The 56,523-nt window shown below is 66.7% G+C and carries 51 protein-coding genes and 1 pseudogene (1 of these 52 only partly in view); 27 read left to right on the top strand and 25 right to left on the bottom strand.

Annotated features, from left to right (window positions below; translation table 11 throughout):
- The 6 genes from FFS09_RS17635 to FFS09_RS31425 form a co-directional block, all read left to right on the top strand.
- A protein-coding gene (locus FFS09_RS17635) for an aldehyde dehydrogenase (protein ID WP_137920231.1) crosses the window boundary here: on the top strand, positions 1-252 show its 3' end. Its footprint begins 1,200 nt before the window's first position; only the last 252 of its 1,452 coding nucleotides appear in the window; the start codon falls outside the window, past its left edge; its stop codon occupies positions 250-252.
- A gap of 36 nt (positions 253-288) precedes the next feature.
- The gene (locus tag FFS09_RS17630) at positions 289-1,269 is read left to right on the top strand and encodes a Bug family tripartite tricarboxylate transporter substrate binding protein (protein WP_137920205.1); all 981 of its coding nucleotides are present in this window, start codon (positions 289-291) and stop codon (positions 1,267-1,269) included.
- Between the two features lie 35 nt (positions 1,270-1,304).
- Positions 1,305-1,727 carry a GlcG/HbpS family heme-binding protein gene (locus FFS09_RS17625; protein WP_137920204.1) on the top strand — a complete coding sequence of 141 codons (423 nt, stop codon included), beginning with the start codon at positions 1,305-1,307 and terminating at the stop codon, positions 1,725-1,727.
- An 88-nt stretch (positions 1,728-1,815) separates the two neighbouring features.
- Positions 1,816-2,589: a hypothetical protein gene (locus FFS09_RS17620; RefSeq protein ID WP_137920203.1), complete on the top strand. Its 774-nt coding sequence runs from the start codon at positions 1,816-1,818 to the stop codon at positions 2,587-2,589.
- 89 nt (positions 2,590-2,678) lie between these two features.
- On the top strand, positions 2,679-3,086 hold the full coding sequence (locus FFS09_RS17615; protein WP_137920202.1) for a hypothetical protein: 408 nt from the start codon (positions 2,679-2,681) through the stop codon (positions 3,084-3,086).
- A 136-nt stretch (positions 3,087-3,222) separates the two neighbouring features.
- Positions 3,223-3,345 (top strand): hypothetical protein, encoded by a 123-nt coding sequence (locus FFS09_RS31425; protein ID WP_289509310.1) that lies wholly within the window; start codon positions 3,223-3,225, stop codon positions 3,343-3,345.
- 7 nt (positions 3,346-3,352) lie between these two features.
- Here the strand turns inward: FFS09_RS31425 and FFS09_RS17605 are convergent, their stop codons facing one another.
- Positions 3,353-4,279, bottom strand: a complete 927-nt coding sequence (locus tag FFS09_RS17605) for a LysR family transcriptional regulator (protein WP_137920201.1) — start codon at positions 4,277-4,279, stop codon at positions 3,353-3,355.
- Between the two features lie 125 nt (positions 4,280-4,404).
- Here FFS09_RS17605 and FFS09_RS17600 point away from each other — a divergent pair, with 125 nt between their 5' ends.
- From FFS09_RS17600 to FFS09_RS17580, 5 genes are read left to right on the top strand one after another with little or no spacing between them, the layout of a single operon-like run.
- Positions 4,405-5,376, top strand: coding sequence for a Bug family tripartite tricarboxylate transporter substrate binding protein (locus FFS09_RS17600; RefSeq protein ID WP_171020083.1), 972 nt, complete (start codon positions 4,405-4,407; stop codon positions 5,374-5,376).
- 4 nt (positions 5,377-5,380) lie between these two features.
- A complete protein-coding gene (locus tag FFS09_RS17595) occupies positions 5,381-6,418 on the top strand; it encodes an amidohydrolase family protein (RefSeq protein WP_137920199.1) in 1,038 nt (345 codons plus the stop codon).
- The gene (locus FFS09_RS17590; protein ID WP_137920198.1) at positions 6,415-7,320 is read left to right on the top strand and encodes a VOC family protein; all 906 of its coding nucleotides are present in this window, start codon (positions 6,415-6,417) and stop codon (positions 7,318-7,320) included. Before FFS09_RS17595 ends, FFS09_RS17590 begins: the two co-directional genes overlap by 4 nt.
- A 20-nt stretch (positions 7,321-7,340) precedes the next feature.
- On the top strand, positions 7,341-8,207 hold the full coding sequence (locus tag FFS09_RS17585) for a fumarylacetoacetate hydrolase family protein (protein ID WP_137920197.1): 867 nt from the start codon (positions 7,341-7,343) through the stop codon (positions 8,205-8,207).
- Positions 8,207-9,751 carry a bifunctional 3-(3-hydroxy-phenyl)propionate/3-hydroxycinnamic acid hydroxylase gene (locus tag FFS09_RS17580; protein ID WP_137920196.1) on the top strand — a complete coding sequence of 515 codons (1,545 nt, stop codon included), beginning with the start codon at positions 8,207-8,209 and terminating at the stop codon, positions 9,749-9,751. The genes FFS09_RS17585 and FFS09_RS17580 overlap by 1 nt, the downstream gene beginning before the upstream one ends.
- A gap of 24 nt (positions 9,752-9,775) precedes the next feature.
- On the opposite strand, the gene FFS09_RS17575 is transcribed toward FFS09_RS17580, so the two are convergent.
- On the bottom strand, positions 9,776-10,588 hold the full coding sequence (locus FFS09_RS17575; RefSeq protein WP_137920230.1) for an AadA family aminoglycoside 3''-O-nucleotidyltransferase: 813 nt from the start codon (positions 10,586-10,588) through the stop codon (positions 9,776-9,778).
- A 5-nt stretch (positions 10,589-10,593) separates the two neighbouring features.
- Positions 10,594-11,358, bottom strand: a complete 765-nt coding sequence (locus FFS09_RS17570; RefSeq protein WP_137920195.1) for an enoyl-CoA hydratase — start codon at positions 11,356-11,358, stop codon at positions 10,594-10,596.
- A gap of 192 nt (positions 11,359-11,550) precedes the next feature.
- On the opposite strand from FFS09_RS17570, the gene FFS09_RS17565 reads away from it, so the two are divergent.
- Entirely contained in the window at positions 11,551-13,845 is a 2,295-nt protein-coding gene (locus tag FFS09_RS17565) for a patatin-like phospholipase family protein (RefSeq protein ID WP_137920194.1), read from the top strand.
- 8 nt (positions 13,846-13,853) lie between these two features.
- On the opposite strand, the gene FFS09_RS17560 is transcribed toward FFS09_RS17565, so the two are convergent.
- From FFS09_RS17560 to FFS09_RS17505, 12 genes are all read right to left on the bottom strand, one after another.
- Positions 13,854-14,675: an acyl-CoA thioesterase gene (locus tag FFS09_RS17560; RefSeq protein WP_137920193.1), complete on the bottom strand. Its 822-nt coding sequence runs from the start codon at positions 14,673-14,675 to the stop codon at positions 13,854-13,856.
- A gap of 423 nt (positions 14,676-15,098) precedes the next feature.
- Complete coding sequence (locus FFS09_RS17555; protein WP_137920192.1) at positions 15,099-16,307, bottom strand: acetyl-CoA C-acyltransferase; 1,209 nt, start codon at positions 16,305-16,307, stop codon at positions 15,099-15,101.
- Between the two features lie 8 nt (positions 16,308-16,315).
- Positions 16,316-16,720: an endonuclease domain-containing protein gene (locus tag FFS09_RS17550; protein ID WP_137920191.1), complete on the bottom strand. Its 405-nt coding sequence runs from the start codon at positions 16,718-16,720 to the stop codon at positions 16,316-16,318.
- 142 nt (positions 16,721-16,862) lie between these two features.
- On the bottom strand, positions 16,863-19,262 hold the full coding sequence (locus tag FFS09_RS17545; protein ID WP_137920190.1) for a 3-hydroxyacyl-CoA dehydrogenase/enoyl-CoA hydratase family protein: 2,400 nt from the start codon (positions 19,260-19,262) through the stop codon (positions 16,863-16,865).
- A gap of 30 nt (positions 19,263-19,292) precedes the next feature.
- Positions 19,293-19,730, bottom strand: a complete 438-nt coding sequence (locus FFS09_RS17540; RefSeq protein WP_137920189.1) for a DUF2147 domain-containing protein — start codon at positions 19,728-19,730, stop codon at positions 19,293-19,295.
- 34 nt (positions 19,731-19,764) lie between these two features.
- Positions 19,765-21,561 carry an acyl-CoA dehydrogenase C-terminal domain-containing protein gene (locus FFS09_RS17535; RefSeq protein ID WP_137920188.1) on the bottom strand — a complete coding sequence of 599 codons (1,797 nt, stop codon included), beginning with the start codon at positions 21,559-21,561 and terminating at the stop codon, positions 19,765-19,767.
- A 44-nt stretch (positions 21,562-21,605) separates the two neighbouring features.
- Positions 21,606-22,319: a TetR/AcrR family transcriptional regulator gene (locus FFS09_RS17530; RefSeq protein ID WP_137920187.1), complete on the bottom strand. Its 714-nt coding sequence runs from the start codon at positions 22,317-22,319 to the stop codon at positions 21,606-21,608.
- Between the two features lie 147 nt (positions 22,320-22,466).
- Complete coding sequence (gene slmA, locus FFS09_RS17525) at positions 22,467-23,159, bottom strand: nucleoid occlusion factor SlmA (protein ID WP_137920186.1); 693 nt, start codon at positions 23,157-23,159, stop codon at positions 22,467-22,469.
- Positions 23,160-23,260: 101 nt separating this feature from the next.
- Entirely contained in the window at positions 23,261-24,751 is a 1,491-nt protein-coding gene (locus FFS09_RS17520; protein WP_252374412.1) for an ATP-binding protein, read from the bottom strand.
- A complete protein-coding gene (locus tag FFS09_RS17515) occupies positions 24,735-25,427 on the bottom strand; it encodes a response regulator (RefSeq protein WP_137920185.1) in 693 nt (230 codons plus the stop codon). Before FFS09_RS17515 ends, FFS09_RS17520 begins: the two co-directional genes overlap by 17 nt.
- A 125-nt stretch (positions 25,428-25,552) precedes the next feature.
- Positions 25,553-26,449, bottom strand: a complete 897-nt coding sequence (gene argB, locus FFS09_RS17510) for an acetylglutamate kinase (protein WP_137920184.1) — start codon at positions 26,447-26,449, stop codon at positions 25,553-25,555.
- A gap of 64 nt (positions 26,450-26,513) precedes the next feature.
- Positions 26,514-28,499, bottom strand: a complete 1,986-nt coding sequence (locus FFS09_RS17505; protein WP_137920183.1) for an SDR family oxidoreductase — start codon at positions 28,497-28,499, stop codon at positions 26,514-26,516.
- A gap of 233 nt (positions 28,500-28,732) precedes the next feature.
- Between FFS09_RS17505 and FFS09_RS17500 the strand changes: the two genes are divergently transcribed.
- The 4 genes from FFS09_RS17500 to FFS09_RS17485 all read left to right on the top strand — a co-directional run bounded on the left by FFS09_RS17500 (position 28,733) and on the right by FFS09_RS17485 (position 32,053).
- Positions 28,733-29,230 carry a phasin family protein gene (locus FFS09_RS17500; protein WP_137920182.1) on the top strand — a complete coding sequence of 166 codons (498 nt, stop codon included), beginning with the start codon at positions 28,733-28,735 and terminating at the stop codon, positions 29,228-29,230.
- A 115-nt stretch (positions 29,231-29,345) separates the two neighbouring features.
- Complete coding sequence (locus tag FFS09_RS17495; RefSeq protein ID WP_137920181.1) at positions 29,346-30,587, top strand: patatin-like phospholipase family protein; 1,242 nt, start codon at positions 29,346-29,348, stop codon at positions 30,585-30,587.
- A gap of 5 nt (positions 30,588-30,592) precedes the next feature.
- Positions 30,593-31,252: a TetR/AcrR family transcriptional regulator gene (locus FFS09_RS17490; protein ID WP_137920180.1), complete on the top strand. Its 660-nt coding sequence runs from the start codon at positions 30,593-30,595 to the stop codon at positions 31,250-31,252.
- A 24-nt stretch (positions 31,253-31,276) separates the two neighbouring features.
- Positions 31,277-32,053 (top strand): hypothetical protein, encoded by a 777-nt coding sequence (locus tag FFS09_RS17485; protein ID WP_137920179.1) that lies wholly within the window; start codon positions 31,277-31,279, stop codon positions 32,051-32,053.
- Positions 32,054-32,073: 20 nt separating this feature from the next.
- Here FFS09_RS17485 and FFS09_RS17480 read toward each other — a convergent pair whose 3' ends face one another.
- Both FFS09_RS17480 and FFS09_RS17475 read right to left on the bottom strand, forming a co-directional pair.
- Positions 32,074-33,177: a M14 family metallopeptidase gene (locus FFS09_RS17480; protein ID WP_137920178.1), complete on the bottom strand. Its 1,104-nt coding sequence runs from the start codon at positions 33,175-33,177 to the stop codon at positions 32,074-32,076.
- Positions 33,174-34,376: a M20 aminoacylase family protein gene (locus FFS09_RS17475; protein ID WP_137920177.1), complete on the bottom strand. Its 1,203-nt coding sequence runs from the start codon at positions 34,374-34,376 to the stop codon at positions 33,174-33,176. The genes FFS09_RS17480 and FFS09_RS17475 overlap by 4 nt, the downstream gene beginning before the upstream one ends.
- 191 nt (positions 34,377-34,567) lie before the next feature.
- On the opposite strand from FFS09_RS17475, the gene FFS09_RS17470 reads away from it, so the two are divergent.
- Genes FFS09_RS17470 through FFS09_RS17460 form a run of 3 tightly spaced genes read left to right on the top strand, consistent with a single transcriptional unit; the run spans position 34,568 to position 38,082 of the window.
- Complete coding sequence (locus tag FFS09_RS17470) at positions 34,568-36,619, top strand: molybdopterin-containing oxidoreductase family protein (protein WP_137920176.1); 2,052 nt, start codon at positions 34,568-34,570, stop codon at positions 36,617-36,619.
- Positions 36,616-37,713 carry an aminopeptidase gene (locus FFS09_RS17465; RefSeq protein WP_137920175.1) on the top strand — a complete coding sequence of 366 codons (1,098 nt, stop codon included), beginning with the start codon at positions 36,616-36,618 and terminating at the stop codon, positions 37,711-37,713. The genes FFS09_RS17470 and FFS09_RS17465 overlap by 4 nt, the downstream gene beginning before the upstream one ends.
- Positions 37,714-37,740: 27 nt before the next feature.
- Positions 37,741-38,082 (top strand): polyhydroxyalkanoic acid system family protein, encoded by a 342-nt coding sequence (locus FFS09_RS17460; RefSeq protein WP_137920174.1) that lies wholly within the window; start codon positions 37,741-37,743, stop codon positions 38,080-38,082.
- Positions 38,083-38,118: 36 nt separating this feature from the next.
- Here FFS09_RS17460 and FFS09_RS17455 read toward each other — a convergent pair whose 3' ends face one another.
- A complete protein-coding gene (locus FFS09_RS17455; RefSeq protein WP_137920173.1) occupies positions 38,119-38,373 on the bottom strand; it encodes an acyl-CoA-binding protein in 255 nt (84 codons plus the stop codon).
- A gap of 254 nt (positions 38,374-38,627) precedes the next feature.
- On the opposite strand from FFS09_RS17455, the gene FFS09_RS17450 reads away from it, so the two are divergent.
- Positions 38,628-40,046, top strand: a complete 1,419-nt coding sequence (locus FFS09_RS17450) for a wax ester/triacylglycerol synthase family O-acyltransferase (RefSeq protein ID WP_137920228.1) — start codon at positions 38,628-38,630, stop codon at positions 40,044-40,046.
- Between the two features lie 63 nt (positions 40,047-40,109).
- On the opposite strand, the gene FFS09_RS17445 is transcribed toward FFS09_RS17450, so the two are convergent.
- Both FFS09_RS17445 and FFS09_RS17440 read right to left on the bottom strand, forming a co-directional pair.
- A complete protein-coding gene (locus FFS09_RS17445) occupies positions 40,110-40,880 on the bottom strand; it encodes a type III pantothenate kinase (RefSeq protein ID WP_137920172.1) in 771 nt (256 codons plus the stop codon).
- Between the two features lie 34 nt (positions 40,881-40,914).
- Entirely contained in the window at positions 40,915-41,583 is a 669-nt protein-coding gene (locus tag FFS09_RS17440) for a helix-turn-helix transcriptional regulator (protein WP_137920171.1), read from the bottom strand.
- Positions 41,584-41,853: 270 nt separating this feature from the next.
- Between FFS09_RS17440 and FFS09_RS17435 the strand changes: the two genes are divergently transcribed.
- A complete protein-coding gene (locus FFS09_RS17435; protein WP_252374411.1) occupies positions 41,854-43,014 on the top strand; it encodes a sensor histidine kinase in 1,161 nt (386 codons plus the stop codon).
- Positions 43,015-43,021: 7 nt separating this feature from the next.
- A complete protein-coding gene (locus tag FFS09_RS17430; protein WP_137920169.1) occupies positions 43,022-44,008 on the top strand; it encodes a response regulator in 987 nt (328 codons plus the stop codon).
- Here the strand turns inward: FFS09_RS17430 and cqsA are convergent.
- The 3 genes and pseudogenes from cqsA to FFS09_RS31170 form a co-directional block, all read right to left on the bottom strand.
- Positions 43,996-45,261, bottom strand: coding sequence for an alpha-hydroxyketone-type quorum-sensing autoinducer synthase (gene cqsA / locus FFS09_RS17425; RefSeq protein WP_137920168.1), 1,266 nt, complete (start codon positions 45,259-45,261; stop codon positions 43,996-43,998). The two genes, FFS09_RS17430 and cqsA, sit on opposite strands and share 13 nt — an antisense overlap.
- 160 nt (positions 45,262-45,421) lie before the next feature.
- Positions 45,422-45,832: a rhodanese-like domain-containing protein gene (locus FFS09_RS31175; protein ID WP_252374413.1), complete on the bottom strand. Its 411-nt coding sequence runs from the start codon at positions 45,830-45,832 to the stop codon at positions 45,422-45,424.
- Between the two features lie 213 nt (positions 45,833-46,045).
- Positions 46,046-46,546: pseudogene (locus FFS09_RS31170) on the bottom strand (MBL fold metallo-hydrolase); the annotation flags it as partial.
- Between the two features lie 181 nt (positions 46,547-46,727).
- Here FFS09_RS31170 and FFS09_RS17415 point away from each other — a divergent pair.
- From FFS09_RS17415 to icmF, 5 genes are all read left to right on the top strand, one after another.
- Positions 46,728-47,837 (top strand): TRAP transporter substrate-binding protein, encoded by a 1,110-nt coding sequence (locus FFS09_RS17415; RefSeq protein WP_137920166.1) that lies wholly within the window; start codon positions 46,728-46,730, stop codon positions 47,835-47,837.
- An 88-nt stretch (positions 47,838-47,925) separates the two neighbouring features.
- Positions 47,926-48,546, top strand: a complete 621-nt coding sequence (locus FFS09_RS17410) for a TRAP transporter small permease subunit (protein ID WP_137920165.1) — start codon at positions 47,926-47,928, stop codon at positions 48,544-48,546.
- Entirely contained in the window at positions 48,543-50,519 is a 1,977-nt protein-coding gene (locus tag FFS09_RS17405; RefSeq protein ID WP_137920164.1) for a TRAP transporter large permease subunit, read from the top strand. Before FFS09_RS17410 ends, FFS09_RS17405 begins: the two co-directional genes overlap by 4 nt.
- 137 nt (positions 50,520-50,656) lie before the next feature.
- Positions 50,657-51,547: a PPK2 family polyphosphate kinase gene (locus FFS09_RS17400; RefSeq protein ID WP_137920163.1), complete on the top strand. Its 891-nt coding sequence runs from the start codon at positions 50,657-50,659 to the stop codon at positions 51,545-51,547.
- 37 nt (positions 51,548-51,584) lie between these two features.
- Positions 51,585-54,878, top strand: coding sequence for a fused isobutyryl-CoA mutase/GTPase IcmF (gene icmF, locus FFS09_RS17395; RefSeq protein ID WP_137920162.1), 3,294 nt, complete (start codon positions 51,585-51,587; stop codon positions 54,876-54,878).
- Between the two features lie 30 nt (positions 54,879-54,908).
- Here the strand turns inward: icmF and FFS09_RS17390 are convergent, their stop codons facing one another.
- Both FFS09_RS17390 and FFS09_RS17385 read right to left on the bottom strand, forming a co-directional pair.
- On the bottom strand, positions 54,909-56,132 hold the full coding sequence (locus FFS09_RS17390) for a right-handed parallel beta-helix repeat-containing protein (RefSeq protein WP_137920161.1): 1,224 nt from the start codon (positions 56,130-56,132) through the stop codon (positions 54,909-54,911).
- A gap of 288 nt (positions 56,133-56,420) precedes the next feature.
- The coding region (locus tag FFS09_RS17385) for a transposase (RefSeq protein ID WP_137920160.1) at positions 56,421-56,523 on the bottom strand (103 nt) is incomplete at its 5' end.

Genomic DNA, 56,523 nt, shown 5'->3' with positions numbered 1-56,523 from the left:
AACGACAACCCGTATGGCCTGTCGGCCGCGGTGTTCGGCCGCGATGCCGGGCGCGCGCTGCAGGTGGCGCAACGCATCGAGTCCGGCATCTGCCATGTCAACGGCCCGACCGTGCACGACGAAGCGCAGATGCCGTTTGGCGGCGTGAAGGCCTCGGGCTACGGGCGCTTCGGCGGCAAGGCCGGCATCGAGGCGTTCACCGAGTTGCGCTGGATCACCTTGCAGACCACGCCGCGCCACTACCCCTTCTGATCCACTTCAGTTCCACAACGAGTTAGGAGACAAGACATGCAACGCAGAACCCTTCTTCGCGGCGCGGCCCTCGGCGGCCTGGCCACCACGGGCTTGCCGGTGTGGGCGCAGGCGCCCGCCAACGCGACCCTGTGGTCGGGCTTCCCGGTCGGTGGCGGCCTGGGCGACCAGGTCGCGCGGCCGCTGATCGACCAACTGCGCGGCAAGTACCCGCAGCCCATCATTTACGACAGCAAGCCCGGCGCGGGTGGCCGCATCGCGGCCGAGTTCGTCAAGCGTTCCGCGCCCGACGGCAACACCCTGTTCGGCTGCCCGAGTTCGGTGATGACGCTGCACCCGCACGTCTTCAAGAAGCTGCCCTACGACACGCTGGCGGACTTCACGTGCATCGCCGGTCTGTGCACCTATACGGCGGTGTTCACCGCCGGCCCGGGCCTGCCGGCCGAGATCCGCACCGTGGCCGACTACCTGAAGTGGGCCAAGGCCAACCCGGGCCAGGCCAACTACGGCGTGCCGGCCACGGGCTCCTCGCTGCACCTGGCCGGCGCGATGCTGGGCAAACAATCCGGCGTGGACATGCAGGCCGTGCCGTACAAGGGCGGCGCGCCGCTGCTCACCGACCTGCGCGGTGGCCAGATCCCGGTCAGCTTCAACGTGGTGAGCGAGGTGCTGCCACACATCCGCTCGGGCAGCTTGCGCGCGCTCGCGGTCTCGGCGCCGACGCGCTGGAAGGCCCTGCCCGACACGCCCACGCTGACCGAACTCGGCTACAAGGACGTCGCCTTCGTCGACTGGCTCGGGTGGTACGGCCCGGCCGGCATGGACAAGGCCAAGGTGGCCGCGCTCAACGCGGCCGTGAACGACGCGCTGGCTGCGCCGGCGATGAAGGACGTGATCGACAAGAACGGCCTGGAGGTCATGCGGGTGTCGCCCGAAGGCCTGACCAAAGCCATCCGTGAGAATCACGCTTTCTGGGGCAACGTGGTGAAGGTCACCGGTTTCAAGCCGGAAGATTGACGCGACCCGCAACAACCCATCAACCCCCTCTCAACATGAACCTCACCCTCGACCAAGCCCAACACATCATCACCGCCGCTCTCGCGAAATCCCGCGAGATGGGTTACCAGCCCATGGGCATCGCCGTGCTCGACGCGTCGGGCAACCTGAAGGCCTTCGCCAGCGAAGACGGCGCGAGCATGTTCCGCTTTGACATTGCGCGGGCGAAGGCCTGGGGTGCGGTCGGCATGGGCGTGTCCAGCCGCACGCTGGGCGAACGCGCCAAGGGCAACCCGAACTTCTTCGTCTCGCTCGCCGCCACATCCGACGGCAAGTTCCTGCCGCAGACCGGTGCGGTGGTGATCAAGAACGCGCAAGGCCAACTGCTCGGCGCGGTGGGCGCCAGCGGCGGCACCGGCGATGAGGACGAGTTGATCTGCATGACCGGCGTGGCGGCGGCGGGTCTCGTCAGCGGCTGATCCCGTCGGCTGCGGCGTGGAACTGCAGGGGCCTGCGCGCCACTCAACTGTCAAAACGGCGCGTTGCCGTTCAACACGCGAGGTGGACATGCGCACCAACCCCAGTCCCGACTCCCCCGAAGGACCCAAGCGCCCCAATCCCTACATCGAGCAGAACGCGGCGAAGCGGCCGCGACAAGATCAGGTCGAGACGCTGAAGCAGTGGCTGGTGGCCGCGCGGGACCTGCACTTGCAGGACCACGCGGCAGTGGAAGACTTTCTCGGATTTGTCGCCACCGGCAAGCAATTCCCCCACGACCTCGCCACGGCGACGTTCGTGTTCAACGAACTGATCCGCTGTGAGGCGTATGCGGTGTTCGTGGATGTCTTCTCGGCGTACAACCAGATTCAGGAGTCGGCCGCGGAGGCCGACGGAACGCCCTTCAAGAGTTCATGGGTCCTCGAGTTGCCGGCCGATTGGAAGCCCACCTCCCCGCTCGAGATGATCGAGGCCCGACGAACAGGACCTGGCGAGTTACGCGACGCTGGCGGACGGCCTGGTGGCTTGCAAAACGCTCACGCACATCGGCATTTCAAGTGGACGGAAGGCCTGCCATCCAGGACAGCGGGCGAAGCCATGAGCGACTTCGTTCGCCTGGCCGGTGGCGATCTCGACATGGTCATGCCGTCGAGATCCCTGGCGACAGCGCTGGCGAGCCCGAACTTTCGCCTGGAGTCGCTGACGTTCCATGGACTCCCCTTCGCGCCCGGCATCCTGAACGCCCTCTTCGCGGCGCTCAAAGACAACAAGACGCTGAAGCACCTGGTCTTTCCAGGTGCTACATCGACCTGGCGTCGACCGTCATCCTGCTGGACGCCCTGAAGACGAACTCCACGCTGGAAACCATCCTGCTGCCCGACCAGTTCGACGACGACTACCTGCGCACCAGCGACGGCCGCGTCCACGGCTTCATGCACAACGACCCGGGCTCCGAAGACACCGAGGACCCACCGGAGGGTTTCGAGCTGTATTTTGGCAACGACGTCGATCAGGACGCCCGCACCCTGGCGTTCGAGACGTTCAACGCACTGAAGGACCACGCCAACGGGCTTTTTGAAGCGCTCGCCGCGCGCAATCGCCGCGCCCAAAACGTTGCCGCGACCGCATCGATGGCGTCTTCGCTGCAGGTCGCCAGCGATGTCAACGAGCGAGTTCTGAACGCGAAGAATGCCTACGGCGCGAACGCGCTGCTGTGGCAGGCGAACGAAAACGACGACGTCGACGCGATAAAGCGCTTGCTGGCCGAGGACGCCATCGACCACGGTGGTCTCGTGGAAGCGGCCGCACGGACGGCCGGCCGGCGCGTCCAAAGCTTTTGAGGCGGCAAGGAACGCGCGTTCCGGGGCGACCACCACGACCACGTCCACCGCGATAACCACAACAACCTCCACCACCAGTACCACGGCAACCACCAGCACGACCGGCACAACGGCCACCGACGTCGGACCCATGTTCATGGGTGGGATCGATCTGAGCCCCTTCGTGCCCGAGCCCGAGAACAGGAGCACGGGCACCCCTGGCAACGCGCCACTCTTCACGCCGGAAACCCCCAGCGAGCAGAAGCCGCCGCAGGGCTAGCAAGTGTCTAGCGCGGCATCACCGCGTTCGCCTCGCGCCGGTTGACCTCGTGGAACAGGCCCCGCAGCCAGCGGTGTCCCGGGTCGTTCTGCATGCGCCGGTGCCAGAACTGCTGCACCTCGATCACCGGAGGCTTGAACGGCAACGCAATGCGCTGGATCGGGATGTGCCGCTCCATCACGGTGGCAATGTCTTCCGGCACCGTGGCCACGAGATCGGTGCCCGGCAACAGCGCGAGCAGGCTCATGAAGTGCGAGAGTTCCAGCGTCACGTGGCGGCGCCAGCCCTTGGTGTCGAGGTAGCGGTCCAGCAGGTGTTCGCGGCCATCGGGCAGCACCACCACGTGGCGCGCGGCCAGGTATTGCTTCTGCGTCATGCGCGCCACACCCGGCCCCACGCGCGCGCAGGCGATGCAGGCGTAGGAGGTCTTGAACAGACCCTGCTGGAAGAACCCGGCTTTCTTCAGATCCGGGAAAAAGCCCACCGCCAGATCTGCGTCGCCCGAGGCCAGCGCTTCGGCGGCGGCCTCGCGCGGCTTGGCGATCGCGTGCAGCCGCACCGAGGGCGCTTCGTGCCGCAAGCGCCGCAACACGCCCGGCAGAAAAGCCACCTCACCAATGTCGGGCGTGAGCAGGGTGAAGCTGCGCTCGGCGCGCGCCGGATCAAAGCTGGCCTGCTGCAGGATCTCGTGGTTGATCGTCTCCACCACCCGGTGCACCACCGGGCCGAGTTCGAGCGCGCGCGGCGTCGGCTTCATCTGCGTGCCGGCGCGCACGAACAGCGCGTCGTCAAAGACCACGCGCAGCCGCGCCAGGGCCGCGCTGGTGGCCGGCTGGCTCAGGCCCAGGGCCTCCCCGGCACGGCCCACGCTGCGGTGGCGCGACAGCGCATCCAGCACCACGAGCAGGTTCAAGTCCACATTTCGGATATCCATGGCATGGATTCTATGAATTCACGTCATCGTCTGTACAGATGGGAGTAGCCTGCCTAGCATCCGGACTCGCATTCACCACCGACGGGGCCGCATGCACGGCGCCGCCACCTTCTGGAGACAAGTCCATGCAACGCCGTGATTTCGCCCGCGCAGCCGTGCTGCTTCCTTTCGCCAGTGCGCTGCACGCACAAACCCCGGCGTGGCCGCAGCGCCCGGTGAAGTTCATCCTCTCGCAACCCGCGGGCGCCGGCCCCGACATCCTGGCGCGTTACCTTGCCGACCAACTGGGCCGACTGTGGAACCAGTCGCTCGTGGTGGAGAACAAGCCCGGCGGACAGAACGTGATCGGCGCGCAAGCCGCCGCGCGCTCGCCGGCCGACGGCTACACCTTCTACTACGCGACCACCGCCGCGATGGTCACCAACGCCTTCACCTTCAAGGCCCTGCCCTACGACCCGGTGAAAGACTTCGTGCCGGTGCGCCTGGTGGGCCGCAGCCCGTTCGTGATCGCGGCCGCTGCGGGCTTCCCCGCCAAGGACCTGGCCGAAGCCCTCGCGCTGGCCAAGGCCAAGCCGGGCACGGTGTCGATCGCCACCGAAGGCCCCAAGACCTTCTCCGGCATGCTGGCCGACAGCGTCGCGGCCAAGGCCGGCGTGCAGCTCAACCATGTGCCATATACCAAGGCTCCCGAAGCGATCCAGGACGTGATCGGTGGTCGCGTGCCACTGGTCTGCCTGCCCGATGCCGCGCTCACCCCGTTCATCAAGAGCGGTCAGTTGAAGGCCCTGGCCATCAGCACGGCGCAGCGCCAGGCCGACATGCCCAACGTGCCCGCGCTCAGCGAAACCTTCCCCGGCTTCGAGTACACCGGCTGGAACGGCGTGTTCGCACCCGCCGGCACGCCGGCCGACGTGGTGGCGCGTTTGAACCGCGACATGGAAACGGTGCTGAGCCAGCCCGAGGTGGTGGCGCGCATGCAGCAGCTGGGTTCGTTGGCGGAGAAGAAGATGTCGGTCGCCGAGTTCGATGTCTTCATGCGCGGCGAGCACGCGCGCTGGCGCGAGGTCATCAAGACCCTGGGCATCACGGCGGAGTGAAGGCATGCCGTCCGTGATGCGCTGTGCCTGTGGCGGTGTCGACGTGCACTCGCACGTCGTGCCCGAGAACTTCCCGGCTTACATCGGCCGCACCGTGCCAGCCGACTGGCCGTCGATGGCGCCGGCGCAGGCCTGCCACCGCAGCGTGATGATCGCGGGCAAGAACTACCGCACCGTCGTCGACAAGTGCTGGGACGTGGCCAAGCGCCTGCAGGACCTGCCCGCCATGGGTCTGGACCTGCAGGTGGTCTCGCCCATGCCCGAGCTGCTCTCATACTGGATGGACGCGGCCGACGCGCAACAGCTGCTGCGCTACCTGAACGACCAGATCGCGGCGATGGTGGCCGAGAGCGGCGGCCATCTCGCGGGCCTGGGCGCCGTGCCGCTGCAGGACGTGGACCTTGCCATCCGCGAACTCGAGTACGTGGTGAAGACGCTGGGCTTTCCCGGCGTGGAAATCGGCAGCAACATCAACGGCGTGCCCGTGGGCGCCCCGCAGTTCGACCCGTTCTTCGAAGCCTGCGAGGCCCTGGACGCGGCGGTGTTCGTGCACGCGATCCGACCGGCTGGCATGGAGCGGCTGGTCGGTCCCGCGCCACTGCAACAGGTGCTGGGTTACCCGAGCGACGTGGGCCTGGCCGCCGCGTCCGTCATCACCAGCAACCTGCTGGTGCGCCGGCCCCAACTGCGCATCGCGTTCAGCCACGGCGGCGGCACGCTCGCCTCGTTGTTGCCGCGCCTGCAACAGGGCTGGGGCGTGTTCCCCGCACTGAAAGACACCGTGCTGGCATCCCCCACCGAGCAGGCACGCCGCCTGTTCTACGACACCCTGGTGTTCGACGCGCCCACGCTGCGCCACCTCGTGGCCAGTTTTGGCGAGACGCAGCTGATGGTCGGCACCGACTACCCGTTCAATTTCCACGACGCCACACCGGTGCAACGCATCGAATCCGCTGGCTTCGATGACGCCATCACCGCGCAGCTGGTGCAACACAACGCCGAGCGCTTCCTGAATCGGCACATGAAAGTGACCACCCCATGAGCTCCCCCTGGATCGAAGCCGTGCGCAGCGTCGCACTCAACGTCCCCGACCTGGCGCAGGCCGAAACCTTCTACACGCAGGTGTGGCGCCTGGACGTGGCGCACCGCAGCGACAACGCCATCTACCTGCGCGGCAGCGGCAGCGACCACCACCTGCTCGCGCTGTATGCGGGCGGCGAGGTGCCGCAGATCCGCCAGGTGACCTTGCGGGCGCGCAGCATCGAAGCACTGCACGCCGTGGCCGAGGCCGTGCCGCGCGCGGGGGGCACGGTCCTGTCGCCCATCGGCCCGCTCACGAAGAACCCCGCCGGTGGTACCGGCCTCACGCTGCTCGACCCGCACGGCCGCGTGTTCCAGGTGGTGCATGGCGACACGCGCGGCGAAGACCTCGGTCCGCAACGCGACAAGCCGGTTCGCCTGACGCACGTGGTGCTCAACAGCCACGCGGTGGACGACACGCAAGCCTTTCTCACACAGGCGTTCGGCTTCACCCTGGCCGACCGAACCATGGCCATCGCCTTCATGAATTGCAACCGCGACCACCACACGCTCGCGGTGGGCGTGGCCGACAACGACGCGCTCAACCACATCGCCTTCCTGATGCCCGATAGCGAGTCGGTGATGCGCGGCGGTGGCCGCATGAAGGACGCGGGCCATCCCATTCAATGGGGCCCCGGCCGCCACGGCCCGGGCGACAACCTCTTCAACTACTTCATCGACCCGTTCGGCATCGTCATCGAATACACCGCCGAGGTGGAGCAGGTCGACGAGACCTACCAGCCCCGCGGACCGGCCGACTGGAAGTGGCCACCCGGCCGCGTCGACCAGTGGGGCATCTCGGCCCCGCCCACCGCCACCTTGAAGGAAGCGCAACGCCGCGTGTTCTTCGTTCCCTCTCCTTGACTCCCGAAAGCAGAAGCACCATGCAATTCACCACCTACCTGCGCGATGGCGCACCCCGCCTGGCTGTCGTTGACGGCACCGACCTGATCGACCTGAACGACGCGCAAGCCCACGTGCCGTCCGATCTGTGCGCCGCCTTGAAAGCCGGCATCGACCTGGACGCGGCCGCGCGCGCCACCGTGGCGAGCGCCACCGCGCGCCAACCCCTGGCCGCCGCAAAGCTCGCCCCCCTGGTGCCCGAACCCGGCAAGATCGTGTGCCTGGGCCTGAACTACTTCGACCACGCCAAGGAAGGTGGACGCGACAAGCCCGACTACCCGTGGTTCTTCTTCCGCGGCGCCTCGTCGCTCATCGCGCACGGCGAGGCCGGCGTGGTGCCCAAGGTCTCGTCGAAGTTCGACTACGAGGCCGAACTCGCGGTGGTGATCGGCCGCCGCGTGCCGCGCCACACGAAGGAAGCCGACGCGCTTCAGTACGTGTTCGGCTACACCCCCTTCAACGACATGAGCGTGCGCGATTACCAGAAGCGCACGCCGCAATGGACCATCGGCAAGAACTTCGATAGCACGGGCGGCTTTGGCCCGGTGCTGGTCAGCGCCGACGAACTGCCACCGGGCGCGGTGGGCCTGAAGATCCAGGGCCGCCTCAACGGCCAGGTGATGCAGGACGCGAACACCAGCGACATGATCTTCAACGTGGCCGAAACCATCGCGCTGCTGGCCGAGGTGCTCACGCTGGAGCCGGGCGACGTGATCGTGATGGGCACGCCCGCGGGCGTGGGCCAGGCGCGCACGCCGCCGGTGTGGATGAAGGCCGGCGACACCTACGAGGTGGAGATCGAGCGCATCGGCACCTTGGTCAATCCCATCGTCAACGAACAGGCCTGATGACCATGCAGCAGCAGGTGTTCGATGTGGCGATCGTGGGCTGCGGCCCGTCGGGCGTGGTTGCCGCGGGCCTGCTCGGCCAGGCGGGACTGAGCGTCTACGTGTGCGATCGGCTCAAGGAGGTGTACGAGATCCCGCGCGCCATTGCGCTGGACCACGAGATCATGCGCGTGTTCCAGCAGCTCGGCGTGGCCGATGCGGTCGCGCCGTTCTGCGAGCCGTTCACGCCTTCCGAGTACTTCGGTGTGGATGGGCAGTTGATCCGCCGCATGACGATGGTCGCGCCGCCCTACCCGCAGGGCTACACGCCCTCGATGGTGTTCACCCAGCCCGCCGTGGAAAAGGTGCTGCGCGAGCGCGTGGCGCAGATGCCCAACGTGGTGATGGATCTCGGTGTGGAGATGACGGCCGTGTCGCAAGATGCCGAAGGCGTGAGCCTGTCGATCCGCGCCGGTGAAGACAAGAGCGTGCGCGCCCGCTACGCTATCGCTTGCGACGGTGGCTCCAGCACGGTGCGCACGCGACTCGACATGCCACTCGAAGACCTCGACTTCGACGAGCCCTGGCTGGTGGTGGACGTGCTGGTGAACGAGCGCGGGCTGGCCAAACTGCCCCCGGTGAGCGTGCAGTACTGCGAGCCCGAGCGGCCGTGCACGCTGGTGATCGGTCCGAAGAACCACCGCCGTTGGGAGATCTCGCTCAAGCCCGGCGAGGACCCGCGCGAGGTGGCGACCGATGACGCCACCTGGCGCTTGCTCTCGCGCTGGCTCACACCCGACGACGGCCAACTGTGGCGCCAGGCGAGCTACCGCTTCCACGCCCTGGTGGCGCAGGACTGGCGCAAGGGCCGCGTGTTCCTCGCGGGCGATGCCGCGCACATGCAGCCGCCGTTCCTCGGGCAGGGCATGTGCCAGGGCATTCGCGATGCGGCCAACCTGTCGTGGAAACTCGCCGCCGTGCTGCGCGGCGAGGTCGTGGGCGCGAGCGCCGAGCAACTGCTGGACAGCTACGGCATCGAACGCAAGGCCCACGTGCGCGAGCTCACCAGCCGCATCAAGCACGTGGGTGCGGTGATCTGCGAACGCGATCCGGCGAAGGCGCGCGAACGCGATGCATCGATGTTGGCGCAGTGCCATGGCGTGGTGAAGGACACGCCGCGCCAGGACATCCTGCCGCGCCTGGAAACGGGCTTGCTGGCACCACAAGACCATGCCGCGCGCGGCAGCCTGTTCCCGCAGCCCTGGCTGCTGAGCGCGCAAGGGCGCCAGCGCATGGACGCCATCGCGGGCAACGGCTGGCGGCTGGTGCTTGCGCCGGGCCAGGCTGTGCCCGCTTCCGGATTGCGCGTGGTGGCGCTGGGCACGCAGGATGCGCTGGAGACCGATGGCGTGGCGGAGAGCTGGTTTCAACGCCACCAATGCGTGGCGGCCATCGTGCGTCCGGACAACTACGTCTACGGGGTGGCGCGAGCGGCGGACGGGGTGCAGTCCCTGGTGAGGGAATGGATGGCAGAGCTGGGCGCGGTGGAGGTGTGTGCTGCGTGACGGCGCTGTGCGGGGAGAAGTCCTTCACCCCCTCTGAAACAGCGTTGGCACGCGCGAAATCTCGGCTTTGACATACCCCACCCAGGCGGCTACCTCCGCCGCACGATCCGCAAGGTCATCGGGTGCGAGCCCCAGATAAGCATCGCGCGCGCCGACCAACACGGGCTGCAAGTCGCTCGGTAAACGCCACAACGCCCACGCCGCCGCCACGTCCTTCGGCGCGATGCCACCCGTCACCACAGTGAACCAGATGCGCGCCAACGCCAGCACCACGTTGCGCTCGTCGCCCCGCCAGTCTTGCGCGCCGTTCCACTGCGCGATCGTGTCCAGCAGCGCCCTGTGAAAGTCAGCGCGCGGCACCGGCGCGAACAACTGGTCAGCCGGCACGCCCATCAGACACACGCTGTGTTGGCGCACCTCGGTCAGCAGGATCGCGAGATCGTGGTCCGGCACGGCCGGCTCGACCACACCGCGCAACAGGTCCTCACGCAGCCATTCGCCAAACTGCAGCTCACGCCGGGGCAGGTAGCGCCAGGGCAGCACATCGCCCTGCACCAGCACCGTCACCTCCAGCGCGCGCAAGGTGGCGCTGCTGCCGGGCCATGCGGACACCGACAACAGGTCCGTCATCAAGGCACGCCGCAGCGGTTCGGCCAGCGGCGCGTCCACGGTGGCCAGCAGGTCGATGTCGCTGTGCGGCTTCAGCCCACCGGCCACGGCGGAGCCGAAGAGATGCAGGGATTGCATGGCGCCAGAAAGGTGGCGCTCCAGCACGGTGCGGGCGCGGGCGAGCTGCGCCGCGATGTCGGCGGGTGGCCGCGTTCCCGGACCCGGGATGTCCGTCACAGCTTCGAAAAATCCGGCTTCCTGCGCTCCATGAACGCGCCGAACGCCTCCTTCGCCGCCGGCTCGCCCAGCATGCGGCCAAAGCTCGCGCCCTCCTCGGTCATCACCTCCAGCACCTGCTTGAGCTGCCCCTTCTTCATCAGACGCTTGGTCTCGACCAGTGCGCTGAGCGGCTTGGCCGCGAGCTTGCGCGCCACGGTCTGCGCGTAGCCGGCTGTTTCCATCGGCGGCAGCACGCGGTTGACCAGCCCGACTTCCAACGCCGCCTCGGCCATGAAGGGCTCGCCCAGCAACAGCGCCTCGGCGGCACGGTGGTAGCCCAGCATCTGCGGCACCAGAAGGCTCGACGCCGCTTCCGGGCACAGGCCCAGGTTCACGAAGGGCATAGAGAAGGCGGCGTTGTCGCCGGCATACACCAGGTCGCAATGGAACAGCATCGTCGTGCCCACGCCCACGGCCGGGCCGCACACGGCGGCGACCATCGGCTTGGGGAACTGCGCGATGCCGCGCAGGAAACGGAACACCGGCGAGTCCACCGTGGCAGGCGGGTTGTTGAGGAAGTCGCCGATGTCGTTGCCGGCGCTGAAGGTGGTTTCGTTGCCCTGGAACACCACGCAGCGCACGGCCGCATCGTCCTTCGCCGCATCCAGCGCGTCGGCCAACGCGCCGTACATGGCGGCGGTGATGGAGTTCTTCTTGTCGGGGCGGTTGAACGTGAGGGTGCAGACGCCGGCTTCGGTGTGGACGAGGATGTCGCTCATGGGGTGTCCCGTGTGGTGCAAAAAAGGAGGCTGCAAATTACCACGAAGCGGCGTGCTTTTCTGGAGCGGGCTGCCGGGGACATGACCACTCGGTGACAGCATGTTTCACCGCCACGGCGCCTTGGCCAGGCCCCTACACTGGCGGCTTTGCCGCGCCTCCCGCACGGCCCCATGCAGCCCCAGGTGCCTCCCATGCCGACCTTCCTGACCCATTGCGCGCCGCGCAGCCTGATCGCCGCGCTGTTCGCCGCCGCCCTGCTCGGCGCCCTGCCGTCCACGCACGCCCAGGCGGCGCCCGAGGCAGAGGCGCCCCCCGTGCCGCGCCCGCGCGTGGGCCTGGTGCTCTCGGGCGGTGGCGCGCGCGGCTTCGCGCACGTGGGCGTGCTCAAGGCGCTGGAGGCGGCGAAGGTGCCGGTGGACCTGATCGTGGGCACCTCCATGGGCGCGATCATCGGCGGGCTCTACGCCAGCGGCATGACGGCCGATGAGCTGGAGCGCGAGATCCTGTCCGTGCAATGGGGCGACCTGTTCGACCGCCGTGAACCGCGCCAGTTGCTCTCGCAGCGCCGCAAGGAAGAAGACTTCGAGCTCTCGCCGGTGCTGATGCTCGGCTTTCGCGACGGCGCGTTCGTGCTGCCCACGGGCGCGGTGTCCACCCGCTCGCTGGAAATGCTGCTGCGGCGCTACACGCTCTCCACCCGCCACCTGGCCACCTTCGACGGTCTGCCCACGCCGTTTCGCGCGGTGGCCACCGACATGGAGACCGGCAAGGCGGTGGTGATGGACCATGGCGACATGGCCGCCGCGCTGCGCGCGAGCATGTCGGTGCCGGGCGTGTTCTCGCCGCTGGAGGTGGACGGGCGCATCCTGGGCGATGGCGGGCTGGTGGACAACCTGCCGGTGGACGTGGCGCGCCGCATGGGTGCGGACGTGGTGATCGCGGTCAACATCGGCACACCGCTGGCCGGGCGCGAGACGCTGGGCAGCGTGGTCGGCATCACCACGCAGATGGTGAACATCCTCACCGAGCAGAACGTGCAGACCAGCATCGCCACGCTGACGACGAAAGACCTGCTGCTCGCGCCGCCGCTGGGCACGATCTCCTCGGCCGACTTCGGCAGGGCCCCCGAGCTCGTGAAGATCGGCAACGACTACGCCAGGACGGTGAGCGAAGCGCTCAAGCGCTTCGCCGTCGACGCGCCGCGCTACCAGCACTGGGCCGCCACGCGCGAGGCGCAGGTGCAGGCGAATGCGGAGCGCATCGGCATGGTGGCGTCGATCAAGTTCGAGGGCGTGAACGAAGCCCATGCCGCGCGACTGGCCACCGCGCTGGACACCGTGCAAGGCCACCCGCTGGACGTGCCCAAGCTCGAACGCGACCTGCAAACGCTCTCGGCCTCGGGCGACTACGAGCGCGTGGACTACAGCCTGGCGCGCCGCGGCGATGGCGCCGAAGACCTCACGGTGCACCTGCGCGAAAACACCTGGGGCCCCAACTACCTGCGCGTCGGCCTGGACCTGCGCACCGATTTCGAAGGCCAGGGTGCGTTCAACCTGCGCATCAGCCACAACCGCCACTGGCTCAACGACAGCGGCGCCGAATGGCGCAACCGCATCCAGTTGGGCGAAACGCTGGGACTCTATTCCGAGCTCTACCAGCCGCTGACCCTGCGCAGCGACAGCTTCGTTTCGGGGTACGTGGACGCGAGCCTGCGCCGCGTCGAGTTCTTCACCCCCGAGGGCGACATGGCGGCCCTGCTGCAACGCCAGGGTGTGCAGGTGGGCGTGGACGTGGGTTGGCCCATGGGCCTGCTGGGCAACGTGGGCGACATGCGCGTGGGCCTGGTGGCCGCGCGCCGCAAGGTCAAGCCCGAGCTCATCGCCGGCGTGTCGCCCGAGGACGCGCGCGGCTCGCTGGTGTGGAGCGAGCTGGGCGTGCGCGCCGCCGTGCTCGCCGACCAGCTCGACTACGCCAATTTCCCCTCGCGCGGTTACCGCGCCAAGGGCGAAATCGTGATGGGCCGCCGCTCCTTCCGCGACGAAGAAAACAGCGGCAGCTTCACGCGGCTGGAAGGCACCGCCACCGCCGTGAAGAGCTGGGGCCCGCACACGTTCAACGTCGGCGCGCGCGTCGCCTACGCGAGCCAGATTCCGATCGGCGCGCTGGACGAGTACGCGCTGGGCGGCTTCCAGCAGATGTCGGGCTACCGCGTGGGCCAGCTCGCCGGCAACTACCTGGTGTTCGGCCGCCTCACCTACTACCAGCGCCTGCCGTACAGCGTGGGCGTGGCGCGCGCCTTGTTCGTGGGCGGCTCGATCGAAGCCGGCAACGCCTGGGCGGCGCGGCGCGACATTTCGGTCAAGGACATGCGCGCCGGCTCCAGTCTGTTCGTGGGCGCGGACACCGGCATTGGCCCGCTGTACCTGAGCATCGTGAGCGCGCCGCGCGGCTACACCGGCTTGTACCTGTTCCTCGGCCGGCCTTGAGGTGGCGTCTATTCCTTGTAGTAGACGATCTGGTGCGTGGTGACCAGCAGCGCGCCGGCTTCGTTCCAGAGTTGCGCCGTCTGGTCGAAGAAGCCGTTGCGGTAGGCCTGTCCCTGCGCTTGCGCGAGCAGCCAGCCGGTGCCGGTGGCGGCGTGTTCGGCCGAACCGGCGTGAAAGTACACCGTCATTGACACAGTTCCCGTGGGCACGGGCTTGGCGCGGCGCAGCCAGATGCGCGGGTAGAACACATCGGCCAGCGCGGTGAGGCTGCAGAAGTCGAGCGGGCGCTCGGGTTCGTCGCGCACCCACATCCGGAGCAGGCTGGTGTCGCCTTGCCCGTCCCACACCGTGGGCAAGCCGCCGGTGATGGAGTGCATGGCGTAGCGCTGCACCCATGCGACCGACCTGGGCATCTTCGCGCGCGGCACGTCACTGGGCAGGGGCACGGCGGGCATGGGCACTTCGTCCACGCTCCAGGTCTCGCGTCGCACGGCGGTCACGGCGGTAGCGGTGAGCACGGTGGATGCATCGCCATTTGCATCGGGCTGCGTGATCTCCAGCGTCCAGTGCTGTGTGGACCGGTTGGTGCGCACCGGCCGCGCTGCCACGGTGAAGCCACCGTCGGCCAAGGCGGCAGCGTAGTTCACGGTGAGCGAGATCGGTTCGCCCAGCCGATCGGGATGCCGCATCAAGGCTTGCATCACGGTCGCGGCGGTGATGCCCCCAAACGGGCCCACCATGTTGGCGTAGTCGGGCGACGTGGTGCCGCTGTAGCGTCCGTTGTCGAGCACCTGCAGCGCGACGGCCTGGTCCAGAAAATGTGTCGTCATGCCGCCAGTTTGCAGGATGCGGGCGCAACGCCCCGTCGTGATCGCGACACGTTGCGGGCGCTCCAGGTGTTCCGAACTGGAATACCTCCCTGGAGGATAAAAAGCCATGCGCGTCTCGCACCCCCGCCGCACACCGCATGCGAAAACCAACCGGCCCCGGTGACCGGCAGACAGCCGCACATTCAGTGACAGGAATGAGAGCGTGCTCCCCACCACATCCCGGATCCAGGCCAATCCCGTCGCCCTCCAGCCGCAGCCTCATGCATCCAGTGATGCGCAGAAGATGGCCTTGCTGAAGCAGCTGGGGTCTCGGTGACAACCAAGCCACGTGGCTGCGCGAACCCACCCGAAGACGGTGGAGGCCACCCGCGACAACGGCTTCCTCAAAATCGCCAACGTGTTGGCGCGCTCCTGAGCGCCGCGTCAGACCCGCTCGAAGATCCCGGCCGCGCCCTGCCCCATGCCGACGCACATGGTGACCATGCCGTACTTCTTGTTGTGGCGCTTGAGCGCATGCACCACAGTGGCGGCGCGGATGGCGCCGGTGGCACCCAGCGGGTGGCCCAGCGCGATCGCACCACCCATGGGGTTGACCTTGCTCGGGTCCAGGCCCAGGGTGTTGATGACAGCGAGCGACTGCGCGGCGAAGGCTTCGTTGAGTTCGATCCAGTCGATCTGGTCCTGCGTGAGGCCAGCGTATTTGAGAGCCGCAGGAATCGCTTCGATCGGGCCGATGCCCATGAGGTGCGGCGGCACGCCGCGCGAGGCGTAGCTGACAAAGCGCGCCAGGGGTGTCAGGCCAAAGCGCTTCACGGCCGCTTCGCTGGCGAGGATGAGCGCGCCGGCGCCGTCACTGGTTTGTGAGCTGTTGCCGGCGGTGACCGAGCCACGCGCGGCGAACACGGTGCGCAGCTTGGCCAGGCCTTCGATGGAGGTGTCGGGCCGCGCGCCTTCGTCCAGGCTCACGGTGCGGGTGGTGGTGGCGACGTCGGCGCTTTCCAGGTCCACGCTGCGCTCGGTCACTTCCACCGGCGTGATCTCGTCGGTGAACTCGCCGTTCTTCATGGCGAGCAGGGCGCGCTGGTGCGACTGCAGCGCGAAGGCGTCTTGCGCCTCGCGCGAGACTTTCCATTTCTGGGCGACCTTCTCGGCGGTGAGGCCCATGCCGTAGGCGATGCCGTAGCTCTCGACGTCGTCGGTGTTCCTGAAGATGGTGGGCGAGAGGCTGGGCGAGTTGCCCATCATGGGCACCATGCTCATGCTCTCGGTGCCGGCGGCGATCATCACGTCGGCCTCGCCCACGCGGATGCGGTCGGCCGCCATCTGCACGGCGGAGAGTCCGGAGGCGCAGAAGCGGTTGACGGTGATGCCACCCACGCTGTTGGGCAGACCGGCGAGGATGGCGCCGATGCGCGCCACGTTCAGGCCCTGCTGGGCTTCGGGAATGGCGCAGCCGCAGATCACGTCTTCAATCGCCTTCGGGTCCAGGCCAGGGGCCTGTGCAAGGGCAGAGCGCAGCGCGAGGGCGAGCATGTCGTCCGGGCGCAGGTGCTTGAAGGAGCCCTTGTGCGAACGGCCGATGGGCGTGCGGGTGGCGGCGACGATGTAGGCGTCCTGAATTTGTTTGCTCATGGTGGTTCCTAGGTGTCTTGCCCCTTCCCCCTCTGGGGGAAGGCTGGGATGGGGGCAACGCCCGCCAACGTATGGAGTTGATGAAGGATGGCGCTCAGAACACCATCAAGGTTGTGAAACGGTGCGTTCGATGGAAACCTCAGCACGACAAAACCTCGTGCTTTGAAAAACGCATCGCGGGACAGGTCGTAGGCCAGGTTGTCGGCGTGCTGCGAACCATCCAGCTCAACGATGACCTGGGGATCGAGGCGGGCGAAGTCGGCGATGTAGGGGCCTTGTGGGTGCTGGCGGCGGAACTTGAATCCCGACTGATCACCTCGCAGCCCCGACCAGAACTTGCGCTCGGCGTCGGTCATGTCCCGGCGCAGGATGCGGGCGTTGACTTTGGCTTTGAGGGTGGCTTGGTGTTGCATGGTGTGTTGGTAAGAGGGCACCCCCCATCCCTACCTTCCCCCAGAGGGGGAAGGGGTCAGACACGTTCTCCGAAGAAGAGCGTTGCGCCTTCCCCCTCTGGGGGAAGGCTGGGATGGGGGCACGCACACCAACCACATCACATCAGTTCCGCACCGGCTTACCCGTATTCAACATCCCCAGAATCCGCTCTTGCGTTTTCGGATGCACGATCAGCGAGCAGAACGCCCGGCGCTCCAGGGTCATCAGGTACTCCTCGCTCACCAGCGTGCCAGGCTCGACGTCGCCTCCCGTCACCACATTCGCGATCAGCGACGCAATGTGGAAGTCGTGCTGGCTGATGAAGCCACCGTCGCGCATGTTCACCAGGCTGCCCAGAATGGTCGCCTTGCCATCGCGCCCCGCCACCGGGAACAAGCGCTTGTGTGGCGCGCGGTACCCACCGTTGAACAAACCCTTCGCCTCGTTGATCGCCACAAACAGCAACTCGTCCTTGTGCGGCACGATCACGTCCGAGTGCAACACGTAGCCCAACTGCCGCGACTCCAATGCAGAAGTCCCCACTTTGGCCATCGCCGCAGCGGTGAACCCTTCGGTCAAAAACGGCAGCAAGTCCTTGCCCGTCGAGGTCTCGGCGTTCTCGGCCGCGCGGCGCGCGATATACGTCAGGCCACCAGCACCCGGCACCAGGCCCACGCCGACTTCCACCAGGCCGATGTAGCTTTCCATGTGCACCACGCGGCGCGCGCTGTGCACCGCCAGCTCACAGCCCCCACCCAATGCCAACCCGCGCACGGCAGACACCACCGGCACGTTCGCATAGCGCAGGCGCAGCATGGTCTGCTGCATGAAGCCTTCGGCGTCTTCGATCGCGCTCACGCCCACGGCCATGAAGGCCGGCAGCATGGCTTGCAGGTCGGCGCCGGCGCTGAAGGGCTCGTCGCCCGACCAGATCACCAGGCCCTGGTACTCCTTCTCGGCCAGGTCCACGGCAGCCATCAGGCCCTCGCACACTTCGGGGCTGATGGCGTGCATCTTGGTCTTGATGCTGGCGATCAGCACCTGCTCATCGAGCGACCACACCCGGATCGAATCGTTCTCCTCGATCGTCGTGCCCGCCGTCTCGAACTTCGGACCGGCTTCGCCCAACAGCAGTTCGGGGAAGTGCTGGCGCTGGTACACCGGCAACTGCAAGCGGCCTTCGAACGTGCCCTTGCTAGGATTCCACGAACCTTGCGCGGTGTGCACCCCACCGGCCTCGGCCACCGGGCCCTTGAACACCCACTCGGGCAGCGGCGCTTTCGACAAGGCCTTGCCCGCGTCGATGTCTTCCTGCACCATCTTCGCCACCTCGAGCCAGCCGGCTTCCTGCCAGAGCTCGAACGGGCCTTGCTTCATGCCGAAGCCCCAGCGCATGGCCTGGTCAACGTCGCGCGCGGTCTCGGCGATGGTGGCCAGGTGCACGGCCGCGTAGTGGAAGCTGTTGCGCAGAATGGCCCAGAGGAACTGGCCTTGCGGGCCTTCGCTGTTGCGCAGCAGCTTCAGGCGCTCGGCGGCCGGGCGCTTGAGCATGCGGCCGTACACCTCGTCGGCCTTCTCGCCACCGGGCACGTAATCTTCGCTGGCGAGGTCGAATCGCAGAATGTCGCGCCCCACCTTCTTGTAGAAACCCGCACCGCTCTTCTGGCCAAGGTTCTTCAACTCCAGCAGCTTGGCCAGCACCGGCGGCGTGCCGAAGCTGCCGTAGAACGGGTCGGTTTCCTTGTTCAGGTTGTCCTGCAAGGTCTTGACCACATGGGCCATGGTGTCCAGGCCCACCACGTCGGCGGTGCGGAAGGTGCCGCTGCTCGCACGGCCCAGGCGTTTGCCGGTCAGGTCGTCCACCACGTCGACCGTCAGGCCGAAGTTCTCCACCTCCTTCATCGTCGCCAGCATGCCGGCGATGCCGATGCGGTTGGCGACGAAGTTGGGCGTGTCCTTGGCGCGCACCACGCCCTTGCCCAGGCCGCTGGTGACGAAGGTCTCCAGGTCGTTGAGGATCTGCGGCTCGGTGGTCGGCGTGGCGATCAGCTCCACCAGCGTCATGTAGCGCGGCGGGTTGAAGAAGTGGATGCCGCAGAAGCGCGGCTTGATTGCCTCGGGCAGCGCTTCGCTGAGCTTTGTGATCGACAGGCCCGAGGTGTTGGACGCGACGATGGTGTGCTCGGCGATGAAGGGCGCGATCTTGCTGTAGAGATCGAGCTTCCAGTCCATGCGCTCGGCGATGGCCTCGATGATGAGGTCGCAGTCGCGCAACTGCTCCATGTGCTCTTCGTAGTTGGCCTGCCCGATCAGATCGGCATCGGCCGCCGCACCCAGCGGCGAGGGCTTGAGTTTCTTCAGACCCTCCACCGCGCGCGTGACGATGCCGTTCTTCGGACCATCCTTCGCGGGCAGGTCGAACAGCACCACCGGCACCTTGACGTTGACCAGGTGCGCGGCGATCTGCGCACCCATCACGCCTGCGCCGAGCACGGCGACTTTCTTCACTTGAAATCGGTTCATTGGTTTTCCATGAAATTGGCAGGCTCGGGATTACTCGACGCGAAGCCAGACCTGGGTGCGGTAGAACGGGCCGATGTAGCCGCGCATTTCCAGCTTCTTGCCATCTTCGACCGGCTTGAGGCGCGTGCGGTACGTCTTGCCGTTGTTCGGGTCGACGATCTCGCCGCCCTCGTAGAGAGCCTTGTCGTCGGCACTCTGCTTGAGGTTGCGCAGGATGGTCATGCCCAGCACGGGCTTGTCCTTGCGGTCGTCGGTGCACTTGTCGCACACCGCGTCCTGCTTCGTGGCGGGGTCGAGCAGCTTCTCGATGGTGCCGCTGTAGACACCATTGGTTTCCTTGATGCGCACCAGGGACTTTTCCTTCTTCGTGTCATCGTCGACGGTCTTCCACAGACCCACCGGCGACATCTGCGCGAGCGCCTGACCCGCAAAAACGAGAAGCGAAGCAGCAAGCGTTGTCTTGATCATCGAAGTCTCCTGGTGGTTGTAGGAAAGCGCTGGTTTACGCCAGAGCCGCGTCGGTGTCCATCAGCGATTTGCTGCCCGCACGCGCGGTGCGCATCAGGGTCGCGGTCTCGGGGAACAGCTTGGCGAAGTAGAAACGCGCGGTCTGCAGTTTGGCCATGTAGAACGGGTCGGTGTTGCCGGCCGCGATTTCGCGCAGCGCCACCTGCGCCATGCGGGCCCAGAAGTAGCCGAACACCAGGTGGCCGGCCACGCGCAGGTAGTCCACCGCGGCAGCGCCCACTTCATCGGGGTTCTGCAGGCCCTTGAAACCGATCTCGGTGGTGAACTTGGTGATCTGCTCGCCCAGCACGGCCAACGGGTTGATGAACTCGGCCATCTTCTCGTTGACGCCCTCTTCCATCACCAGCGCGCCCACCAGCTTGCCGAACTTCTTGAGCGTGGCGCCGTTGTTGCCCAGCACCTTGCGGCCCAGCAGGTCCAGGCTCTGGATCGTGTTGGTGCCTTCGTAGATCATGTTGATGCGGGCATCGCGCACGTACTGCTCCATGCCCCATTCCTTGATGTAGCCGTGGCCGCCGAACACCTGCTGGCATTGGGTGGTGGCGTTGTAGCCGTTGTCGGTCAGGAAGGCCTTGGTGATGGGCGTGAGCAGCGACAGCATGTCGTCGCTGTCCTTGCGCACCTTCTCGTCCGGGTGGTGGTGCACTTTTTCCAGCAGCACCGAGCAGAACATGGCCAGCGCGCGGCCACCTTCGGCATAGGCCTTGGCGGTGAGCAGCATGCGGCGCACGTCGGGGTGCACGATGATCGGATCGGCCGGCTTGTCCTTGGCCTTGGTGCCGCTGAGCGAGCGGCCCTGCACACGGTCTTTCGCGTAGGCCAGTGCGTTCTGGTAGGCCACTTCGGTCAGACCCAGCGACTGGTTGCCCACGCCCAGGCGCGCGGCGTTCATCATCACGAACATGGCCTGCATGCCCTTGTTGGGCTGGCCCACGAGCGTACCGATGGCGCCGTCGATGACGATCTGCGCGGTGGCGTTGCCGTGGATGCCCATCTTGTGTTCCAGGCCGCCGCAATAGATGCCATTGCGCGCGCCCAGCGTGCCGTCGGCCTTGGCGTTGAACTTGGGCACGGCGAAGAGGCTGATGCCCTTGGTGCCGGGTGGCGAATCGGGCAGGCGCGCCAGCACCAGGTGAACGATGTTCTCGGCCATGTCGTGTTCACCGGCGCTGATGAAAATCTTGTTGCCGGTGATCCTGTAGGTGCCGTCGGCCTGCGGTTCGGCCTTGGTGCGCATGAGGCCCAGGTCGGTGCCGCAGTGCGGTTCGGTGAGGCACATGGTGCCGGTCCATTCGCCGCTGGTCATCTTGGGCAGGTAGGTCTTTTTCTGCTCGTCGGTGCCGTAGGTGTGCAGCGCGGCATAGGCGCCGTGCGTGAGGCCGGGGTACATGGTCCAGGCCTGGTTGGCCGAGTTCATCATTTCGTAGAAGCACTGGTTCACCACCAGCGGCAGGCCCTGGCCACCGAATTCGGGGTCGCACGACAGCGCGGCCCAGCCGCCTTCGATGTACGTTTTGTACGCGTCCTTGAAGCCGGTGGGGGTCTTGACTTCGTGCGTGGTCTTGTCGAGCGTGCAGCCTTCGGTGTCGCCGCCGATGTTGAGCGGGAACAGCACCTCGGAGGCGAACTTGCCGGCTTCTTCGAGCACCGCGTTGATGGTGTCGGCGTCGACTTCGGCGTGCTGCGGCATGCCCTTGAAATCGTCGGTGACCTTGAGCACTTCGTGCATCACAAACTGCATGTCTCGCAGGGGTGGGTTGTAAACGGGCATCGGAAACTCCTGTGCTGGGTTTGTGAAGAAGGGAAGAAAGGGATTCAGCCGCGCGGCTTGCGCGTGGCAGCAGAGGTTTTGGCGGGCGTTCCTTCGGCAGGCCATCGGCTGTTGCGCTCGACGATGCTGTCAAAGGCCCGCAAGGCGCGGCGCACCGAGTCGGGGCTGCGCAGGAAGCGCGCTTCGTAGTGCAAGGCCAGAATCTGCGCGTGGATCTCGAATGCCATCTGGGGTGCGTCGGTGTCGGCGTCGAGGTGGCCTTCTTCGATCGCGATCTCTACCGCACGGCGCATGGCGCTGAGCCAGGTGTTGACCGAACTCGCGAGCGCATCGCGCACCGGGCCGGGCCGGTCGTCGAACTCGACCGCGCCGCTGATGTAGAGGCAGCCCGAGTCGATCTCGACCGAGGTGCGCTTCATCCAGTTGTCGAACAGCGCGCGCAGGCGCGGCAGGCCGCGTGGCGCGTCCATGGCGGGGTAGAACACCTCGTCCTCAAACCGCGTGTGGTACTCGCGCACCACGGAAATCTGCAGTTCCTCGCGCGAGCCGAAGTGCGCGAACACGCCGGACTTGCTCATCTGCATGACCTCGGCGAGCGCGCCGATGGACAAACCCTCCAGGCCGATCTGCGTGGCCAGGCCGAGCGCGGCGTCGACGATGGCGGCCTTGGTCTGCTGCCCCTTCTGCAGCAGTCCGGGCGCGGCCGCGCGCCGCACGGCGGGGGTGGCTGGCTTGTCGCGTTGTGGCGCTGCGCTCATGCGGGTCGGTCCTGGTTGAAGAGAGGTCAAAAAAAACACGCCGCCCGAAGAATCGAACGGTCGTGCTATTTTTACCGCAAAACCAGAGGCCCGTGCGGATCACCGGGCAGTTTGTGTCCGCTTTGTTAGGGGCTGCGCCCTAATTGCTCAGGGCCGGTTGACGGGCAGCAACAGCGCGAGGCTGTGTTCCAGGCTTTCGCTGGGGGAACGTTTGAAGCCACTGCGTGCGAAGCGCTGCAGGCGCCCGACGCAGAAGGCGGTGATGACCGAGGCGTCGGCCTGGGCGTCGACCGTGGGCGTGGCGGCGCCGGTCAGCACCGAGGTCTCGCGCAGGTTCTGCCGCAGCGCCGATTCGATCTTGTCGAAGAACAGGTTCATGCGCTGCTGCAGGCGCTCGTTCTCGAACACGAGCGCGTCGCCGACCATCACGCGCGTCATGCCGGGGTTCTTTTCGCCGAACTGCAGCAGCAGGGTGATGATCTTGCGCGAGCGCAGGTTGGCGTCGGGCTCGCGTTCGCCGAGCTGGTTGATCAGGCCAAACACCGACTGCTCGATGAATTCGATCAGGCCCTCGAACATCTGGGCCTTGCTGGCGAAATGGCGGTACAAAGCGGCCTCGCTCACTTCCAGGCGCGCCGCCAGGGCGGCGGTGGTGATGCGCTCGGCCCCGGGCTGTTCGAGCATGGTGGCCAGCGCCTGCAGGATCTGCACCCGGCGCTCGCCGGGCTTGGGCCGCTTGCGTGTCGCGCCATCGGCCTGCGCCGCCGCTTCGATAGCCTGGGCCGCTTCGAAGGCGGCATCGTCGGCCGGGGAGGGGGAGTCGGGGGCAGTGGAGGTCATGGGCAAGCAGTCCGTCTGGAGTGGGTTGCGGGGGTCTTTTCCCGCGGCCATTCTCGCACAGCGCGAGGCGTCCAAGGGCCCTTGCGGCGCGCCATTCGAGGTCAGTAAGTGACCGCCTCAAAAGTCACCCGCACACGCAGGCCCGGGCCGTGCGCGCCGGTGTCGAACTGCAGCGGGACGCGGTGGGCGCGCGCGATCTCGTTCGCAATGGCCAGGCCCAGACCATTGCCCTCGACCGTCGTGCCCGGCACGCGGTAGAAGCGCTGCAACACGCGTTCGTGCTCGTGCGCGGGAATGCCCGGCCCGTCGTCTTCCACCTCCATCCACGCGCGCACGGTATCGATTTCGCCGATCGTCACAGGCTCTTCGCCACAGCGCACCGTGATGCGCCCACCCACGGGCGTGTACTTGACGGCGTTGTCCACCAGGTTGAGCAGCAACTCGCGCAGCAGCCACGCGTGGCCGAGCGTCTGGGCCGGCTGGACTTCGAGGCCGAGGTCGATGTGCTTGCGCCCGGCCGCGTCCAGATAGAGCGAGAGCATGTTCTCGCACAGCTCCATCAGGTCCACCCGGTGCATGGGCTGGGCATCAGCGCTGACGGCGTCGGCGCGCGACAGCGCCAACAACTGGCTGGCCAGCTGGGACGTGCGTCGCGTGGCGTCGCGCAGGCGCCGGACCTGATCGACACGCAGTCCGATGGACTCATCCCCGCCCATGCCGCGCGTGGCCTGGGCCCAGGCCTCCACCTGCGCCTGCAGGCCGGCCAGCGGCGTGCGCAGCTGGTGCGCGGCATCGGCCACGAAGCGGCGCTGCGCCTCGCTCTGGGCATTGACGAGCTTGAACAGGCGGTTGAGCGACACCACGAGGGGCAAGACTTCGCCGGGAATCTTGTCGGTGCTCAGCGGGCTCAGGTCGCGCGGCGAGCGGTTTTCCACCGCATCCTTGAGGTCGATCAGCGGCCGCAAGGTGCGCGCCACGCCCCAGGTGACGACGGCGGCGGCCACGGCGAACAACATCAGGTTGGGGAACAGCACACGCAGCAGCACGTTGCCCAGCCAGTGCTGGCGCACGTCGGAGCCGTCGGCGAGCATGACGATGAGTTCGCCCATGTCCGTCGTCACACGCTGGGCCACCACGCGGTAGGTGGTGCCGGCCTCGACCACATTGAAGAACTCGGCGTCCTGCGTGGCGGGCAGGACGGTGGGCAACCAGCGCTCGCCCATGATGTGGCCGCCGCGCGCGTCAAACACACCAAAAGCGCGCAGCCCAGGCCATTCGGACAGGAACTCCTCCACCGGCGGCGCCAGCAGCATGGCCATGCCGGGCCCTTCGATGGCCTCGCTCAGGCCTGCGATGGCCCGCCCCGCGTCGCCTTCGGTCACGCTGGTCACGACGATCGAATCGGCCAGCAGCGGCACCAGTTTGTGCAGGCGCTGGTCCTGCTGCAGCGCGGCGGTGCCCGCGGTCTGGTAGTGCACCAGCACACTGACCGTGCCGATCACGCTCAGCGTGAAGAGCAGCATGACCAGCAGCCTGCGCTGCAAGCCCCAGATCATGCCGCGCGATGCCGTGGACTTAGGGTGCGGCGACATGACCGGGTGGGTCGGTCAGTTCGAGCCGGTAGCCAAAGCCCCGGATCGCGCGCAGGCTGATGCCGGAGGGTTCGAGCTTGGCGCGCAGACGCGAGACGTAGACCTCGATGGCATTGGGCGTGATTTCCTTGTCCCAGCCGGTCAGGGCCTGCAGCAGCTTGTCCTTGGCGGCGGGCTTGGGCACCTGCATGAGCAGGTACTCGAGCACGGTCCATTCGCGCGGGCCCAGCTCCACGGGTTGGCCGGCCAAGGTGACGCGGCGGTTCGCGGTGTCCATCTCCAGCGGGCCAAAACCCAGCACCGCCGAAGTGGCGGCCTGCGAGCGGCGCAGCAGCGCGCGCATGCGCGCCAGCAGCTCGGGCAGTTCGAAGGGCTTGATCATGTAGTCGTCGGCGCCGATGTCCAGACCCTGCACGCGGTCGTGCAAGGCATCGCGCGCGGTGAGGATCAGCACGGGCATCTTCGAGCCGTTGGTGCGCAGCTGGCGCGTGAGCACCAGGCCGTCCATGGCAGGCAGGCCGATGTCGACGATGGCGAGGTCGAAGCTGTCGCTTTCCAGGGCCTGCAGCGCGCGCTCGGCGCTGCCCACCCAGTCCACGGTGTAGCCGGCGTTGGTGAGCCCCAGCTTGATGCCGCTGGCCACCATCACGTCGTCTTCAACGAGGAGCAACCGCATCTAGAGATTCCCCCCGCCGTGCTTCGCGCGTTCCCCCTGAGGGGGACGCACCCTGGAACCGGCGAAGCCGGATCCTCGGGAGCCCTGGAGCAGCTTGCTCGCTCCGGAACCGGGGGCGTTGTGGCTCATGATTTGATCATCGTGCCGAAGGGCTCGTTGCCGAGCACTTCGAGCAGCAGCGCGTGCGGCACGCGCCCGTCGATGATGTGCACCGCGTGCACGCCGCTCTTGGCCGCGTCCAGCGCGCCGGCGATCTTGGGGATCATGCCGCCGGAGATGGTGCCGTCGTTCACCAGCTCGTCGATGCGGCGCGGCGTGAGTTCGGTCAGCAGTTGCCCTTCCTTGTCGAGCACGCCGCGGATGTTGGTGAGCATGAGCAGCTTCTCGGCCTGCAGCACGGTGGCGAGTTTGGCGGCCACCACGTCGGCGTTGATGTTGTAGCTCTCGTTGTGCTCGCCAAAGCCGATCGGGCTGACGACGGGGATGAACTGGTCGTCCTGCAGGGCCTTCACCACGGCTGCATCGATGCTCACGATGTCGCCCACCTGGCCCACGTCGTGTTCCAGGTTCGGGTCTTTCTGGTCGGTCATGCGCAGCTTGCGCGCGCGGATCATGGCGCCGTCGCGGCCGGTCAGGCCCACCGCCTTGCCACCGGCCTGGTTGATGAGGCCCACGATGTCCTGCTGCACCTCGCCAGCCAGCACCCACTCCACCACCTCCATGGTTTCGGGATCGGTCACGCGCATGCCCTGGATGAACTGGCCCTGTTTGCCCAGACGCTTGAGCAGGGTCTCGATCTGCGGCCCGCCGCCGTGCACCACCACCGGGTTGATGCCCACCAGCTTGAGCAGCACCACGTCTTCGGCGAAGTCCTGCTGCAGCGCCGGGTCGGTCATGGCGTTGCCGCCGTACTTGATGACCATCGTCTTGCCGTGGTACTTGCGGATGTACGGCAGCGCCTGCGCAAGGATTTCGGCCTTGTCGCGCGGGGCGAGGGAGGTGATGTCGGCGGGCGTGGTCATGCGGCGGTTCCTAGGATGCGGTCAAAAGCGGAATTCTAGGGCCGACGCATGACGCGCCCCGCCCTCAGAAATGGATTCCGCGCATCATCTGCTGCATCGCGACGGCTTCGGCCGACAACTGCGATTTCGCGCCCTTCTCACCCTTGGCCGCCGACGAGTCGGGGAACATGCGAAAACTCGTGTTCATCACGATCTGCGCCACACGCGGCACCAGCGCGTGCATCACCTGGCCGGTGATGCCCAGGCGCGTGGCGATGCGCACCGGCTTGAAGATGCAGGCCTGCGCGATCATGTCGGCCGCCTCTTCGGGCGCCAGCGTGGGCACGTTCTTGTAGATCTGGGTCGGCGCGATCATGGGTGTGCGCACCAGAGGCATGTTGATGGTGGTGAAGGTGATGCCCTGGTCGGCGAACTCGCTGGAGGCGCAGCGCGTCCACGCGTCCAGCGCCGACTTGCTCGCCACGTAGGCCGAGAAACGCGGCGCGTTGGTGAGCACGCCGATGGAGCTGATGTTGACCACGTGGCCCTTCTTCTTGGCCACCATGCCGGGCAGAAAGCCCATGGTCACGCGCAGGCAACCGAAGTAGTTGAGCTGCATGGTGCGCTCGAAATCGTGGAAGCGGTCGTAGCTGCCTTCGATGGCGCGGCGGATCGAGCGGCCGGCGTTGTTGATGAGGAAATCGACACCGCCGTGGTTCTGGATCAGCAGTTGCACGAACCGATCGGCATCGGCCATGTCGGCGATGTCGGCCGCGTAGGCGATGAACTGGTAGCCCTTGTCCTTGGCTTCCTTGCAGGCCTCGTCGAGTTTGTCCTGGTCGCGCCCGCAGATGATGGTGACCGCGCCGGCTTCGGCAAACTTGTGCGCCGCCGCCAGGCCGATGCCCGAGCTGCCGCCGGTGACCAGCACCACTTTGCCGGCGACCGTGCCTTTCAGGCTGCGGTCGATGTGCAGGTCGGGGTCGAGGTGGCGCTCCCAGTAGTCCCAGAGCCGCCAGGCGTAGTCCTTGAAGTTGGGGCAGGCGATGCCACTGCCCTTGAGCGCTGCCAGCGTGTCGCGGCAGTCGAAGCGCGTGGGGTAGTTGACGAAGGTCATCATGTCCTCGGGCAAGCCGAGGTCCTGCATGACGGCCTTGTAGACGCGGCGCACCGGCGCGAGCGCCATCAGGCCCTTCTTCACGCTCTTGGGGATGAAGCCCATCAGCGCGGCGTTGACGAACAGGTTCATCTTCGGCGCATGCGCGGCCTTGCTCAGGATGTCGAGCACGTCACCCACGCGGTAGCCCATGGGGTCCACCAGGTGGAAGCACGAACCGCTGCTGCGTTTCTGGTGGCTGATGTGGTCGAGCGCGTCGACCACGAAGTCCACCGGCACGATGTTGATGCGTCCGCCTTCCAGGCCCACGCTGGGCATCCAGGGCGGCAGGATCTGGCGCATGCGCTGGATCAGCTTGAAGAAGTAGTACGGGCCGTCGACCTTGTCCATCTCGCCGGTGCGCGAGTCGCCCACCACGGCGGCCGGGCGGTACACGCTCCACGGCACCTTGCATTCCTGGCGCACGATCTTTTCGCTCTCGTGCTTGGTCATGAAGTACGGGTGCTCGTAGTTCTCCGCCTCGTCGAACATGTCTTCGCGGAACACGCCTTCGTACAGGCCGGCAGCGGCAATCGACGACACGTGGTGGAAGTGGCCCGCGCCGATCGCCTTGGCGAACTCCACCGTGTTGCGCGTGCCGTCCACGTTCACCGCGATCTGGCTTTCTTCGTCGGCCTCGAGGTCGTACACGGCGGCGAGGTGGAAGAAGTGATCGATCTGGCCCTTGAGCGCCTTCACCTCGTCGGCCGACACGCCGAGCTTTTTCGACGTGAGGTCACCAAACACCGGCACCGCGCGCGCCGCGCCCACGCCCCAGACTTCGCGCAGCCCGGCCACCTTGCCCTCGCTCTCCTGGCGGATCAGGAAGTGCACCACCGACCCTTTGCGCTGCAGCAGCTTGGCCACCAGACGTTTGCCGATGAAGCCGGTGGCACCTGTGACGAAGTACTGCATGAAGGATCTCCTGAAATTTGATGTTGGGCAGGGAGCGCAAAGAGCGTCCGGCATTCTTGACCAGGAAGGCTGCCGCCGCCTTCCGCAAAAACCCGCGTGAGGCGCCGCCCACAGCGGGGCGCGTTTAGTCGCGCGCCCCTACACAGGCGGGGCGCACGGCCCGTACAGTGCCCAGACGTTTGGACGGCATGCCCGCCCTGCCCCGCTTTCGCAACCACCACAGGAGCATCCCCATGGTCAAGAAAATCCAGAAAACCGACAGCGCCAAAACCACCGCTGCCGGCTTCAACTCCCCACTGTCGGGCGCCATCAAGGACTCCGCGCAACAGATCTGGCTGGCCGGCCTGGGCGCATTCTCCAAGGCGCAGGAAGAAGGCGGCAAGGCCTTCGAATCGCTCGTGAAGGAAGGCCTGACGATTCAGCGCAAGACACAGGCCGTGGCCGAAGAGCGCATCAGCGAAGCCACCAACCGCGTGAGCAGCATGGCCACCGACATCTCCTCCAAGGCCCAGGGCCAGTGGGACAAGCTGGAGAACATCTTCGAAGAGCGCGTGGCCAAGGCCTTGAACAAGCTGGGCGTGCCCTCCGCGCGCGACGTGGACGCGCTGATCGAACGCATCGACGCGCTGAACCAGCACGTGCAAAGCCTGACCGGAAAGGCACCTGCAAAAACCGCCGCGAAGAAAGCGGCACCCGCCAAGAAGACCGCGGCACGCAAGAGCACACGATGACCGCGGGCCGCGGCGCATCACAAGAAACAGGGGCGCTTGACGCCCCTTTTTTGCGCCCGCCGCGCATGCTGCAACGCAACACGATCACCGGTTTCGCCGGTCTACACTCAAACGCATGACGACGTCTCGCAAAGCCACTCCTCGCAGCACCGCACAGAAGGCACGCCGTCCCCGCATCGCGCTGGCATTGGCTGGTGGCGGGCCGCTCGGCGCCATCTACGAAATCGGCGCGCTGTGCGCCCTGGACGATGGCCTGCAGGGCCTGGACCTCAATGCCTGCGAGCACTATGTCGGCGTGTCCGCCGGCGGCTTCATCGCCGCGGGTCTGGCCAATGGCATCCGCCCGCGCCAGCTCTGCGAGGCCTTCATTGAAGACCACCTGGGCGACGACAACTTCGATCCGTCGTGGTTGCTCAAGCCGGCGTGGGGTGAGTTCGGCGCCCGGCTGCAACGCTTGCCGGGCCTGATCGGCGGTGCGCTGTGGGCCTGGGGCGCGCAAGGCAAGCGCTTCACCACCGCCTTCGAGCGCGTGGGGGCGGCGCTGCCCACCGGCGTGCTCGACAACGAAGGTATCCACGAACAACTCGCGCGCCTGTTCAGCCAACCGGGGCGCAGCAACGATTTTCGCCAACTGCGCACGCGCCTCACGCTCGTGGCCACCCAGCTCGACACCGGCGACGCGGCCCCGTTCGGCCGCCCCGGCTGGGACCACGTGCCGATCTCGCGCGCCATCCAGGCCAGCGCGGCATTGCCGGGCCTGTTCCCGCCGGTGGAAATTGGCGGCCATCACTACGTCGACGGCGCGCTCAAGAAAACCCTGCACGCCACCGTGGCGCTGGACGAAGGCACCGACCTGCTGTTGTGCCTGAACCCGCTGGTGCCCTTTCACACCAACCCCAGCCTGCACGATGGCCGCCGCATCCCTTCGCTGGTGGAAGGCGGCCTGCCCGCGGTGATGAGCCAGACCTTCCGCTCGATGATCCACTCGCGCCTGGAACTGGGCATGAAGCACTACGAGCGCGCGTATCCCGACACCGACGTGGTGCTGATCGAACCCGATCAGCGCGACGCCACGCTGTTCTTCGCCAACACCTTCGGCTACCGCCAGCGCCGGGAGATTGCCGAACACGCGTACCAGCAAACACGCCGCATGCTGCTGGACCGCCAGACCACGCTGGCCCCTCAGCTGGCGCGCCATGGCGTGACGCTGAACCTGCGTGCCCTGCGCGACCCCGCGCTGCACCTGCTGGGTCGCACGCCGCGCGCCCGCAGCCCCCTGGGCGCGCGGCTGCACGCCACGCTCGACGACCTGCAGCGGCACCTGGAACGCCAGGCCACGCCCGCCCACAGCCGCTGAGCAGCATGACCAAAAAAGCCCCACGACGCACCGCCGAGCGCATCCTGGAGGTGACGCTGGAGCTGTTCAACCGCTTCGGCGAGCCCAACGTGTCGACCACGCTGATCTCGGCCGAACTCGGCATCAGCCCCGGCAACCTGTACTACCACTACCCGGCCAAGGACGAGCTGATCAACTCGCTGTTCGAGCGCTATGAGCGCGCCCTGGGCGAGCTGTTGAGCGCCAGCGACGGCGTGCGCAATGTGGAGGACGCGTGGTTCTTCCTGCACTCGCTGTTCGAGCTGATCTGGGAATACCGTTTCCTGTACCGCGACCTCAACGATCTGTTGTCGAAGAACCGGCTGCTGGAGACGCGCTTCCAGGCCGTGTTGAAGAACAAGTCGCGCGCGATCCGCCAATTGCTCGACGGCATGGGCCGCAACGGCGCGGTGCGCATCGACGCGCGCGAAACCGAGCCCACCGCCACCAGCATGGTGGTGGTGCTCACCTACTGGTTGAGCTTCGAGTACGTGCGCGACCCGCGCAACGCGCTGGAGCCCGACAACGCACAACAAGCGCTGCTGCGCGGGGCCTGCCACGTGCTCAACCTGCTGGCGCCCTACCTTGAAACCTCACAACGGCAACACCTGATGACGCTCACCGGCGCCTACGGTGCACAAACCTGAACGACCTTCAGCGAGACCCACGCCATGGCCCAATGGACCGCATCCACCCTCACAGGACATGACGACCGGCTGAACATCGAGCGGCTCTCGAGCCTCTGGAGCCGCTTGCACCGGGGCGACGCCGAGCCCTGGCCCGAAGACCCTGCCTTGCAGAACGCGTGGCTGGCGTTTCACAACGGCGAATTCCAGCGCGCGACCGAGGCCGGCCTGGCGTTGGGCGACGCCGGCATGAACGTGGCCAACAAGGCCACCAGCATCTACGCCAACTACCTGGAGCCGCGCGAGCAGGCCCGGCAAGACCTGCTGCTCGAAGCGGCGGCGCGCGCCAAGGCCTTGCAAAAGCGGCACCCGGACAACCCCGGCGCGTGGTTCTGGCAGGCCTACCCCCTGGGCCGCCACATCCAGAGCATCAGCGTGGCCAAGGCCCTCACACAGGGCTTGGGGTCGCGCGTGAAGACGGCGCTGGAGGCTGCCATTGAACGCTGCCCTCAACATGCCGACGCGCACCTGGCCCTGGCCGCCTTCCACGCCGAAGTGATCGACAAGGTGGGCGCCGTGGTCGGGCGCATGACCTATGGCGCCAGCAAGGCCGAGGGCCTGGCGATGTACCAGCAGGCCATGGTCCTCAACCCCGATGCGATCACGACCTTGACGGAGTACGCCAATGGCCTGCTGATGCTGGAGGGCGCGGATGCGATGCCCGAGGCCAGCCGTCTGCTGGACCGCGTGGCGTCGATCGAGCCGCTGGATGAGGCGGAGCGCTTGTGCGCGGCGTCAGCGCGGGTGGTGCTGGAGGAGTGAGGGGGCGTTGACCCACAACCTCAGGCAGAGGCAGCAAGCCCCTCCACCGCCTGGAACAAGGCCTGCCGCGCCTGCACCACGATCTGCGCTTTCCACACATCCGTATCGACATAGAACGCCGCCAACACCTGCCGCTTGATCGCTGCCCGCAACGCGGGCGACGCCTCCGGGTGCAGGTGCTGCCAATGATCGGCGCGCAGCGCATCGATCATCTCGTTGATGCGCAGCGTGCCGTACTCCAGCGCAATCCCGGTGTACTCCGCCTGCGGGCATTCCTCGTAGGCGGCGCACCACATGAGGCCGGTGAGCAAGGACGAGGTGGACGTTCCGTCGTAGATCGACGTGATCGGTGTTTGTCCCCCACCACCCCACCACGCCCGCGCGCGCTCCAAAGCAGCCGCATCGTCCCGGCACGCGAAGATGCGCTCGCCCACACCGCTTTCTCCCAGGCCCGTGTGCAAGTCGATCCACCCCAGGTGCCGCGCCTTCGATCCATGGCGGCGCAACACGGCGCGCAAGGTCTGGTTGCTCCAGGTCGGCGCGGTGCCGCCAAAAAACAAGCCATCGGCAAACGCGTGCTGACCCTGCGTCACCACCGCCTGGTAACGCGCGAGGCCATGCCGATCGATGTACGCCTGGACCGCCGCCACGTTCTCCGGCCCGGGCGGCCACTGCGCGGGCAGCAGCAGGTCGTGCAGTTCCGCATAGGCCGCGTTCACCGGCAGCGGCTGGCTGAAGTCCTGGAAGTTGCGGTTGAGGTCAACGTTCTCGTGCGTCACCCGGCGCAGCCACGAAAAACCGTGCGGGTTGAGCGCGTGGATGTAGAGCACCGCCACACCGGCGGCGCGCGCGTGTTCGCGCCACTCGGCGTCGTGCGCGGCAAACACCTGCACGCCCGAACCGCAGAAACCTTCCGCACCGTGGCAGGCGCTGCTGACGATCAGCAGGCGCTCGGCATCGGGCGGGCCGTCCAGCGCCACGTCCATCGCGAGGGTCTCGCCATCGCGGCCCGGCAGTGGATGGTTGTGGCTGGTGATCGCCATGCCGGCGGCCGCAGCCCCTTCGAGGAAGCGCACCCGAGCCCTCGCATACGAAGGCGAGAAGCCGTCCTGCGGCGCGATCATCGGGCGCTGCCCAGCCACTTCTCGGCCAGGCGCACCCAGAACGTTGCCCCCAGCGGAAGCAGGTCGTCGTTGAAGTCGTAGCTCGGGTTGTGCAGCATGCACGGCCCGCCGCCATGGCCCATCTCGCGGTGCGCGCCATCGCCGTTGCCGATGAAGGCATAACAGCCCGGGCGCTCCTGCAGCATGTAGGCGAAGTCTTCCGCGCCCATGGTGGGCTCCTGGTCCACCACCTGCTCCGCGCCCACGATCTCGGCCAGCACCTCGCGCACGAACGCGGTTTCGGCGGGGTGGTTGATGGTGGGCGGGTAGTTGCGCTTGAACTGGAATTCCACCGTGGCGCCGAATGCCGCGCAGGTGTGCTCGGCGATCTCCTGCATGCGCCGCTCGATCAGGTCGAGCACGTCGTTGGTGAAGGTGCGCACCGTGCCCTGGATCTCGCAACTGTCGGGCACCACGTTGGTGGCTTCGCCGGTGTGGATCATGGTGACCGAGATCACCGCCGCGTCCAGCGGCTTCTTGTTGCGCGTGACGATGGTCTGGAACGCCTGCACCATCTGGCAGGCCACCGGCACCGGGTCGATGCCGTTGTGCGGCAGCGCTGCGTGCGCACCTTTGCCGCGGATGACGATGTGGAACTCGTTGCTCGACGCCATCACCGGCCCCGGGCTCGCGGCGAAGCTGCCCACCGCCATGCCCGGCCAGTTGTGCATGCCGAACACGGCCTCGACCGGGAACTGCTCGAACAGGCCGTCCTTGATCATTTCGCGCGCGCCGCCACCGCCCTCTTCGGCCGGCTGGAAGATCAGGTAGACCGTTCCGTCGAAGTTGCGGTGCTTCGCGAAGTGCTGCGCGGCGGCCAGCAGCATGGCGGTGTGGCCGTCGTGGCCGCAGGCGTGCATCTTGCCCGCGTGCTGGCTGGCGTGGGCGAAGCTGTTGTGCTCCTGCATGGGCAGGGCGTCCATGTCGGCGCGCAGGCCGATCGCGCGCCCGCTCTTGCCGCCATCGCGGCCGTGCACGGTGCCGACCACGCCCGTGGTGCCCAGGCCGCGGTGCACCGGAATGCCCCACTCGGTGAGCTTGGCGGCCACCACGTCGGCGGTGCGCACTTCTTCAAAACAGAGTTCGGGGTGGGCGTGGATGTCGCGCCGCACCGCGGCGATGCCCGCCGCCTGGGTGAGGATGGAGTCGATGAGTTTCATGGGAAAGCCTCTCGGTGCCTGCAAGGCACCTGATTCAAAGCGGTCATGGTACCCAAGGCCACCGCCAGCGGCGACCCCCTGGGCGACACCCCGGCGCCTCGGCGGGGTACTGCCGCCGCCGTGCACGGATACCCGCATGCACAAGCCGGGGCGCACGAATATCATGGTGGCGAACCACGACCGATCCCCCCATGACGCCCACCACCACCAGCCGCGATGTGCGCGGCGCCTGCCCGCACGACTGCCCCGACACCTGCGCTCTGGTCACCCAGGTGGACCACCAGGGCGTGGCCGTGCGCGTCACGGGCAACCCGGCCCACCGCCACACCGACGGCGCGCTGTGCACCAAGGTCTCGCGCTACACCGAACGCACCTACCACCCGCAACGCCTGCTCACGCCGCTCAAGCGCAGCGGCCCCAAAGGCAGCGGCCAGTTCGAGCCGGTCAGTTGGGACGAGGCGCTGGACGACATCGCGCAACGCCTGGGCGCCATCGCCGCGCGCGACCCGCAGGCCATCCTGCCCTACAGCTACGCCGGCACCATGGGCCTGGTGCAAGGCGAGGCCATGGCCGGGCGCTTCTTTCACCGCCTCGGCGCGTCCTTGCTCGACCGCACGATCTGCTCGTCGGCGGGCGGCGAAGCCCTGGTGCAGACGCTGGGCGGCAAGGTCGGCATGAAGGTGGAGCACTTCGCGCAATCGAAGCTGATCCTGATCTGGGGCAGCAACTCGATCGGCAGCAACCTGCATTTCTGGCGCCTGGCGCAGCAGGCCAAGCGCGATGGCGCGCGCCTGGTCTGCATCGACCCGCGCCGCACCGAGACGGCCGACAAATGCCACGAGCACATCGCGCTGCGCCCGGGCACCGACGCCGCGCTGGCCCTGGCGCTGATGCACCAGCTCATCACCCACGACTGGCTGGACCACGGCTACATCGAACGCCACACCCTGGGCTGGGAAGGCCTGCGCGAGCGCGCCCTGCAATGGCCGCCCGAACGCGCGGCCGAGGTCTGCGGCATTCCCGTGCAGCAGATCGTCGACCTCGCGCGCGCCTATGGCACCACGAAGCCGGCCGCCATCCGCCTGAACTACGGCATGCAGCGCGTGCGCGGCGGCGGCAACGCGGTGCGCGCCATCGCCTGCCTGCCCGCGCTGGTGGGCGCGTGGCGCGAACCCGCCGGTGGCCTGCTGCTCTCGGCCTCGGGGTTCTTTCCGGTGCAACGCGCGGCGCTGCAGCGGCCCGACCTGCTGGCCGGGCGGCGCACACGCACGCTCAACATGAGCACCGTCGGCAACGACTTGCTGCGCGAGAGCTCGGCCGAGTTCGGCCCGAAGGTGGAGGCGGTGATCGTCTACAACAGCAACCCGGTGGCGGTCGCGCCCGAGTCGGCCAAGGTGGTGCAAGGCTTCGCGCGCGAGGATCTCTTCACCGTGGTGCTGGAGCACTTCCAGACCGACACGGCCGACCACGCCGACTACGTGCTGCCCGCGACGACGCAGCTCGAACACTGGGACATCCACACCAGCTACGGCCACACCGACGTGCTGCTCAACCGCCCGGCCATCGACCCCGTGGGCCAGGCCCGCAGCAACACCGACATCTTCCGCGCCCTGGCCGCGCGCATGGGCCTGGACGACCCCTGCTTTGCCGACGACGACCTCACGCTGTGCCGCACCGCGTTTGATGGCAAGGCAGTGGACTTTCAACAACTGCTCGACCAAGGCTTTGCCACGCTGAACCTGCCCGAGGCGCCGTTTGCCGACGGCGGCTTTCCGACCACCTCGGGCCGTTGCGAGTTCTTCAGCGCACGGCTCGCGGCGCAGGGCCAGGACGGACTGCCCGACCACCTGCCCAACTTCGAGGCCATCGGCAGCTCGACCCAATTCCCGCTGGCCATGATTTCGCCACCCGCGCGCAACTTTCTCAACTCCAGCTTCGTCAACGTGACCAGCCTGCGCGACATCGAAGGCGAGCCGGTGCTGGAAATCCACGCCGACGACGCCGCGCCGCGCGGCATCCAGAGCGGCCAGATGGTGCGCGTGTTCAACGCACGCGGCGAATACCGCTGCAAGGCCAGCGTGTCCCGGCGCGCGCGCGTGGGTGTGGTCAACGGCCTGGGCATCTGGTGGCGCAAGCTAGGGCCCGATGGCACCAACGTCAACGAAGTCACCAGCCAGCACCTGACCGACATGGGCGGCGGTCCTGTTTTCTACGACTGCCTGGTCGAGGTGGCAGCGGCATGAAACGCGGGCTGCGCCGCATCGCGCTCGCGGCGCTGGTGCTGCTCGGCTCGGGCTGCTCCAGCACCACCGGCGTGGGCTACTACTGGCAGTCGGTCACGGGGCATTTGAAGCTCATGCAGGCGGCGCGCCCCGTGAACGACGTGCTGACCGACGCGAACACGCCGCAGCGCCTGAAGGAGCGGCTCGCACTGGCGCAGCGCATCCGCGCCTTCGCCGCCACCGAGCTGGACCTGCCCGACAACGCCAGCTACCACCGCTACGCCGACCTGCAGCGCCGCGCCGCCGTCTACAACGTGGTGGCCGCGCCCGCGCTCTCGCTCACTCTGCAGACCTGGTGCTTCCCCGTGGCCGGCTGCGTGGGCTACCGCGGTTACTTCGACGAAGGCGATGCCCGCGCCTTCGCGCGCAGCCTGCCCGGCGAGCTGGAGGTGTCGGTCTACCCGGTGCCCGCCTACTCCACGCTGGGCTGGATGAACTGGGCCGGCGGCGATCCGCTGCTCAACACCTTCATCGCGTACCCCGAGGGCGAACTGGCCCGCCTCGTTTTCCACGAGCTCTCGCACCAGGTCGCCTATGCGCAGGGCGACACCGAGTTCAACGAATCCTTCGCCACCACGGTGGAGCGCCTCGGCGGCGCGCGCTGGCTGGCCCGCGAGGCCTCCGAGCAGGCCCGCGCCGAATACGCCACCTTCGACGAGCGCCGCCGCGCCTTTCGCGCCCTCACCCTCACGGTGCGCCGCGAGCTGCAAGCCATCTACCAGGATGCCGCGCTCGACGACACGGCCAAGACCCAACGCAAAGCCATCGCCATGCGCGACTTCCGGCGCGCCTATGCCGACCTCAAACTGCAATGGAGCGGCTATGCCGCCTACGACCCGTATGTCGCCCAGGCCAACAACGCCAGCTTCGCCGCCCAGGCGGCCTACGACGGCCTGGTGCCCGCGTTCGACGCCCTGTTCGAGCGCGAGGGGCGCGACTTCGCGCGGTTCTATGATGCGGTGCGCACGCTGGCGGCGCTGCCCAAGGAAGAACGGCGCGCCCGGTTGAACCAGCTGACCACGATGGTGGCCGGCAGCGCGCGCACGACGCCCTGAAGACGAACCCAACGACGAGGCACAGCCATGGCAGACATCCACATCGAACGCGACCACACCCTGGGCCTGGCCTCCGCGCGCCAGCTGGCCTGGCGCTGGGCCGAGCAGGCCGAGAACGAGTTCGACATGAGTTGCACCTACGAAGAGGGCAATGACTGCGACGAAGTGCAGTTCACCCGCTCCGGCGTGAACGGCACGCTCAAGGTGTCGGCCGAGCGCTTCGAGCTGGACGCGCGCCTGGGCTTCCTGCTGGGCGCGTTCAAGGACCGCATCGAGGACGAGATCGTGAAGAACCTCGACACGCTGCTGGCCGGCAAGAAACCGGCCGCGGCCAAAAAGGCGGCCGCCAAAAAGAAGAAAGCCGGCTGAGCCGGCTTTCTGTGGTGGCCACTCGGTGGGCCTTGCTTATTGCAGCGATTCGATCAGGTCGACGTACTGCTGCATCGCGTCGTCACCCGACGTGCCCTTCAGGCCATTCCAGGCGTCCCACTTGGCGCGCCCCACCATGTCGCCAAAACCCGGCTTCTTCTCGGCGTTGTCGCCGGTGGTGGCTTGTTTGTACAACGCGTAGATCTTCAACAACGTGGCGTTGTCGGGGCGCTCGCTCAGGTTCTTGGAATTGGCCACTGCGGCTTCGAATCGGGACTTGAGGTCGGCCATGAATGCGTGCTCCTGGTTGAATGGGGAAGACCCCGCTTAGGGGTGTCCCGCTATCTTACGGTTTGGCCCCTCTGCACAATAGGGCCACAACCCCAAAGACCCGAGGAGCACCCATGGTTCAACGCGTCGCCGCCCGCACCGCCCCCGCCGCCGTGCGCCCCGCCAAAGGACGCTCACCGGGCGCGCTGCTCAACGGCGCTCGCGCCTCGGTGTCGCAGGCCCTGAACAGCACGCTGGGCATCGAAGGCGAGCGCATGAGCAAGGTCGACACGGCCTGGCTGCGCATGGACTCGCCGTCGAACCTGATGATGATCGTGGGCGTGTGGATCCTGCGCCCCGGCATCACCCCGGCCGCGCTGGCCGAACGTGTGCGCGATCGGCTGCTGCCCTACCGCCGCTTCGTGCAGACCGCGCGCGAGGACGCCGCCGGCGCGCATTGGGCGAACGACCCCGACTTCCAGCTCGACCGCCATGTGGTCACGCACAAGCTGGCCCGCCGCAAGGGCCAGAGCGAGCAGGACGCGCTGCAGGCCCGCGTGGGCGAACTCGCCATGCAACCGCTGGACCACGACCACCCGCTCTGGCGCTTCGAGCTGATCGAAAACTACGGCGGCGGCTCGGCGCTGATCGCGCGCATCCACCACTGCATCGCCGACGGCATCGCGCTGATCAGCGTCATGATGAGCCTGGTCGACGGTGGCGGCGCGCCGCCGCAGCGCAAGAGCCGCAAGCCCAGCGCGGGCGCGGAGGACTGGCTGGCCGACACCTTGATACGCCCCTTCGGCGACATCACCGCGCGCGCCCTCGAGGCGGCGGGCGGCGGCGCGGCCAAGTCGCTGTCGATGCTGGCCGCACCGCAGAAAAGCCTGGGCGCGACCCTGGGCCAGGCCGCGGACATCGCGCGCATGGGCGGCCAACTTGCCAGCGACCTGGCCTCGCTCGCGCTCATGCCCGACGATTCGCCCACGCGCCTGAAGGGCCAGCCCGGCCGCGCCAAGCGCGTGGCCTGGTGCGAGCCGATCCCGCTCGACGAAGTCAAGGCCATTGGCAAGGCGCTGAACTGCTCGGTGAACGATGTGTTGCTGGCATGCGTGGCCGGCGCGATCGGCGCGTACCTGCGCGGCCTGGGCGACGACACAAAGGGCCAGGAGATCCGTGCCATGGTCCCGATCAACCTGCGCCCGATGGAAGAGGCCTGGAAACTGGGCAACCGCTTTGGCCTGGTGCCGCTGGTGTTGCCGATCGGTGTGGACAATCCGATCGAACGCGTGTTCGCGGTGCGCGCGCGCATGAACGAACTCAAGGGCAGCCTGCAGCCGCTGCTCGCTTTCGGTTTGCTGTCGGTCGCGGGCCTGTTGATCAAACCCGCCCAGGACGCCTTGCTGAACCTGTTCAGCCGCAAGACCACGGCGGTGATGACCAACGTGCCTGGGCCGGGTGCGAAGCTCAAGGTGTGCGGCTCGACGCTGGAGCAAACCATGTTCTGGGTGCCGCAGACCGGCACCGTGGGCCTGGGCGTGTCGATCCTGAGCTACGGCGGTGGCGTGCAGTTCGGCGTGATCGCCGACACCACGCTGTGCCCGGACCCGCAGCAGATCATCGACCGGTTCGAACCGGAGTTCGCGAACCTGTTGACGGTGACCTTGATGCTGCCCTGGGGCGAAGGGAAATAGAACCCCACGCTGCGCCGCAGCACGGGTCGCCGCCCCCCACAGGGGCCGATCCGGCCGGATCGCTCAGGCAATCGCCAGACGGCGGTCGGCCACCTCCAGCAGCCCGTCAAAAATCAGGCTCTCCACCAGCTCCACGCCGGTGGACATGCTGGGCGCCATCTTCCAGCCCGCGCCCCCGGTCATGATGCACACCGGGTCCTCGCCGCAATGGCGGCGCAGGTTTTCCACCATGCGCTGCACCGCGCCGGCAATGGCAAAGGTGCCGCCGCTGGTGAGCGCGTCGCTGGTGTTGGTGGGAAAGTCGCGCACATCGCCGGTGGGCACGTGCAGGCCCGCCGTGCCCGATTCGAGCGCGCGCAGCATGATGCCGTGGCCGGGCAGGATGATGCCGCCCAGAAAGCGTCCGTCGGCATCGATCGCTTCCACCGTCACGGCCGTGCCCACCATCACCACCACGCAAGGGCGGGCGGGCCCGTTCGCCAGCAGCCGCTGACGCGCACCGATCATGGCGACCCAGCGGTCCGAACCCAGGCGGGCCGGGTGGTCGTACCCGTTGGTGAGGCCGGCTTCGGCGCTGCTCGAGACCACCCAGCGCGGCGTCACGTCCCACAGCTCGAGCTGCTCTTCGACGCGCCGTTTGACCGCATCGCCGGCCACGATGCAGCCCAGCACCCAGCGCGGCGACGGCAGCCGGGCCCAGTCGCCCTCTTCCAGGGTTTCGATGTTTTCGAGAAACTGGGCGCCGCTGGCCAGCAAGGTGGCGCCGACGCGCGGTGCGTCGTACAGCGCCCATTTCAGGCGGGTGTTCCCAACGTCCAGGGCCAACAAAGTCATGGGCGGCGTATGTGCAAGGGGTTGCAGAAAGGGATCAGATCAGGCCGATCCAGCAAGCGCGCTGCACGGCGGCGAGCTTGTTGTCGGTCTGCAGTTTGGCCATGGCATTGGCCAGGTGGTAGTTCACCGTGCGCTCCGAGCAGTCCATGCGCAGCGCGGTTTCGCGCGCGGTGAGGCCTTCGAACGCGAGGTTGAGGCTTTCGAGTTCGCGCGGGCTCAGGCTGACCCGCTGCTCCGCGATCGTGCGCCGCAGCATCGGCCACACATTGAACGCCGACCACGCCAGCACCGCCGCCTCGGAGCGGTCGACAAAGGCGCGCGGGCTGAACATGAAGCATTCGAATGCCCGGCCCGCCGGCAGGCTGAATGCCACGCGCACGAGCGTCTGGTACCCATGCGCCAGCCAGAGGCGGCGCCAGCGGCTCGACTGCTCGAAAGCGGATTTGGAAATGTCCTGCCAGGCCACGAGCGGCGCATCGCTGTCGCGCCAGCCGGCGCCGAAGTCGCGGCTTTCGGCAAGCGCCTCGGCGGGGCCCAGCAGCCGGGGCGGGTGTATCGCCAGCACCTCGCGCTGATCGCGCCCACCCAGCGGGCTTGGGCCCAATACCAGCACGGCTTCCACCCCCTGATCGCGCAACGCGCACACCCAATCGGCCAGAATGCCGTCCAGGCCCACACTGTCAAAGTTGACAGGCAAGGTCATGGTTTGCAACACCCTGTTGCATACACAATGGCCGCTGATCGATCTTGGCCCATCAAGGCGCCGGCTGGGGCATTCTTGCAGGAGTACATATTGCGGTTGGACCGGTTGTGGGTTCACAGCGCTAAAGCGCGGCTCAAAAGGTGGTTGCTCGACGAAGTCGTGCAAGCACCGTGGGAGCCGATTTTGCACCCATCTCCGACCCGGTTGACTTGGGCTGCGCTGTGCACCATCTTGGGCAACCTTCTGTTCTATTGGATTTGGAGCACGTTGTTGCCCCAAACCTACGAAAGCCTGCCGGTGCGCGTGACCATTGCCTGCCTGGGTTTTGCCTTTTTTGCACCTTCGATGCGGCGCGACACCGGCTCTCGCCAGAGTGCTCTGGTGTTTGCCGCCATCTGCTGGCTGACGCTGCCGGTGTTTTTCTTCTGGATGTACTGGATGAATGGCGGCAGTTCCGTCTGGCTGGCCAGCGTGAGCGCCATGCTGCTCATCTACTACCACCTCACCGACTGGCGCCTGGCCACGGCCGGCAGCGTGGCGGGCCTGGTGCTGGGTTGGCTGGCGTCCCACGGCGCCTTGGTGGACGCGCCGGTGACCCCCGCGATCCCGATGGAGAACGCGGTGGTGATCGGATTCGCCTGGAGCGTGGCCATTCTGCTGGGCGCCTCCAGCGCCAACCTGCGCCGCACCCGGCTGATCAACACGCTGAGCACCATGGGCGTGATGGCGCACGAGCTGCGCACGCCGCTGGCCACGGTCAACCTGATGGGCGATGTGCTGCGCAACATGGTGCAGCAGGACGTGCCCGAGTCCAAGCGCAAGAAGCTCGACGAGTTGGCCACCCGGCTGCAGAACCTGGTGCGCAGCATGACCCGCCAGATCGACACCCAGATATCCAATGCGCAACTCATGCGCCTGCCGCGCGAGCAGTCGACCATCATGGCGGCCGAACTGGTGCAGGAGGTGGTAAGCCAGTATCCCTACCGCTCATCCCGGGAGCGGGACTGCGTGCAGGTGCACATCCAGACCGATTTCGCCTTCACCGCCTCGCGCCCGCTGTTCGCGCAGGTGCTGACGAACCTGCTCAAGAACGCCTTGCACGCGCTGGCCGCGGCGAGCACCGCGCCCAGCCCGGGCGATCTGCGGGTGGAAGTGGGCATCCACCGCGGCAAGGGCCGCATTGCCGTCTCGGACGACGGCATCGGTATCACGCACGACCAGCAGCAGCGCATCTTCGAACCCTTTTTCTCGACCCAGGCCGGCGCCGGCAACGGCCTGGGCCTGACGTTCTGCAAGAACGTGGTGGAAACGGCCCAGGGCCGCCTCAGCGTTCACTCTCAGCCCGGCCTGGGCGCGGTTTTCATGATCGACCTGCCCCTCACCCTTCAAGCAACCGCCGCACCGGCGACCGCACCGGCCGCTCCTGGCTGACGACACCATGGCACTGACTATTCCCCTTTTCCACCGCCCTGGCGCCGTCCTGTTTCTGGACGACGACACCGACTACCTCGAAATGCTCGGCATGGTGATCCCCGCCCACCTGCAGGTCGAGCTGTATTCACGGCCCTCGGGCTTCGCCGCGCGCATGCAGAACGAGCCCGCCCGGTGGGAGGCGGACGCGACGGCGCAGCTGCAGATGATCGAACGCTGGCGCCAGGGCCAACCGCTGCTGCCCCAGGTGCTGCGCTACTGGGCCATCAACGCCTCGCGCTACGAACTGGCGCAGATCTGCGTGGTGGACTACGCCATGCCCGGCACCGACGGGCTCAAGGTGCTCAACACCTTGCTCGACTGGCCAGGCTCACGCGTGCTGCTCACCGGGCAGGCCGACGAGCAGATCGCCATCCAGGCGTTCAACAACGGCCTGATCGACCAGTTCGTGCCCAAGCAGACCACCGACATCACGCGCCACCTGCTCGGCGTGCTGCGCAAACTGGCGCAAACGCCGCATCCGCGCCTGAACACCCTGTGGCGCGCCGCGCTGCGACCGGCCCAGCAATCCATGCTGCAGATTCCCTCGGTGGCGAAAAGCCTGCGCAGCTACACCGAACAACACTGGGTGGAGTACGTGGTGCTGGGCGAACCTTTTGGCCTGATCGGGCTGGACGCCATGGGCCAGTGCCACTGGCTGCAGCTGGAATCCACCGCCAGCCTGCCCGACCTGGCCGAGCTCGCCGGCTCGGCCGGGCTGGGCTTCGATTCGGTGCGCGCGGTGCGCGCCGGCCAACGGCTGGCGGCCGTGGAGCTGCACCAGCAGATGGGCCTGCGCGGGCCGGTGCGCACCGCACCCGCCTTTGCCGTGGGCGACGATGGCGTGCTCTGCGGCGCGGTGTTCACCCTCGCGCCGACCGACCTGCCCCAGCCCATCTATGCCTACCGGCATTTTCTGGAGGCCCAGGGCGGGCGCGCCGTTCACGACAGCTGAGCGGCGACGGCATCTGCCTGCGACCGCGACCGGGCGCGCCGGGCAATCGGCCAGTCCCAGGGCTTGACCAGCGGCGCGATCTCCCGCGCCGTCTCCGTCACGTGGTCCAGTTCCGCATCCGTCAGCGCCGCGTGCAGCGTCAGGCGAACCATGGTGCGGTTGCGCGTGGTCGCGGGGGCGCAGAAGACCGCGCCGAACACGTTGCGCTCTTCCAGACGGTCCCTCAGGATCAGCGTGTCCGGCTCCGTGCCGGCCTCCAGCGCGATGATCTGCTCGGTGCCCTGGTGCACCGGGTAACCCAGGTCGGTGAAGACGTCCCGCATCTTGCGGGTGTGCTGGTGCAGGCGCTGCCGCTCGGCATCGCAGCCCTTGATCACATCCAGCGTGGCATTGAGCGCGGCCACTTCGTGAGGCAAAAGGCAGGAACTGAACATGTTGTGGTAGCTGGTGCTCAGGATGTAGTTGCGCAAACCCGCGGGGATATTGAAGTACCCGGCCCGCCCGGCAAAGGCCTTGGCCAGGCTCGCGGTGATGAAGTGCACCCGGTGGCTCAGCCCCAGTTCCATGCACAGGCCCGCGCCCTGCGGCCCGTGCGTTCCCAGCGAGTGGGATTCGTCCACCAGAATCATGCAGCCGCCCGCTTCGGCCACGTCGACCACATCGACCAGTGGCGACAGCGCGCCCGTGGTGCTGTACACCGAGTCCACCACCACCAGGCCGGGGCCGTGTTTCTCGATCATGCGTTTGAGGTGCTCGACATCGTTGTGACGGAACGCGTGACTGGGCGCGCCAGCCCGTCGGGCACCTTCCCACAACGAGGTGTGGGCCAGCATGTCGATGTAGACCGGCGTTTGCGGGTCCGCGATGCACTGCAGCAGACCCATGTTGGCGGCATATCCCGACTGACACAACACGCCGTCGTCCTTGCCGATCCAGTGGGCCAGCTTTTTCTCGAAGGCCCTCACCGGGTGGGTTTCCAGCAGGAACGAACCCGACTGGATGACGAACTCCGCGTCCTCACGGATGGCGGCCGTCTGGGCCTCGATGATGGCGGGATGCCCGGTGATGCTGAGGTAGTCGTTGCCGTTGAGCCGCACCGCATCGGCGCCGGGATCGCGCCCGTGCACCAGCGACCGCCCGCCCCACAGGTCGTTCCACCGCTGGATGAAGTCGCGTTCGATGCGGGTGCACAGGTGCGCCGACAAGGCCGGGTTGACGGGGGTGCTTGCGCGCGTGAGTTCGAGGATTTCCATGGAGTTCTCTTTCAGGTTAGAAAACCCCATTGAAAAAAGAAATCCGTGAAAAATCACACAAACCCTGTCAGATTTGACAGGGTTAGTGAGGCGTTTTTCTCAAATTTGGGCCATGCAAGCCGATGGACGGTGCCGCATGGCCACGCCGGCGTGCGGCTCTTCAGTTCTGCCGCCAGGGCAGTCCGCGGTAACGCCACCCGCCTTTGTGCCCGCGGTGGGCGTCGGCGTCAGGGTCGCCCTCGAAGCCCTCGAGAATGTTGTAGGCCTCGATGCCCAGTTCGGTCGCGCGCTTGGCCGCGGCGATCGAGCGCACGCCGCTGCGGCACATCATCACCAGTTTTTTCCCGCTCGCGGCATCCCGCACCTGCTGGTCGAACGTGGGGTTGATGGCCATGCCGGGCCATTGCTTCCAGGCCACCGGCACCGCACCGGGGACGAAGCCGACCCACTCGCGCTCGGCGTCGGTGCGCACGTCGACGATCACCGCCTCCCCGGCCTGCACCCAGCGCCAGGCCAACTCGGGCGACACATCGCCGGCGTAGCTGCCTTGGTGGGCGCCAGCCGGCGGCAAGGGTCGCTGCTGCAAAGCGCCGTCCAGGTCGTGCCGCAGGCCCGAGCTCAGGTTGGCGGGCACTGCTTCGTCGATGCGCCGGGGGCGTGGCAGGTGCAGCGACGCCATCAGCGCCACGAACTCGGCCTCGCTCTTGCCCACCACACGCGTGTTGGTCGCCTTCTCGTGGCCAATGGTCGAGTTGCTGCGGCCCTGGTAATCGTGGCCCGGCCACACGGTGGTGTCGTCCGGCAGGGCGAACAGCACCCGGGTGATGCTGCGGTACAGCGCTTCAGCGCTGCCCGACTGGAAGTCGGTGCGGCCGCAGCCGTTGATGAGCAGCGTGTCGCCGGTGAACACGTGGTCTCGCCAGACGAAGCTCATGCTGCCGGCGGTGTGGCCCGGGGTGTGCAGGGCCTTGAGCACCTCGTCGCCGAACTTCAGCGTGTCGCCATCCTGCAGCTGAACACCCGCCGTGCCGATGCCACAGCCCACCGGCGCCGCGGTCTTGGCGCCGGCCAGCTCGGCCAGGCGACCGGCGCTGGTGATGTGGTCGGCGTGGGCATGGGTTTCGATCGTCCAGACCAGCTTGAGGCCGTATTCCCGCAAGGTCGCGAGATCGCGGTCGATCTGCTCGTCCACCGGGTCGATGATCAGCGCGTCGCGGCTGAGCTGGTCGAACAGCACATAGGTGTAGGTGCTGGATGAAGGGTCAAAAAGCTGAATCGGTTTCATCGTGGTCACTCAAAAATTCAATGCGTTATAGAGATTTTTTCACGCCCGAAAGGGGTGCTGGTTTGAAGAAAGTACGCCGTATTTACGTCTTGCGTATTCACTGGTCGGTGAAAACCCTGCGAATAAGAGCAGCACCTTGGATGCATTATCAAAAGCTCATCAACCCGACTGGAGACAACAGATGACTGACAAGAAGACCGTCACTTCGCGCCGAGGCATGCTCAAAGGCGCGGCCGTTGCGGCTGGCACGATGTCCGTGCCGATGGTGGCGATGGCGCAGACCACGACCTTGCGCTTCCAGAGCACTTGGCCGTCCAAGGACATCTTCCACGAATACGCCCAGGACTTCGCCAAGAAGGTCAACGACATGGCGGGCGGTCGTCTGAAGATCGAGGTGCTGCCAGCGGGCTCCGTGGTACCGGCGTTCCAGTTGCTCGACGCGGTGGCCAAAGGCACGCTGGATGGCGGTCATGGTGTGGTCGCGTATTGGTACGGCAAGAACTCCGCGCTGGCGCTCTGGGGCTCCGGCCCGGGCTATGGCATGGACGCCAACATGGTGCTGGCCTGGCACAAGTACGGCGGTGGCAAGGCCCTGATGGAGGAGATCTACAAGGGCCTCAACCTGGACGTGGTGTCGTATCTGAATGGCCCGATGCCCACGCAGCCACTGGGCTGGTTCAAGAAGCCGGTGTCCAAGGTCACCGACATGAAAGGCCTGAAGTTCCGCACCGTGGGTCTGGCGGTGGACGTGTTCACCGACATGGGCCTGGCGGTGAACCCGCTGCCTGGTGGCGAGATCGTGCCGGCACTGGACCGTGGTCTGATCGACGCGGCCGAGTTCAACAACGCCTCCAGCGACCGCGTGCTCGGCTTCCCCGACGTGGCCAAGAACTGCATGCTGCAAAGCTTCCACCAGTGCAACGAGCAATTCGAAATCCTGTTCAACAAGACCAAGCTCAACGCCTTGCCGGCCGAGTTGCGCGCCGTCATTGAGTACGCCGCGGAAGCCTCCAGCGCCGACATGAGCTGGAAGGCAATCGACCGCAACTCGAAGGACTACATCGAGCTCAAGAAGGCGGGCATCAAGTTCTACAAGACGCCCGATGCGATCCTGCGCCAGCAACTCGCATCTTGGGACAAGACGGTGGCCAAGAAGTCCACCGAGAACCCGATGTTCAAGAAGGTGCTCGACTCGCAAAAGGCGTTTGCCGAGCGCGCGGGTCAGTGGAACAACGACTACAGCGTCGATTTCAAGATGGCCTACAACCACTACTTCGCCAAGAAGCGCTGATCCACGCCGACACCGGAGGAAGGGGCATGGCGCCGGCGCGATGCCCCTCTTTTTTTGCCCGTTTTCCTGCGCCGGCTGAGGAATCTTGATGCAATCCATCCTGTGGTCGATTGACCGCTTGTCGACCTTCATCGGCAAAGTCTTCGCGTGGTGCGCCTTGCTGCTGACGCTGCTGATCAGTTGGGAAGTTTTTTCGCGCTACGTCCTGAACCAGCCGCACGCCTGGGTGCTGGACGCCCAGATCATGTTGTACGGCGCGATGTTCATGACCGCCGGCGCCTACACGCTGTCCAAGAACGGGCACGTCCGCGGCGACGTGCTCTATGGTTTCTTCCAACCCCGCACCCAGGCCACGGTGGATCTGGTGCTTTACATCGTGTTCTTCCTGCCCGGCATCATCGCGCTGACCTGGGCGGGCTGGATCTATGCGGGCGAGTCGCTCGCCATCCGCGAACAGACCTTCTCGGCCGACCCGCTGCCGCTCTACCCCTTCAAGTACGTGATCCCGCTGGCGGGCATCACCTTGCTGCTGCAGGGCATCGTGGAAATCGTGCGCTGCGTGCAGTGCATTCAAACGGGCGTCTGGCCCGCACGCGAAGACGACGTGCAGGAAGTGGACGTCGAAAAACTCAAGGAGATGGTCAACGTGAAAGACGCGGACATTGCCGCACTCGATGCCGTGGTGGTTGCCAAGGAGACCACCAAATGAAGATTCGCAAGGAACTCTGGTTCGGCCTCAGCTTCATGGTCATCGTCGTGGTGCTGGCGGGCGTCGTGCTGCTGCGCGCCGAGACCATCACGCAGGGCCACCTCGGCCTGTTGATGCTGTCTCTGGTGGTGGTCGCGATCATGCTCGGCTTTCCCACTGCGTTCACGCTCATGGGCATGGGCATGGTGTTCACCTGGATGGCCTATGACCGGGATGTCACGCGCACCCTCGACCTGATGGTGCAGTCGGCCTACAAGACCATGGCCAACGACGTGCTCATCGCGGTGCCGCTGTTCGTGTTCATGGGCTACCTGGTCGAGCGCGCCAACCTGATCGAATCGCTCTTCAAGAGCATGCACCTGGCTCTGGCCAGGCTGCCCGGCGCGCTGGCCGTGGCCACGCTTGTGACCTGCACCATCTTTGCCACCGCCACCGGCATCGTCGGCGCGGTGGTGACGCTCATGGGCCTGCTCGCGCTGCCCGCGATGCTTCGCGCTGGCTACAGCGTGCCGCTGGCGGCAGGCGCGATCACGGCCGGGGGTTGTCTGGGCATCCTGATCCCGCCCTCGGTGCTGCTGATCGTGTACGGCGCCACCGCCGGCGTGTCGGTGGTTCAGCTGTACGCCGGCGCCTTCTTCCCTGGTGTGATGCTCGCATCGCTGTACGTGGTGTACGTGATCATCGTGGCCAAACTCAAACCGCAGTGGGCCCCGCCGTTGACGGCCGAGGAACGCAAGGTCGATCTCCCGCCACTGACGCAACGCCTGACGACCGACCCGACCGCGCACGCCCTGCTGCGCCTGCTCAAGGGCCAGCGCAACAGCGGCGTGCCGATGTCGCACCTGCTCAAGCAAATCGGTGTGGCGGCATTGCCCGCGCTGATCTTCGCGGCCGTCATGATCCCGAGCTACGAAGCCGTCACGACGGTGCAGGCCGAGGCGGTGTACGAGATCGAAGAAATCGGCGCCAGCCGCTCCAGCGCTTCCGACAGCGGCGGTCTGGCCGAACCGCCAGCCGAAGAGTCGGGCGGGTTGGCCGAGCCACCCTCTGAATCGGGTGGACTGGCAGAGCCTCCGGCCGATCCCGACATCCCTGCGGAATCGGGCACCCTGCAAGCGCCACCCGACGCTTCGGGCGACGCCGACAAGACGGCCACCGAGCCACCTGCCCTGGACGCGGCGAATGCCGACAGCGCCGCGACCGAAACCGCCACGGTGCAGCCCGCACCCACCTGGTGGTGGGTCTTCTTCGCGGTTTTGGGCTCACTCGTCACGCTCTTCTACCTGTTCCTCAGCTTCGCGCGGCTCGAGATCTTCAAGATGCTGCTGGCGTCGTTCTTCCCGCTCATGCTGCTGATCCTGAGCGTGCTGGGCTCGATCGTGCTCGGGCTGGCGACGCCGACCGAAGCCGCCGCCATGGGCGCGCTCGGGGGCATGCTGCTGGCCGCGGCCTACCGTCGGCTCAACATGTCCGTGCTCAAGGAATCGGTCTACCTGACCGCCAAGACCTCGGCCATGGTGTGCTGGCTGTTTGTCGGCTCGGCGATCTTCTCCGCCGCCTTCGCCTTGCTGGGTGGACAGGCGCTGGTGGAACAATGGGTGCTGAGCATGAACCTCACCCGGATCGAGTTCCTGGTGATGGCGCAAGTCATCATCTTCCTGCTGGGCTGGCCGCTGGAATGGACCGAGATCATCGTGATCTTCATGCCGATCTTCATTCCGTTGCTGGCGCACTTCGACGTAGACCCGCTGTTCTTCGGGTTGCTGGTCGCGCTGAACCTGCAGACCGCGTTCCTCAGCCCGCCGGTGGCCATGGCCGCGTTCTACCTGAAGGGCGTGAGCCCACCCCACGTCACGCTGAACCAGATCTTCCTGGGCATGCTGCCGTTCATGGGCATCCAGATCCTGGCGATCGTGCTGCTGTACATGTTCCCGGCGATCGGCCTGTGGCTGCCACAGCTGCTCTACAAGTAATGCGGCACCGGCCGTTCAACCCCCGAGGGCGCTTTGGCGCCCTTTTTTTTGGCAAATAGGGTTACTATTACGTTTACGTAAACGTCAACCAGATGGATGCGCGAAAAATCGCGCCACCAGCCCCTCCCGGAGACTGCATGCCCCGCAAGACCGCCACCCCCTTGCCCTTCCCGCTCGCGGCCGTGCGCGCGGGCAAGCGCGGCCCGTGGTGCGACTGGCAGATCGATCCATCGGAAGGCGATCCGTCCGGCAAGAAGATCTTTCTCAAGAAATTCAAGCCCGATGCCAAGCCCTACTCCTGCGGCGACAAGGCAACGGACCAGGCCGCCGTGCAAGCCATCGCCGAGGAGCTCGACGGCTTGCAGGACCTGCTGTACGCCGATGGCCGCTTCAAGATGCTGGTGGTGCTGCAAGGCACCGACACCGCTGGCAAGGACGGCACCGTGCGCGGCGTGTTCGCGCGCACCAGCCCGCTGGGCGTGCACACCGTCGGCTGGAAAGCCCCCACCGAAGCCGAGCGCGCGCACGACCCGCTCTGGCGCATCCACCAACAGGTGCCGGGCGTGGGCGAGATCATGGTCTTCAACCGAAGCCACTACGAAGACGTGCTCGTGCCCGTGGCCAACCAGTGGATCACGCCTGCGCAGACGGCACGGCGCTACGCGCACATCAATGACTTCGAACGCCTGCTGGCCGAGACCGGCACCGTCGTGCTGAAGTTCATGCTGCACATCAGCGCCGATGAACAGCGCCAACGCTTGCAGGAGCGTGTGGACGATCCCACCAAACACTGGAAATTCAGCCTCGGTGACATCGAGGTGCGCAAGCAGTGGGCAGAGTACCAGCGTGCCTATGAATCGCTGCTGAGCGCCACCAGCACGCCCTGGGCGCCCTGGAACGTGGTGCCCGCCAACTCCAAGACCCACCGCAACCTGATGATCGCGACCATCGTGCGCGACACCCTCAAGGCACTGGACCTGCGCTACCCACCGGCCAAGCCCGAACTGGCCGGCCTTCGCATCGAATAACCCCCCCCCGCACCCGCCCCCTGTAGAGAGAGACCCCATGAGCAACCTGTCCGCCGAATACCAGGCCCTGGCCAACTACCGTCCCACGCACAAGGTGCGTTTCGTCACCGCCGCCAGCCTGTTCGACGGGCACGACGCGGCGATCAACATCATGCGGCGCATCCTGCAGGGCATGGGCGCCGAAGTCATCCACCTGGGCCACAACCGCTCGGTCGACGAGGTTGTCACGGCCGCGCTGCAGGAAGACGCGCAGGGCATCGCCATCAGCTCGTACCAGGGTGGCCACGTCGAGTACTTCAAGTACATGGTGGACCTGCTCAAGAGCCGTGGGGGTGAGCACATTCAGGTGTTTGGCGGCGGCGGCGGCGTGATCGTGCCGGCCGAAATCCGTGAACTGCAGGACTACGGCGTGGCGCGCATCTACAGCCCTGAAGACGGCCAGCGAATGGGCCTGGCCGGGATGATCGGTGAAATGGTGATGCGTTGCGACCGCGACCTCAGCCCTTACGCGCCGAAGGCGCTGGCGGCCATCGAAGGCCAGGGCGAGATGAACTGGCGTGCACTGGCGCAACTCATCACCGGACTGGAAAACGGCAGCGCTGATGAGGCCATCGTCGCCGCCTTGCGGGAGCAGGCGAAGACGAAGACCGTGCCCGTCCTCGGCATCACCGGCACCGGCGGCGCGGGAAAGTCCTCGCTCACCGACGAACTCATCCGCCGCCTGCGGCTGGACCAGGACGACCGCCTGCGCGTGGCCGTGATCTCCATCGACCCCTCGCGCCGCAAGAGCGGCGGTGCGCTGCTGGGCGACCGCATCCGCATGAACGCCATCAACCCGTGGAGCCAGGGTCAGCGCGTGTACATGCGCTCGCTGGCCACGCGCGACTTCGGCAGCGAAATCAGCGCCGCCTTGCCCGACGTGATCGCAGCCTGCAAGTGCGCCGGCTTCGACTTGATCGTGGTCGAAACCTCGGGCATCGGCCAGGGCGACGCGGCCATCGTGCCGCACGTCGATGTACCCATGTACGTGATGACGCCCGAGTTCGGCGCGGCCAGCCAGCTCGAGAAGATCGACATGCTGGACTTCGCCGCCTTCGTGGCCATCAACAAGTTCGACCGCAAGGGCGCACTCGATGCCTTGCGCGATGTGTCCAAGCAGGTGCAGCGCAACCAGGAAGCCTGGAGCACGCCACCCGACCAGATGCCGGTGTTCGGCACCATGGCCGCGCGCTTCAACGACGACGGCGTGACCGCGCTGTACCAGGCCCTCAAGTCCAGGCTGAGCGAACTCGGCCTGCCCCTGCAGGAAGGCCGCCTGCCCGCCGTAAAGGTGCGCCACAGCACCAACCAGACACCCGTCGTGCCGCCCGCGCGCACGCGCTACCTGGCCGAGATCAGCGACGCCGTGCGTGGCTACAAGAAGAAAGCGATCGAGCAGTCGCGCCTGGCGCGCACGCTGCAGCAGCTCAACGCCACGGCGGAGATGCTGCGCGCCGACAAGCCCGACCGTGCCCGTGCGGCCGAAGCGGTGGACGACCTCGTGCAGGTGCGCGTGCTCGACCAGGACCCGGCCGCGCGCAAGCTGCTCACGCAGTGGCCCGACATGCAGAAGGCCTACGCGGGCGACGAGTATGTGGTGAAGATCCGCGACAAGGAAATCCGCACGGCGCTCACCACCAAGAGCCTCTCGGGCACCGTCATCCGCAAGGTCGCGCTGCCGAAGTACGAAGACCACGGCGAAATCCTGAAGTGGCTGATGCTCGACAACGTGCCCGGCAGCTTCCCGTACACCGCCGGCACCTTCGCCTTCAAGCGCGAGGGCGAGGACCCCACCCGCATGTTCGCCGGTGAAGGCGATGCCTTCCGCACCAACCGCCGCTTCAAGCTGCTCTCCGAAGGCATGGCCGCCAAGCGCCTGTCCACCGCGTTCGACTCGGTGACGCTCTACGGCAACGACCCCGATCCACGCCCCGACATCTACGGCAAGGTGGGCAACTCGGGCGTGAGCATCGCCACGCTGGACGACATGAAGGTGCTCTACGGCGGCTTCGATCTCTGCCACCCGGCCACCTCGGTGTCGATGACCATCAACGGCCCGGCGCCGAGCATCCTCGCGATGTTCATGAACACCGCGATCGACCAGAACCTGGAGAAGTTCAAGACCGAGAATGGCCGCGAACCTACCGACACCGAGGCCGCCAAGATCCGCGAATGGGTGCTGGCCAATGTGCGCGGCACGGTGCAGGCCGACATCCTCAAGGAAGACCAGGGCCAGAACACCTGCATCTTCTCCACCGAGTTTTCGTTGAAGGTGATGGGCGACATCGCCGAGTACTTCGTGCACCACGACGTGCGCAACTTCTACTCGGTGTCGATCAGCGGGTACCACATTGCCGAAGCTGGCGCGAACCCGATCAGCCAGCTCGCCTTCACGCTCTCCAACGGCTTCACCTTCGTGGAAGCGTACCTGGCGCGGGGCATGCACATCGATGACTTCGCGCCCAACCTGAGCTTCTTCTTCAGCAACGGCATGGACCCGGAGTACACCGTGCTCGGCCGCGTGGCGCGCCGCATCTGGTCGGTGGCCATGCGCGACCGCTACGGCGCGAACGAGCGCAGTCAGAAACTGAAGTACCACGTGCAGACCAGTGGCCGTTCGTTGCACGCGCAGGAAATCCAGTTCAACGACATCCGCACGACGCTGCAGGCGCTGATCGCGATCTACGACAACTGCAACAGCCTGCACACCAACGCGTTCGACGAGGCCATCACCACGCCGACCGAAGACAGCGTGCGCCGCGCCATGGCGATCCAGCTCATCATCAACCGCGAGTGGGGCCTGGCCAAGAACGAGAACCCCAACCAGGGCGCCTTCATCATCGACGAGCTCACCGAGCTGGTCGAAGAAGCCGTGCTGCAGGAGTTCGAGAAGATCGCCGAGCGTGGCGGCGTGCTGGGCGCGATGGAAACCGGCTACCAGCGCGGCAAGATCCAGGACGAGTCCATGCACTACGAGATGCTCAAGCACACGGGCGAGTACCCGATCGTGGGCGTGAACACCTTCCGAAACCCGCACGGCGACACAACGCCCGAGACGCTGGAGCTCGCGCGCTCGACCGACGACGAGAAGCAGAACCAGTTGCAGCGCCTGGCGGACTTCCACACCCTGCACGCCAGCGAGTCACCGGCCATGCTGCAACGCCTGCGTCAGGCGGTGATCGAAAACGGCAACGTGTTCGAGGTGCTGATGGACGCGGTGCGTGTGTGCTCGCTCGGTCAGATCACCAGCGCCCTGTTTGAAGTGGGTGGGCAGTACCGGCGCAATATGTGAAGCAGCCCGGGCCCAAGCCCGGGCCTGCTGTCAAGGCGCGGCCTGCAGCGCGCCGACTTTGCGGCTGCCTGTGATCGCGCGCGACGCGTAAGGCGCGGGCGCATCCCGCGTGTAGCTCGCGTCCGGCACCACCGACAGGTTGATCAAGGACTGCAGCGCCGCGTTGGGCCAGAAGTTCGGGTTGCCGATGTTGGTCGCACCCGGGATGTTGCTGGCCACCGACGTGACGTTGTTCAACTGCACCGCATTGCCGCTGGCGTAGCCACTGGCAAACAGATTCTGGTTGCCGGTGCCCGCAAACAGGTTGGCCGTGAGCCTGACCGAAGACGTACCACCAGCAACAGACAGGAAGGCCCCGCCCGAACGCGTGAAGGCCACGGTGTTGTGCACCAGCTCCAGCGTGGTCGACGGGTTCGACAGGCCCTCCAGGCCATAGGCGATCGCGTTCACGTTGTCCGCGTTGGGCCCTTTGTGAAACAGATTGCCCTTCAGGACCACGCGGCCGCCGTTGGGAAAATCGGCCAGGTAGCTCGACGTACCCGTGGGACCGTCCATGAAGTAGCTGTTCTGGATGATGGATTCGCGCGCGCGGCTCTTGAGGTTGTGCCCGATCCTGGCTTCGTGGAAGTAGCTCGAGTTCACCGTCAAGCGCTCGATCTGGTTGACATAGATGTTGTGCGTGTAGCCATCACCGCGGCCGTTGCGGGCGAACTCCGAACTCTCGATGGTGATGCTGCCGTTGCCGGCCGATGCCAGCAAGCCGTTCTCGTTGTCGTAGAAGCCGCTGTTGAGGATGCGCAGTTCGCCGCCGTGTTCGGCGCGGATGCCTGCGCCATTCTGGTCTGGCACGGCGGCGTTTCGGAACTCGATGTTGTCGATGGTGATGTTCGATCCCGACACCACCCACAAGCCCTTGCCCTGGGCGTTGCTGCCGTCCGCGTACAGGCGCGCACGCCCACCCACGCCGCAGATGGTGAGGTTGCTGTCGTTCCAGGTGGCCGCGTCGCCACGGTAGTCGCCGGCCGCGATCTTGATCACGTCGCCCGACTGCGCCACGGCGGCCGCCGCGCTGGGCACGGCGTAGGTCTTGCCGGGGCCGACCTCCAGCACACGGCCCGCGGCGGCGTTGCACGCGGCGCCGCCGGACAACGGCGGCGAAGGGGACTGCGTGACGCTGTCATTGGACGAGCCGCCACCGGTACTGCCGCCGTCGCCACCACCCCCGCCTCCGCAGGCACTCAGGGTGGCGATCATCAACAGGGTCAAAAGGGGAAGGGTTGGACGGGAGGTGTCAACGCGCGGGATCGGGGTGTGGTGGGATGTGTTCAAAATTCGTCTGGAAAAAATGGGGCGCACAGCGAAGGCTACCGAAGAGCCTGCGGAAGAATGGGGGGCAGTGTGATCGATGTCGGCCACGGCCCGGTCGCAGAACGTGAGTTTTCGTAACCGGATTCGGCCTCGGCCCCGGAGAGCGGGCCTCCCGGTCTGTAACAACTCATACGCTTTGAATGCGCCGCAGACCGGGTTGCGCCAAAAAAAGGTTCATCGAGGAATACCGGGGAAGGCGGCCCGGATCTTGAGGAAGAAGTACTCCTCATCGCGGTAGCCATAGGCTCGGCGCTTGATGACCTTGATGGTGTTGTTG

The sequence above is a fragment of the Hydrogenophaga sp. 2FB genome, assembly GCF_005503365.1.
In the GTDB taxonomy this organism is placed as follows: Bacteria; Pseudomonadota; Gammaproteobacteria; order Burkholderiales; family Burkholderiaceae_C; genus Hydrogenophaga.
The sequence above is the reverse complement of the archived record's forward strand: the minus strand, read 5'-3'. Positions and strand labels throughout refer to the sequence as shown.

Bases quoted from the DNA above. Each gene is read 5' to 3' on its own strand.
- FFS09_RS17630 (WP_137920205.1), top strand. From the start codon at position 289: ATGCAACGCAGAACCCTTCTTCGCGGCGCGGCCCTCGGCGGCCTGGCC.
- FFS09_RS17625 (WP_137920204.1), top strand. From the start codon at position 1,305: ATGAACCTCACCCTCGACCAAGCCCAACACATCATCACCGCCGCTCTC.
- FFS09_RS17620 (WP_137920203.1), top strand. From the start codon at position 1,816: ATGCGCACCAACCCCAGTCCCGACTCCCCCGAAGGACCCAAGCGCCCC.
- FFS09_RS17615 (WP_137920202.1), top strand. From the start codon at position 2,679: ATGCACAACGACCCGGGCTCCGAAGACACCGAGGACCCACCGGAGGGT.
- FFS09_RS31425 (WP_289509310.1), top strand. From the start codon at position 3,223: ATGGGTGGGATCGATCTGAGCCCCTTCGTGCCCGAGCCCGAGAACAGG.
- FFS09_RS17605 (WP_137920201.1), bottom strand. From the start codon at position 4,279: ATGGATATCCGAAATGTGGACTTGAACCTGCTCGTGGTGCTGGATGCG.
- FFS09_RS17600 (WP_171020083.1), top strand. From the start codon at position 4,405: ATGCAACGCCGTGATTTCGCCCGCGCAGCCGTGCTGCTTCCTTTCGCC.
- FFS09_RS17595 (WP_137920199.1), top strand. From the start codon at position 5,381: ATGCCGTCCGTGATGCGCTGTGCCTGTGGCGGTGTCGACGTGCACTCG.
- FFS09_RS17590 (WP_137920198.1), top strand. From the start codon at position 6,415: ATGAGCTCCCCCTGGATCGAAGCCGTGCGCAGCGTCGCACTCAACGTC.
- FFS09_RS17585 (WP_137920197.1), top strand. From the start codon at position 7,341: ATGCAATTCACCACCTACCTGCGCGATGGCGCACCCCGCCTGGCTGTC.
- FFS09_RS17580 (WP_137920196.1), top strand. From the start codon at position 8,207: ATGACCATGCAGCAGCAGGTGTTCGATGTGGCGATCGTGGGCTGCGGC.
- FFS09_RS17570 (WP_137920195.1), bottom strand. From the start codon at position 11,358: ATGAGCGACATCCTCGTCCACACCGAAGCCGGCGTCTGCACCCTCACG.
- FFS09_RS17565 (WP_137920194.1), top strand. From the start codon at position 11,551: ATGCCGACCTTCCTGACCCATTGCGCGCCGCGCAGCCTGATCGCCGCG.
- FFS09_RS17560 (WP_137920193.1), bottom strand. From the start codon at position 14,675: ATGACGACACATTTTCTGGACCAGGCCGTCGCGCTGCAGGTGCTCGAC.
- FFS09_RS17555 (WP_137920192.1), bottom strand. From the start codon at position 16,307: ATGAGCAAACAAATTCAGGACGCCTACATCGTCGCCGCCACCCGCACG.
- FFS09_RS17550 (WP_137920191.1), bottom strand. From the start codon at position 16,720: ATGCAACACCAAGCCACCCTCAAAGCCAAAGTCAACGCCCGCATCCTG.
- FFS09_RS17545 (WP_137920190.1), bottom strand. From the start codon at position 19,262: ATGAACCGATTTCAAGTGAAGAAAGTCGCCGTGCTCGGCGCAGGCGTG.
- FFS09_RS17540 (WP_137920189.1), bottom strand. From the start codon at position 19,730: ATGATCAAGACAACGCTTGCTGCTTCGCTTCTCGTTTTTGCGGGTCAG.
- FFS09_RS17535 (WP_137920188.1), bottom strand. From the start codon at position 21,561: ATGCCCGTTTACAACCCACCCCTGCGAGACATGCAGTTTGTGATGCAC.
- FFS09_RS17530 (WP_137920187.1), bottom strand. From the start codon at position 22,319: ATGAGCGCAGCGCCACAACGCGACAAGCCAGCCACCCCCGCCGTGCGG.
- slmA (WP_137920186.1), bottom strand. From the start codon at position 23,159: ATGACCTCCACTGCCCCCGACTCCCCCTCCCCGGCCGACGATGCCGCC.
- FFS09_RS17520 (WP_252374412.1), bottom strand. From the start codon at position 24,751: ATGTCGCCGCACCCTAAGTCCACGGCATCGCGCGGCATGATCTGGGGC.
- FFS09_RS17515 (WP_137920185.1), bottom strand. From the start codon at position 25,427: ATGCGGTTGCTCCTCGTTGAAGACGACGTGATGGTGGCCAGCGGCATC.
- argB (WP_137920184.1), bottom strand. From the start codon at position 26,449: ATGACCACGCCCGCCGACATCACCTCCCTCGCCCCGCGCGACAAGGCC.
- FFS09_RS17505 (WP_137920183.1), bottom strand. From the start codon at position 28,499: ATGCAGTACTTCGTCACAGGTGCCACCGGCTTCATCGGCAAACGTCTG.
- FFS09_RS17500 (WP_137920182.1), top strand. From the start codon at position 28,733: ATGGTCAAGAAAATCCAGAAAACCGACAGCGCCAAAACCACCGCTGCC.
- FFS09_RS17495 (WP_137920181.1), top strand. From the start codon at position 29,346: ATGACGACGTCTCGCAAAGCCACTCCTCGCAGCACCGCACAGAAGGCA.
- FFS09_RS17490 (WP_137920180.1), top strand. From the start codon at position 30,593: ATGACCAAAAAAGCCCCACGACGCACCGCCGAGCGCATCCTGGAGGTG.
- FFS09_RS17485 (WP_137920179.1), top strand. From the start codon at position 31,277: ATGGCCCAATGGACCGCATCCACCCTCACAGGACATGACGACCGGCTG.
- FFS09_RS17480 (WP_137920178.1), bottom strand. From the start codon at position 33,177: ATGATCGCGCCGCAGGACGGCTTCTCGCCTTCGTATGCGAGGGCTCGG.
- FFS09_RS17475 (WP_137920177.1), bottom strand. From the start codon at position 34,376: ATGAAACTCATCGACTCCATCCTCACCCAGGCGGCGGGCATCGCCGCG.
- FFS09_RS17470 (WP_137920176.1), top strand. From the start codon at position 34,568: ATGACGCCCACCACCACCAGCCGCGATGTGCGCGGCGCCTGCCCGCAC.
- FFS09_RS17465 (WP_137920175.1), top strand. From the start codon at position 36,616: ATGAAACGCGGGCTGCGCCGCATCGCGCTCGCGGCGCTGGTGCTGCTC.
- FFS09_RS17460 (WP_137920174.1), top strand. From the start codon at position 37,741: ATGGCAGACATCCACATCGAACGCGACCACACCCTGGGCCTGGCCTCC.
- FFS09_RS17455 (WP_137920173.1), bottom strand. From the start codon at position 38,373: ATGGCCGACCTCAAGTCCCGATTCGAAGCCGCAGTGGCCAATTCCAAG.
- FFS09_RS17450 (WP_137920228.1), top strand. From the start codon at position 38,628: ATGAGCAAGGTCGACACGGCCTGGCTGCGCATGGACTCGCCGTCGAAC.
- FFS09_RS17445 (WP_137920172.1), bottom strand. From the start codon at position 40,880: ATGACTTTGTTGGCCCTGGACGTTGGGAACACCCGCCTGAAATGGGCG.
- FFS09_RS17440 (WP_137920171.1), bottom strand. From the start codon at position 41,583: ATGACCTTGCCTGTCAACTTTGACAGTGTGGGCCTGGACGGCATTCTG.
- FFS09_RS17430 (WP_137920169.1), top strand. From the start codon at position 43,022: ATGGCACTGACTATTCCCCTTTTCCACCGCCCTGGCGCCGTCCTGTTT.
- cqsA (WP_137920168.1), bottom strand. From the start codon at position 45,261: ATGGAAATCCTCGAACTCACGCGCGCAAGCACCCCCGTCAACCCGGCC.
- FFS09_RS17415 (WP_137920166.1), top strand. From the start codon at position 46,728: ATGACTGACAAGAAGACCGTCACTTCGCGCCGAGGCATGCTCAAAGGC.
- FFS09_RS17410 (WP_137920165.1), top strand. From the start codon at position 47,926: ATGCAATCCATCCTGTGGTCGATTGACCGCTTGTCGACCTTCATCGGC.
- FFS09_RS17405 (WP_137920164.1), top strand. From the start codon at position 48,543: ATGAAGATTCGCAAGGAACTCTGGTTCGGCCTCAGCTTCATGGTCATC.
- FFS09_RS17400 (WP_137920163.1), top strand. From the start codon at position 50,657: ATGCCCCGCAAGACCGCCACCCCCTTGCCCTTCCCGCTCGCGGCCGTG.
- icmF (WP_137920162.1), top strand. From the start codon at position 51,585: ATGAGCAACCTGTCCGCCGAATACCAGGCCCTGGCCAACTACCGTCCC.
- FFS09_RS17390 (WP_137920161.1), bottom strand. From the start codon at position 56,132: ATGATCGCCACCCTGAGTGCCTGCGGAGGCGGGGGTGGTGGCGACGGC.